Origin of the sequence: Pseudomonas sp. P8_229 (genome assembly GCF_034008635.1) — a bacterium.
Lineage (GTDB): Bacteria > Pseudomonadota > Gammaproteobacteria > Pseudomonadales > Pseudomonadaceae > Aquipseudomonas.
In genome coordinates this window covers 5,550,398-5,607,427 of sequence record NZ_CP125378.1, presented here as the reverse complement: position 1 = coordinate 5,607,427, position 57,030 = coordinate 5,550,398, and the positions used below count along the sequence as shown (strand labels likewise).

Here is a 57,030-nt window from a genome sequence, read left to right as displayed (position 1 = left end):
CACCGCAAAGCCGAGGCGATACGGTTTGCCGTCGTGGCCGATGACGTAGAGGCCGGCCATTTCCGGCTCCTCACCGGCGTCTTCGGCGAACGGTGGCAGCGGGAAGGCTTCGCCCGGACGGACGACGATGCTGCCGTCGCCTTTGTAGAACCACTCCGGTTGCACACCCGCCTGCCCCGTCGCCGGTTTGCCGCCCTCCACGCCCCATTTGAAAATGCGCATGGTGTCGGTCATTTGCGCTTCGTCAGCGGCGTGCTGGTGCATTTTGTCTCGCGCCGAGGCGCTGCCCAGGTGCGTGAGGCCGGTGCCACTGACCAGCAGGTGCGCCGGGTCCGGGTGATCCAGTGGCGGCAGGATGCGCCGGCTGTTCAGCAGTTCGGCGTAGTCATGGCTGATGCCGAGGCCGAGGGTTTGCACTTGCTGCTCAAGGCTTTTGCCGGCCTCGACGGCGGCCAGCGCCAGATCGCGTGTGGTGCGTGCGTCCTGGACTTCGCGCACCAGACCGTGGTCGACCACGCCGATACGACGCTTGCCGTTAATCAATTCGAATTGAACCAGATGCATGATTTTCTCCTATTCCCTCAAAACACCGCAGTTCCCCCTGTGGGAGCGGGCTTGCTCGCGAAAGCGGTGTGTCATTCAACGATGATGGTGACTGACCCACCGCTTTCGCGAGCAAGCCCGCTCCCACATGGGTTATGTGTTGTTCGGCGTATTCAGGTGCGTGTGGCGCCGCGTGCACTGGCGGCAAATTGGTCAGCCGGCAGGACGTGTTTGCGCTCAAGCACGCGGTAAACCACGCCGGTCAAAATCAAACCGAACACCATCACCCCCGACAGGAAATACAACCCCGACGCCAGATTCCCGGTGTACTCCTTCAACGCGCCGATCACGAACGGCCCGATGTAGCCACCGAGGTTACCCACCGAGTTGATCAAGGCGATTCCCGCCGCCGCACTGGCACCAGCGAAGAACCGCCCGGGCAAGGTCCAGAACACCGCCGTGCAGGAAAACAGCGCAAACGCCACCAGGCACAGCGCTGCCAGTTGCGCCACCGGCAACGACAGCCATGCACTGAAGAACAGGCCAATCGCGCCCAGCACATACAGCACCGCCAGATGCCCGTAGCGATCATTCATACGGTCGGAACTGCGCGGCACGATCAACAAACCGACGATGCCGAAGATGTACGGCACCGACGAGACGAAACCGGTGACCAGATCACTGCCGCCGAACTGTTTGATCAGTGTCGGCAGCCATAAGCCGAGGCCATAAATGCTCAGGGTCACCGGCAGATAAAACAGCGCCAGCAGCAACACGCGTTTGTCCTTGAGCGCATGCAGCGGGTTGCCGTGACGGGTCTGGCCGTACTCCTGAAGATCCTTTTTCAGCTCGCCGGTCAGCCAGTCTTTCTCGCTCTGCTCCATCCATTGCACTTGCTGCGGGCCGTCCGGCAGCCAGCGCAACACTGGCCAGGTCAGGAGGATTGCCGGGGTGCCAATGACGATGAACAGCCACTGCCAGCCGTGCAGGCCGAGGATCCCGTCCATGCCCAGCAAGCCGCCGGACACGGGGCCGGTGATCATCATCGCGATCGGTTGGGAGAGGATGAACAGCCCGAGGATCTTGCCGCGATGGCGCACCGGGAACCATTGAGTGATGTAGTACAGAACGCCGGGAAAGAACCCCGCCTCTGCCGCGCCGAGCAGAAAGCGCATCACGTAGAAACTGTGCGGGCCCTGGACGAACGCCATGCCGATGGTGATTGCGCCCCAGGTGATCATGATCCGCGCGAACCAGCGCCGCGCACCGAAGCGTTCGAGCATCAGGTTGCTGGGGATTTCCAGCAGGAAGTAGCCAATGAAAAACAGCCCGGCGCCGAGGCCATAAGCCGCATCACCAATGCCAATGTCAGCGCCCATGTGCAGCTTGGCGAAGCCGACGGCGGAGCGATCCACATAGGCGATCAGGTACAGCAGGATCAGGAAGGGAATCAGTTTCAGCGTGATGCGGCGGATAAGCCGCAATTCCTGGCTCATGGGGTCGGTCTCCGATTGTTGTTTTTATAGAACCTCGGGGGACGCCTCTCGCGGAAAACCGCCAGGGCCAATCCCTCCGTCGAAAACGACTATATAGTAATACTAATTACCCAACAACACTTCCAAATCGTGGTTTTTGAGCTTATGTTTAGCCGTGAATCGCAAACAATAGTCTTACAATAAGAGAATCGATCATGTCTGAGAAGAAACCCACCCTGCGCTCGGCCCAATGGTTTGGCACTGCCGACAAGAACGGCTTCATGTACCGCAGCTGGATGAAGAATCAGGGCATCGCCGACCACCAGTTCCATGGCAAGCCGATCATCGGCATCTGCAACACCTGGTCGGAACTGACCCCGTGCAACGCGCACTTCCGCCAGATCGCGGAGCACGTCAAACGCGGGGTGATCGAGGCCGGTGGCTTTCCAGTGGAATTCCCGGTGTTCTCCAATGGCGAGTCAAACCTGCGCCCCACCGCCATGCTTACCCGCAACCTGGCGAGCATGGACGTCGAAGAGGCGATTCGCGGCAACCCGATTGACGGCGTGGTGCTGCTGACCGGCTGCGACAAAACCACTCCGGCGCTGCTGATGGGCGCAGCCAGTTGCGATGTGCCGGCGATCGTCGTCACCGGCGGGCCGATGCTCAACGGCAAGCACAAGGGCAAGGACATCGGTTCCGGCACCGTGGTCTGGCAGCTCAGCGAACAGGTCAAGGCCGGCACCATTACCATTGACGATTTCCTTGCGGCCGAGGGCGGCATGTCGCGTTCGGCGGGCACCTGCAACACCATGGGCACCGCGTCGACCATGGCTTGCATGGCCGAAGCACTGGGCACGTCCTTGCCGCACAACGCGGCGATTCCGGCGGTGGATGCGCGGCGTTATGTGCTGGCACACATGTCCGGGATGCGTGCGGTGGAGATGGTTCGCGAAGACCTTCGTCTGTCGAAGATTCTGACCAAGGAAGCGTTTGAAAACGCCATTCGGGTCAACGCGGCTATTGGCGGTTCGACCAATGCGGTGATCCACCTGAAAGCCATCGCCGGACGCATCGGCGTCGAGCTGAATCTGGACGACTGGACGCGTATCGGTCGCGGCATGCCGACCATCGTCGACCTGCAGCCATCCGGGCGTTTCCTGATGGAAGAGTTCTATTACGCCGGTGGTTTGCCGGCGGTGCTGCGCCGTCTCGGCGAGGCCAATCTGATCCCCAATCCGAATGCGCTGACCGTCAACGGCAAAACCCTGGGCGAGAACACCAAGGACGCGCCGATCTATGGCGAAGACGAAGTGATCCGCACCCTCGACAACCCGATCCGCGCCGACGGCGGTATCTGCGTGTTGCGCGGCAATCTGGCGCCGCTGGGTGCCGTGCTCAAGCCCTCCGCCGCCACACCTGAACTGATGCAGCATCGTGGGCGTGCGGTGGTGTTCGAGAACTTCGACATGTACAAGGCGCGGATCAACGATCCTGAGCTGGACGTCGATAAGGATTCGATTCTGGTGATGAAGAACTGCGGACCGAAGGGTTATCCGGGCATGGCCGAGGTGGGCAACATGGGGCTGCCGGCCAAGCTGCTGGCGCAAGGTGTGACCGACATGGTGCGCATCTCCGATGCGCGAATGAGCGGCACCGCGTACGGCACGGTGGTTTTGCACGTCGCCCCGGAAGCGGCGGCCGGCGGGCCTTTGGCGGTGGTGCAGGAAGGCGACTGGATCGAACTCGACTGCGCCAGCGGACGGCTGCATCTGGATATTCCGGAGGCCGAACTGTTGGCGCGCATGGCCGATTTGCAGCCACCGCAACAGTTGCTGGTCGGTGGGTATCGGCAGTTGTACATCGACCATGTGCTGCAGGCGGATCAGGGCTGTGACTTCGACTTCCTCGTTGGTTGCCGAGGGGCTGAAGTACCGCGCCACTCTCACTAACCTTCTCCACCGATCGTTCCCATGCTCTGCGTGGGAACGATCATTACCCGCCTCAAGATTGTCTGGTGCCTGCTATGATGCGCGGCATCTCCATCGCTCAGGATCGCGCCGTTCCCCATGGATTACCGCAAACCTTCCGACCGCAAAAGCATGCACTCGCGCATTGTCCAGGAACTGGGCATGCAGATCGTCTCCGGACGCTTTTTGCCGGACGACAAGCTGCCCGCCGAAGCCTTGCTCTGCGAGGAGTACGCGGTGAGCCGGCCGGTGTTGCGCGAAGCCACGCGGGTGCTGGTGGCCAAGGGGCTGGTGTATTCCAGACCACGGGTCGGCACGGTGGTCAAGGCGCGTCGGGAATGGCACATGCTCGACCCGGACGTGTTGCACTGGCTGATGCAAAGCAGCCCGCAGAATGAATTCTTCAATGTGCTGACCAGCGTGCGCAGCATCATCGAACCGGCCGCCGCCGCCCTCGCCGCCCAGCATGCGACCGACGCCGACATCGCGGCCATCGGCGAAGCCTATCAGCGCATGGAAGCGGCACCGACCCCGGAAGCCTTGCTGCAACCGGATCTGGACTTCCACAGCCGCATCGCCGACGCGACCCACAACGATTTGCTGGCGAACCTGTGCAACATGCTCTCGGTGGCAATTGCCGAGGCGCTGAAGCATTCGAACCAGCGACCGAATCTGCATGAGCTGGCGCTGCCACGACACAAGGCGATTCTCACTGCGATCGAGAACCGTGATGCCCTTGGCGCCCGCCACGCGACGCTGGTGCAGCTGGATGATGCGCGCAGTGCGCTGAGCGCCGTGCTTGGCACCGAGCTCTCCTGACCTGCACAAATCCCCTGTAGGAGTGAGCCTGCTCGCGATAGCGGTATATCAGCTAAAGAATCGCTGCCTGATACACCGCTATCGCGAGCAGGCTCACTCCTACAATGGATGTGTGAAATTCGCGGGATAAAAAAAGCCGCAACCCTCGGGTTGCGGCTTTGTCGTTTCAGGCCTGCCGATCAGTGGGCAAACAACGAATTGCCCTTCTGCCCCGCCAGTTTCTCCGGTTTGATCAGGAACTTGGCCAGCGCTGGCAACAGCCACAGCGCACCGAACATGTTCCACAGCAGCATGAAGGTCAGCATCAGGCCCATGTCGGCCTGGAACTTGATCGCCGAGAAGATCCAGGTGCACACGCCGATGGCCAGGCACAGACCGGTGAACAGCACCGCTTTACCGGTGGATTTCAGGGTCTGGTAATAGGCTTCCTGCAACGGCAGCCCGGCCCGCAGGAAACTTTCCAGACGGCTGTAGATGTAGATGCCGTAATCGACGCCGATCCCCACGCCCAGCGCCACCACCGGCAGGGTCGCGACTTTCACGCCGATGCCCATGAACGCCATCAGCGCGTTGCCCAGCACCGAGGTCAGCACCAGCGGCAGGACGATGCACAGGGTCGCCGCCCACGAGCGGAAGGTGATCATGCACATCACCGCCACGCAGATGTACACCAGGATCAGGATGGTCAGCTCGGCCTGTTTGATCACCTCGTTGGTGGCCGCCTCGATCCCGGCGTTACCGGCCGCGAGGATGAATTCCAGACCGTCCTTGTTGTTGGCCTTGGCGAATTCCTGCACCGCGTGCACTGCCCGGTCGAGGGTTTCGGCCTTGTGGTCGTTGAGGAAGATCAGCACCGGCGCCAGCGAACAGCTGTTGTTGTACAGGCCGTCGGCGCGGGCAATCGAGTTGTTCAGCACGTCCGGGTTGCGCGACAGGGTTTCCCATTTCAGGTTGCCCTCGTTCATGCCCTTGATCATCTGCTTGGACACGGTCACCAGCGAGATCGCCGATTGCACACCCTCGGTGTTCTGCATCTTCCACATCAGCTCATCGATCGGCGCCATCGCCTCGTAGCGCGAGCAGCCTTCGGTGGCGGTCTTGACCATCACCACCAGCACGTCGGAACTGGTGGAATAGTTGTTGATGATGAAGTTGTTGTCCTTGTTGTAGCGCGAGTCCGGACGCAGCTCCGGCGCGCCCTGGTCGAGGTCGCCGATTTTCAGGTTCTGGCTGTACCAGAGGCCGCCGCCGAAGGCGATCAGCGCCAGAGCGATGGAGATCGGTGCGACTTTCGGGCTGGCGAAGTTCGACAGCATGCGCCAGAACGGATGTTCGCGATTCGCGTCCTTCTTGCTCCTGGCAATCGCGCGCTTGCTGATGCCGACATAGGAAATCGCCACCGGCAGCAGGATCAGGTTGGTGAACACGATCACCGCCACACCGATGGAAGCGCCGATCGCCAGTTCGCGGATCACCCCGATGTCGATGATCAGCAGGGTGATGAAGCCCACGGCGTCGGCAAGGATCGCGATCATCCCCGGCAGGAACAGTTGCCGGAAGGTGCGCCGCGCGGCGGTCAGGGCGTTGTCCGCCTCACTCGATTGCAGGGCGATACCGTTGATCTTCTGCACGCCGTGGGAAATGCCGATGGCGAAGATCAGGAACGGCACCAGCATCGAATACGGATCCAGCCCGAAGCCGAAAAAGTGCATCAGCCCGAGTTGCCAGACCACCGCCACCAGCGTGGTGCTCAACACCGCGATGGTGCTGCGCAGGCAGTTGGTGAACCACAGCAGCAGGATCAGGGTGATGACGAAAGCGATGCCGAAGAACATCACCACCATCACCAGGCCGTCGATCAGGTCGCCGACCTTCTTGGCAAAGCCGACGATGTGGATTTTGACGTTGGGGTTCTGCGCTTCGAACTTGTTGCGGATCTTGTCTTCCAGTTCGTGGGAGAACTGGCGGTAGTCCAGCGCCAGCAGCTTGCCCTGGTCCTGCGGGTCCGGGTAGGACTCCAGCAGCGGGATGTCGACGATGCTCGACTTGAAGTCGTTGGACACCAGCCGCCCGACCTGCCCCGACTTGAGGACGTTGTTGCGCAGCATGTCAAGGCTGTCCGGCGAGCCGTCGTAGCTCTGCGGGATCACTTCACCGCCGGCAAAGCCCTCTTCGGTCACTTCGGTCCAGCGCACGCTCGGACTCCACAGCGACTTGAGGCCGGAGCGGTCGACGCCGGAGATGTAGAACACCTCGTCGTTGATCTGACGCAGGGTCTCCATGTACTCCTTGGAGAAGATGTCGCCATCTTTGGCTTCCACCGAAATCCGCACGGTGTTGCCCAGGTTCGCCAGATCATTGCGGTGCTCCATCATCTTCTCGATGAACGGATGCTTGAGCGGGATCATTTTTTCGAAACTGGTGGACGGCCGGATCAGCGTGGCCTGCCAGAACAGGAAGATGCTGACCACCAGGCAGATCAGGATCACTGCCGGGCGATTGTTGAAAATCAGACGTTCGAGAAACGTCGCCTTGTCCTGATGATGAGTGCTCAAGGAAGTCATAGCCCCGCCTTCTTATTATTGATCTCGGCGCCGTTTGGCTGCGTGGTGTGAACGCCACCCTGCCCGGTCAGAATCAGATTGCCGTCGCCGGCGGCCGTCACCGAAGACAGCGAAATGCGGTCCGGGCGGTTGAAGACACTGAAGGTTTCACCGTTGTCGCTGCTGCTGATCACCGAGCCGCCGTTGCCGACGATCACGATCGAGCCGTCCGCGAGCAGTGTCGCGCCGGACAGGCCGAATTCCAGTGAGCCACGTGCGGCTTTCAGTTCGACTTGCTGCCAGGTGCTGCCGAAGTCGCTGGAGCGATAGAGGTTGCCGCGCAGGCCGTAGGCCAACAGGGTTTGTGCCTGGGCGGTGCCAATCACGCCGAACAGCGAGCCTTGATACGGGCCCTGGAGTTTTTCCCAGGTCTGGCCCCAGTCGGGGGAGCGGAACATGCTGCCCTGCTCGCCAACGATGAACAAGCCAGCGTCCTTGACCGCCGCGATGGCGTTGAGGTGAAACTGGTCCTGGTTGTCGAGGCGGTCGCTGACGTCCTGCCAGTTTTTGCCGCCATCGGTGGTTTCCAGCAAGGCGCCGTAAGCGCCGACGGCGACGCCGTGGTTGACGTTCTGGAACCAGACGTCGAGCAGCGGCGCTTCGCGCTTGAGGTCTTCGAACTGTTTATTCCAGGTCAGGCCGCCGTCTTCGCTGGCAAGCACCTGTGCGTCGTGGCCCACGGCCCAGCCGTGCTTGTCATCGACGAAGTACACCGCCGTCAGCAGTTGCCGGGTCGGCACCTTGGCCTGGGCCCAGGTCTTGCCCTGGTCATCGGAATAGAGAATGTGCCCGCGATCACCGACCGCCACCAACCGGGTGCCGGCGTGGGCGACATCGAGCATCAGGCTTTTGGCGGCTTTGGCCGATTCGGTGGAATACACCCCGTCGGCCGGCGCTTCGGCGGCCAGTGCGGGTGCCGACAAGGCAGCACAGCCCAGCAGAGTGAGTGCTGTGGCCAGCAACGCGGTGTTGCGTAACGCCGGCGGGCGGCAACGACTCATAGACCTTCCCCTATTTATTATTGTTAGACCGTTCGGCCTTAGGGCGCCGCAAGGGTGCTCGTGGTGACTGATGGGTCACAAGCATAGCCGTGAAACCCGCAGCCCAGAGCGCCTTGGGAAGCTGGCTCATCCTATCGGGCTTTGGAAACGTCTGACAATCGGCGCCACGTTATCTTTTGTTAACCGCGAGACTGAGGTTTTGAGTGAACTCCACTGTGGGAGCGGGCTTGCTCGCGAAAGCGTCGTGTCAGCCACCATAAATGTCGACTGATCCACCGCTTTCGGGAGCAAGCCCCCTCCCACACGGGGTTGTTGGTGTACTCGAGATTGCGGTCGACGGTGAATACATCACCATTCGCCGGATGGATGCGGCAAATCTTGCATGGGGGACTTGCACGATAGGTATTATGGTATACCATCAGACGCACAGACACTCTCAATCCCCCAACGGAGCAGCTCATGAGTTTCGAAATTCGCAAGATCGTCAGCTATGTCGAAGAAACCTTCATCGAAGGCGGCAAGGCCACTGACAAGCCGGTGACCATGGTCGGCCTGGCCGTGGTGATGAAGAACCCTTGGGTGGGCAACGGCTTTGTCGAGGACCTGAAACCGCAGATCCGCGCCAACTGCTCCGACCTCGGCGCACTAATGGTTGAGCGTCTGGTGGGCATCATCGGCGGCGCCGAAAAGATCGAGGCCTACGGCAAGGCAGCAGTCGTCGGTGCCGACGGCGAGATCGAACACGCCTCGGCGGTGATCCACACCCTGCGCTTCGGCAATCACTACCGCGAAGCGGTCAAGGCCAAGAGCTACCTGAGCTTCACCAACAAGCGCGGCGGCCCGGGCACCTCGATCCAGATCCCGATGATGCACAAGGACGACGAAGGCCAGCGCTCGCACTACATCACCCTGGAAATGCAGATCGAAGACGCCCCGCGTGCCGACGAAATCGTCGTGGTGCTCGGTTGCGCCGACGGTGGTCGCCTGCACCCGCGCATCGGTAACCGCTACATCGATCTGGAAGAACTGGCCGCCGAAAAAGCCCAGTAATCACAATAAAAAGGCATTGCAGGAGCGCTCCATGATTCGGCTCACCGCTGAACTCACCCCGGCTGGCACCAGTTACCTGGCGACCGGCCAAGGCCAGCCCGTGGTCTTGATCCACGGCGTGGGCCTGAACAAAGAAATGTGGGGTGGCCAGATTGTTGGCCTCGCCAGCCAATATCGGGTGATCGCCTACGACATGCTCGGCCACGGCGCCAGCCCGCGACCGGCCAGCGGCACCGACCTGCTCGGCTACGCCGATCAGTTGCTGGAGCTGCTCGACCACCTGAATCTGCCTCAGGCAGCGGTGATCGGCTTCTCCATGGGCGGGCTGGTGGCGCGGGCGTTTGCCCTGCATTACCCCGAGCGCCTGCAAAGCCTGGTGGTCCTGAACAGCGTGTTCAACCGCAGCGAAGAACAGCGCGCCGGCGTCATCGCCCGCACGGCACAAGCCGCCGAACACGGTCCGGATGCCAACGCCGAAGCGGCGCTGTCACGCTGGTTCAGCCGCGAATATCAGGCGGCTAACCCGGCGCAGATCGCGGCCATTCGCCAGACCCTGGCCGGCAACGATCCGCAGGGTTACCTGACCACTTACGAGCTGTTCGCGACTCAAGACATGTACCGCGCCGACGACCTCGGCAGCATTCAGGCACCGACGCTGATCGCCACCGGCGAACTCGACCCCGGTTCAACCCCGGAAATGGCCGAGCAACTGGCCCGGCGCATCCCCGGTGCGAAGGTTGCGGTGCTGCCCGAGCAACGGCATATGATGCCGGTAGAGTCGCCGCGCCTGGTCAACCAGACGCTGCTGGAATTTCTCGAATTCGCACACTCCCGACAAAACCAAATAAAGGGGATCGTTGCATGACACTCGCACGCTTCCAGATGTGCATCGGCGGAGAATGGGTCGACGCCCTCTCCGGCAAGACCTTCGAAAGCCTCAACCCGGCTTCCGCGCAAGCCTGGGCCGAGCTGCCTGACGCTGACGAAGCTGACGTCGAACGTGCCGTGCAAGCGGCACAGACGGCTTTCGACAGCCCGGCCTGGCGCGGCCTCACCGCTACCGCGCGCGGCAAACTGCTGCGCCGTCTCGGCGACTTGATCGCTGAAAATAAAGAACAACTGGCGCAGCTGGAAAGCCGCGACAACGGCAAGCTGATCCGCGAAACCCGTGGCCAAGTCAGCTATCTGCCGGAGTTCTTCCATTACACCGCCGGCCTTGCCGACAAGCTCGAAGGCGGCACGCTGCCGCTGGATAAGCCCGACCTGTTCGCCTACACCGTGCACGAAGCGATGGGTGTGGTCGCCGCGATCATTCCGTGGAACAGTCCGCTGTACCTGACCGCGATCAAACTGGCGCCGGCCCTTGCCGCCGGCAACACCATCGTGATCAAGCCGTCCGAGCACGCCTCGGCTACCATCCTTGAGCTGGCACGTCTGGCCCTCGAAGCCGGGATTCCGCCGGGTGTGGTCAACGTTGTCACCGGTTACGGGCCGAGCACCGGCGCCGCCCTCACCCGCCATCCGCTGATCCGCAAGATCGCCTTTACCGGCGGCGCGGCCACGGCCCGGCATGTGGTGCGCAGCAGCGCCGAGAACTTCGCCAAGCTGTCGCTGGAACTCGGCGGCAAATCGCCGAACATCATCTTCGCCGACGCCGATCTGGACAGCGCGATCAACGGCGCCATCGCCGGGATCTACGCCGCCTCGGGCCAGAGCTGCGTGTCCGGCTCACGTTTGCTGGTGCAGGACGAAATCTACGACGAGTTCGTCAGCCGCCTGGTCGAACGCGCCCAGCGCATCCGCATCGGCAACCCGCAGGAAGACCACAGCGAAATGGGCCCGATGGCCACTGCGCAACAACTGGCGGTGGTCGAAGGGCTGGTGGCCGATGCCATCGCTGAAGGTGCGCGGTTACGCACGGGCGGCAAGCGACCCACCGATCTCGGTGACGGCTGGTTCTACGAGCCGACGCTGTTCGAGTGCGACCGCAATTCGATGAAGATCATGCAGGAAGAAGTCTTTGGCCCGGTGGCTTCGGTGATTCGCTTCAAAGATGAAGCCCAAGCGCTGGCGATCGCCAACGACTCGCAGTTCGGCCTCGCCGCCGGCATCTGGACCCGCGACCTGGGCCGCGCCCATCGCCTCGCCCGCGACGTGCGCTCGGGGATCATCTGGGTCAACACCTACCGCGCGGTGTCAGCGATGGCGCCGATCGGCGGTTTCAAGAACAGTGGCTATGGACGCGAAAGCGGCATCGATTCGGTGCTGGCCTACACCGAACTGAAAACGGTGTGGATCAACCTTTCCCAGGCGCCAATGCCTGATCCGTTTGTGATGCGCTAGGAGTCCTGCGAAATGATCGAACCCGGCATTTACAAAGACGTCATGAGTTCATTCCCGTCCGGAGTCACGGTGGTCACCACCCTCGACCCGGAGGGCGCCATCGTCGGCATCACCGCCAGCGCCTTCAGCGCACTGTCGATTGATCCGGCGCTGGTGCTGTTCTGCCCCAACTATGCCTCCGATACCTACCCGGTGCTGCGCGACAGCAAGAAATTCGCGATCCATTTGCTGTCCGCCGACCAGACGGCTGAGGCCTATGCGTTTGCCGGTAAAGGTAAAGACAAGGCCAAGAACATCGAATGGCATCTGAGCGAACTCGGTAACCCGATCCTCGCCAAGGCCACGGCGATCATCGAGTGCGAGTTGTGGCGGGAATACGATGGTGGTGATCACGCGATTATCGTTGGCGCGGTGAAGAACCTGATCCTGCCCGAGCAACCGGTGACGCCGATGATTTATCACAAGGGCAAGCTCGGGCCGTTGCCGCCCCTGGCCTGACAGATCCACACACATCCCACTGTGGAACTGCCCATTGTGGTGAGGGGATTTATCCCCGACCGGCTGCGAAGCAGCCGTAAAACCATCGCACGCGGTATGTCTGGCAAATCGCGGTTGCAGGTGTTGGGGCTGCTTCGCACCCCGTCGGGGATAAATCCCCTCACCACAGGTTTCATTCCAACAGGTGGGTATGCGTTGTGAGGAGGAATGATGAGTAACGAGAAGTATGAAAAGGGTTTGAAGATTCGCACTCAGGTGCTGGGTGAAGCTTACGTGCAGCGCTCGATGGAAAACGCCGACGATTTTACCCGCCCGCTGCAGGAAATGGTCACCGAATACTGCTGGGGCCATGTCTGGGGGCGTGAGGGTTTGTCGCTCAAGGAGCGCAGCATGATCAACCTGGCGATGATCTCGGCGCTCAACCGTCCGCATGAACTCAAGCTGCATGTGCGCGGCGCCTTGCGTAACGGCCTGAGTCGTGAGCAAATACGCGAAATTCTGCTTCAGGTCGGCATTTATTGCGGGGTTCCGGCAGCCGTGGACAGTTTCCGGCTCGCCCGTGAAGCCTTCGCCGAAGCCGACGCCGAGGCCTCCAGTTAACCCCTCGGCTGTTTAGATGCCCGTCTGGCATGGACAGCCAACATCAAGAGCGGACCCCATGAAACGCCAGCCACTCGACGACAGCTTCAAGGTCAATCGCAACCCCGTTACCCTGCGCGAAATCGTGCTGGACAAACTGCGTAGCGCGATCATGAATTTCCAGCTCATGCCAGGGGATCGTCTGGTAGAGCGCGATCTGTGCGATCGCCTTGGCGTCAGCCGCACTTCCGTTCGCGAAGCCTTGCGTCACCTCGAATCCGAAGGTCTGGTGGAGTTTGCCGACGCCAAAGGGCCACGGGTGGCGATCATCACCCTCGCCGATGCGGTCGACATCTATGAGCTGCGTTGCGTACTCGAAGGCCTGATCGTCCAGCTGTTCACCCTGCGCGCCAAAGCCAAGGACATCAAAGCCCTGGAAAAAGCCCTGGACGAGAACCGCAAGGCGCTCAAGGACGGCGAACTGCAACAGGTGATCGACTCGGTGCAGGGCTTCTATGACGTGCTGCTCGAAGGCTCGGGCAACCATGTCGCAGCCACGCAGCTGCGCCAGTTGCAGGCGCGCATCAGCTACCTGCGTGCGACCTCGGTGTCTCAGGAAAACCGGCGCGGCGCGAGTAACCAGGAAATGGAAAAAATGGTCGAGGCGATCAAGAGCGGCGACCCGCTGGCGGCGCATCAGGCCTGTGTCGATCACGTCCGTGCCGCAGCGACCGTGGCCCTCGATTACCTCAAGCGCAAGCAGGAAGAGACCGGCGCCACGCCGAACATCACCCTGCCCATCGCGCTGAAAGAACCGCGCATAGGTCACTGACATGTTCAGCCCCAGCTTTTGCCCGAAATGCGGTGGCCCTGACCTCGGTCAGCAGATACCGCCGGGCGATACGCACGAGCGCCTGATGTGCCGCGGCTGCGGCTACATCCACTACGTCAATCCGAAGATCATCGCAGGCTGCATCATCGAGCAGGACGGCAAATACCTCTTGTGCCAACGAGCGATCCCGCCGCGCCCGGGCACCTGGACGCTGCCGGCCGGCTTCATGGAAAGCGGCGAAACCACTGAACAGGCGGCGCTGCGCGAAGTCTGGGAAGAAAGCGGTGTGCGCGCGGAAGTCGTCTCGCCGTACTCGATTTTCAGCGTGCCGAAGATCAGCGAGGTGTACATCATCTTCCGCGCCATCGCGCTGGAGATCACCGGGCAATATGGCCCCGAAACCCTGGACTACAAGTTCTTCGCCCCTGAAGACATCCCGTGGGAGCAGATTTACTACCCGGCGATCCGGCAGATTCTCGAGCGTTATATCGAGGAACGCCAGGCTGGGGTGTATGGGATCTACATGGGCAATGATGACAGCGGCAAGATTCATTTCATCCGCTGAGCATCACCTCTACCCCTGTGGGAGCGGGCTTGCTCGCGAAGGCGTCGTGTCAGTCGCTAGAAATGTTGAATGATTGACCGCATTCGCGAGCAAGCCCGCTCCCACAAGGGATTTGTAGTGTGGCTTAAAGCGGGGCGATGCCTTCGACGATGACGATCTCCGCCCTCGCCCACTCCTCGCGGTAGCTTTTCGCCTCCTGATACGCCGCCGAGCGATAGCACGCCAGCGCTTGCTCGTAGCTATCGAATTCAATCACCACGCTGCGCTGTGGCGTCGCCCGACCTTCCATTGCTTCGCTGCGCCCGCCTCTAGCCAGAAACCTCGCACCGAACTCGGCGAACGCTTTCGGGGCGCGCTGGGTGTATTGGCTGTAGTGCTCGGCATCCGCGACATCGACGTGGGCAATCCAGTACGCCTTCATAGTGACCTCTTGGTTAAATTTGTATTATGGTATACCACAAATTTCATCCACATCGAGAGTCCAGCATGGCCTTCAACAGCATCGAAGAAATCATCGAAGATTATCGCCTCGGCAAAATGGTGCTGCTGGTCGATGACGAAGATCGGGAAAACGAAGGCGACCTGCTGCTGGCTGCCGACTGCTGCACACCCGAGGCGATCAGCTTCATGGCCCGCGAAGCGCGCGGGCTGATTTGCCTGACGCTGACCGACGAACACTGCCAGCGCCTGGGCCTGGAGCAGATGGTGCCGAGCAATGGCAGCGTGTTCAGCACCGCGTTCACCGTGTCGATTGAAGCGGCGACTGGCGTCACCACCGGTATTTCTGCGGCTGACCGCGCGCGTACGGTCGCTGCCGCTGTGGCAAAAGACGCCCGGGCGGAAGACCTGGTGCAGCCCGGGCACATTTTCCCGCTGCGCGCCAAGGAAGGCGGCGTGCTGACCCGCGCCGGCCACACCGAAGCCGGTTGCGATCTGGCGCGCCTCGCCGGTTTCACCCCGGCCTCGGTGATCGTCGAGGTGATGAACGACGACGGCACCATGGCGCGTCGCCCGGACCTGGAAGTGTTCGCGCGCAGGCACGGGATCAAGATCGGCACCATCGCCGACCTGATCCACTATCGCCTGAGCACCGAGCACACCATCGAACGCATCGGCGAACGTGAGCTGCCGACGGTGCACGGCACTTTCCGCCTGATCACCTTTGAAGACCGCATCGAGGGTGGCGTGCACATGGCGATGGTCATGGGCGATCTGCGCCGCGAAGAGCCTACGCTGGTGCGCGTGCATGTGATCGATCCGCTGCGTGATCTGGTCGGAGCCGAATACAGCGGGCCGAGCAACTGGACGCTGTGGGCGGCGCTGCAACGGGTCGCGGCGGAAGGTCATGGCGTCGTGGTGGTGTTAGCCAATCACGAGTCATCGCAGGCGTTGCTCGAGCGCGTGCCGCAACTGACCCAGCCGCCACGGCAGTTCAGCCGCTCGCAATCGCGGATCTATTCGGAGGTCGGGACCGGGGCGCAGATTCTGCAGAACCTGGGGGTGGGCAAGCTGCGCCACCTTGGGCCGCCATTGAAATACGCGGGATTGACCGGGTATGACCTGGAAGTGGTCGAGAGTATTCCGTTCAGCGAATAACCCAAGCCAAACACAATTCCAACTGTGGGAGGGGGCTTGCTCCCCAAGGCTCCGTATCAGTCGACATCAATGTTGAATGATCGAGCGCATTCGGGAGCAAGCCCCCTCCCACAGGGTTTTGCATTTCAGATCGGCATCTCACAACCCCAAAAAAAACAGATTCGCCAGATAACCGGTAAGGCAAAGTGCTTGCACAAAGCTTGGAATACCATAATATGATATTCCATAGACCGGGCGACCTGAAAAACCGTCCAGCTACTGCTCCCGACAGGCGGGCAACAACGCAAGCCCGCTCAAAAACACAACAATGAGGGCGTAAAAATGGTGTTGAACAAAGCTGCAACCGCGATCTTTTTTGCGGGACTGCTGAGCGTGACCGGCCAGGCCGCGATGGCCGCCGAGAGTGTGAACTTTGTCAGCTGGGGCGGTAGCACCCAGGATGCGCAGAAACAGGCCTGGGCCGATCCGTTCAGCAAGGCCAGCGGCATCACCGTGGTGCAGGACGGCCCGACCGACTACGGCAAACTCAAGGCCATGGTCGAGAGCGGCAACGTGCAGTGGGACGTAGTCGATGTCGAAGCTGACTTCGCCCTGCGCGCCGCCGCCGAAGGCCTGCTCGAACCCCTCGATTTCAAAGTCATCCAGCGCGACAAGATCGACCCGCGTTTCGTCAGCGACTACGGCGTCGGCTCGTTCTTTTTCTCCTTCGTCCTCGGCTACAACGAAGGCAAGCTCGGCGCGGCCAAGCCGCAAGACTGGACCGCGCTGTTCGACACCAAGACCTACCCCGGCAAACGCGCTCTCTATAAATGGCCAAGCCCCGGCGTGCTCGAACTGGCGCTGCTGGCCGACGGCGTGCCGGCCGACAAGCTCTACCCGCTGGACCTGGATCGCGCCTTCAAGAAACTCGACACCATCAAGAAAGACATCGTCTGGTGGGGCGGCGGCGCGCAGTCGCAGCAACTGCTGGCCTCCGGTGAAGCGAGCATGGGCCAGTTCTGGAACGGCCGCATTCACGCCCTGCAGGAAGACGGCGCACCAGTGGGCGTGAGCTGGAAGCAGAACCTGGTCATGGCCGACATTCTGGTGATTCCAAAAGGCTCGAAAAACAAGGACGCGGCGATGAAGTTCCTGGCCAACGCCAGCAGTGCCAAAGGCCAGGCCGACTTCTCCAACCTGACTGCCTACGCCCCGGTCAACGTCGACAGCGTGGCGCGCCTGGACTCGGTGCTGGCCCCGAACCTGCCGACTGCCTACGCCAAGGATCAGATCACTCTTGATTTCGCGTACTGGGCCAAGAACGGTCAAGCCATCGCGACACGGTGGAACGAATGGCTGGTCAAATAAAAATGGCGGCCACTGCGTCCCGTCCCTCCTCTGTCTCCGGGAGCGCTACCAGCGCTGCCGGTTCAGCCCACGCAAAACAGGCGGTTGCGATGCAACAAGCCCCGTCCCTCAGACAACGCTGGCGCGGCGCCGGCAACCTCGCACCGGCGCTGCTGTTCCTCGGCCTGTTCTTTCTCGCGCCGTTGATTGGCCTGCTGTTGCGTGGCGTGCTGGAACCGACGCCTGGCCTTGGCAACTATCAACAACTGTTCGCCAACTCGGCGTACGCACGGGTGCTGCTCAACACCTTTTCGGTGGCCGGGCTGGTGACGATCTTCAGCCTGTTGCTGGGCTTTCCGCTGGCTTGGGCGATCACGCTGGTGCCGCGCGGCTGGGGACGCTGGATCCTCAACATCGTGCTGTTGTCGATGTGGACCAGCCTGCTCGCCCGCACCTATTCGTGGCTGGTGCTGCTGCAAGCCTCCGGTGTGATCAACAAGGCTCTGATGGCAATGGGCATCATCGATCAGCCGCTGGAAATGGTGCACAACCTCACCGGCGTAGTGATCGGCATGAGCTACATCATGATCCCGTTCATTGTGCTGCCGTTGCAGGCGACCATGCAGGCCATCGATCCGATGATCCTGCAGGCCGGCTCGATCTGCGGCGCGAGTCCGTGGACCAACTTCTTCCGGGTGTTCCTGCCGCTGTGCCGGCCGGGTCTGGCCTCCGGTGGTTTGATGGTGTTCGTGATGTCGCTCGGTTACTACGTCACCCCGGCGCTGCTCGGCGGGGCGCAGAACATGATGCTGCCGGAGTTCATCATTCAGCAGGTGCAATCGTTCCTCAACTGGGGTCTGGCCAGTGCCGGCGCCGCGTTGCTGATCGCGATCACTTTGGTGCTGTTCTACTTCTACCTGAAGCTTCAGCCGGAATCCCCGGTTGGCGCCAGCAACGCGAGGTAAGCCGAGATGCTCCTGACTCCCAATGCCATGAGCCGCCGGATGCGCTTCGGCCTCTACGCCACCACCGGACTGATCGGCCTTTTCCTGCTGCTGCCGATCGTGTTCATCGTCCTGCTGTCGTTCGGTTCGTCGCAATGGCTGGTGTTCCCGCCGCCGGGCTGGACATTGAAATGGTACGGCCAGTTCTTCTCCAACGCCGACTGGATGAACGCCGCAGCGGCCAGCCTCAAGGTCGCCGTGCTGACCACGATCTGCGCCGTAGCCCTCGGTTTGCCAACCGCGTTTGCCTTGGTGCGCGGGCGTTTTCCCGGTCGGGAAATGCTCTATGGCCTGTTCACCCTGCCGATGATCGTGCCGCTGGTGATCATCGCCGTGGCGGTGTATGCGCTGTTCCTCAAGCTCGGTTACACCGGGACCATGTTTGCGTTCGTCGTCAGCCATGTGATCGTCGCGTTGCCGTTCACCATCATCTCGATCATCAACTCGCTGAAGCTGTTCGATCAGTCGATTGAAGATGCAGCGGTGATCTGCGGCGCCTCGCGCCTGCAAGCGGTGTTCAAGGTGACCTTCCCGGCGATCCGTCCGGGCATGGTCGCCGGCGCCCTCTTCGCCTTCCTCGTTTCGTGGGACGAAGTGGTGCTCAGCGTGATGATGGCCAGCCCGACCCTGCAAACCCTTCCCGTGAAAATGTGGACCACCCTGCGCCAGGACCTGACCCCGGTGATCGCCGTCGCTTCGACGCTGCTGATCGGCTTGTCTGTTTTGGTCATGGTGATCGCCGCCGCATTGCGCCGGCGCAACGAAATCAGCGCTTGAGCGCCAGGAGTACGACATGAGTGCCGTGATCAAAGACGCATCCCAGCAGAACGACAAGCCCCTGGTCAGCCTGCGCAACCTGAACAAGCACTACGGCGACTTTGCTGCTGTCGACAACATCTCGCTGGACATCAAGGACGGCGAATTCCTGACTTTCCTCGGCTCCAGCGGCTCGGGCAAGAGCACCACGCTGTCGATGCTCGCCGGGTTCGAAACGCCAAGCAGCGGCGAGATCCTGGTCAACGGTCAGTCGCTGGTCAATGTGCCACCGCACAAGCGCGACATCGGCATGGTGTTCCAGCGTTACTCGCTGTTTCCGCATCTGTCGGTGCGCGACAACATCGCGTTTCCGCTGGCGATCCGCAAACTCGCCGCCGCCGAACGTGACAAGCGTGTCGACGCCATGTTGAAACTGGTGCAGCTCGAACAGTTCGCCCATCGCCGCCCTTCACAACTGTCGGGTGGCCAGCAGCAACGGGTCGCCATCGCCCGGGCGCTGGTCTATGAGCCACGCATTCTGTTGATGGACGAACCGCTCGGCGCACTGGACAAGAAACTGCGTGAGGATTTGCAGGATGAACTGCGCCAGCTGCATCGGCGCCTGGGCATCACCATCGTCTACGTGACCCACGACCAGGAAGAAGCCATGCGTCTGTCGCAACGCATCGCGATTTTCAGTCACGGCAAGATTGTCGGCCTGGGCAGCGGTTATGACTTGTACCAGAATCCGCCGAATGCGTTTGTCGCGTCGTTCCTCGGCAACTCGAACTTCCTCAAGCTCAAGGCCCAGGGCAACGCGGTTGCAAGTTTTGAAGGGCAGTCGTTGTCGATTCGACTGACCGCTGGCTTGCACACGGATCAGGATGTGCTGCTGATGGTGCGCCCGGAAAAAGCCCTGGCGCTGAGCGTGCCGCAAGCGAGCGATGAGCCGTTGGCGGCGGGCTGGAACGAGGTTTCAGCACAGGTCGTGGAAGTGCTATTCCTCGGCGAGAGCCAGACCTGCAGCGTGGTCACCTCCGGCGGCACTTCGATGACGGTCAAAGCGTTGTCGGCGGCGGGCATGCCGCTTAAGGCCGGGGATTCGGTGCGGGTGCGCTGGGCCACGGCGGATGCCTGCGTCTACACCGAGTGGACCGACAGCGACCTAAACAAAGCGGCCGGCGCCCACTGATATTTCAGGCCCCCCCCCCTGTAGGAGTGAGCCTGCTCGCGATAGCGGTTCAACATTCAACATAGTTGTTGTCTGGCACACAGCTATCGCGAGCAGGCTCACTCCTACATTGGATCGCGTATCACCCTCGGGTCACCCCGGCGTCGGGCTGCGGTGACCCTTTTTCAGGTGATCGGCGCAAACCCTTCAATCTGATCCGGCCACGCCGTCAGGACTTCAAAACCTGTCTCCGTCACCGCCACCATATGTTCCCACTGCGCCGACAACGAGCCGTCTTTGGTCAGCACGGTCCAGCCGTCCGGCATGTTCTTCACATGACGCTTGCCGGCATTGAGCATCGGCTCGACAGTGAAGATCATCCCCGCCTTGAGCTTCATGCCCTGATCCGGAAAACCGTAATGCAGGATCTGCGGTTCATCGTGGTAGACCTTGCCGATGCCGTGCCCGCAGTATTCGCGCACCACGCTGAAACCTTCCTTCTCCGCCAGGCTCTGGATCGCATGGCCGATATCGCCCAATGTGGCGCCCGGCTTTACCACCCGAATACCGGCGCACATGGCGTCGTAAGTGGTCTTGATCAGGTGCTGCGCCTCAGGCGTCGCCTCGCCGACCACGTACATGCGGCTGGTGTCGCCGAACCAGCCGTCCTTGATCACCGCGATGTCGAGGTTGACGATGTCGCCGTCCTGCAACGGTGTACCCGAGGGAATGCCGTGGCACACCACGTCGTTGACCGACGCGCAGACGGTTTTCGGGAAGCCGTGATAACCGACGTTGGCCGCAATGGCTTTCTGCACATTGACGATGTAATCGTTGCACAGGCGATCCAGCTCATCGGTGGTCACGCCGGCCTTGACGTGAGGCACCAGCATCGCCAGCACTTCAGCGGCGAGTTTGCCGGCCGCACGCGATTGCGCGATTTCAGCAGGGGTGTTGATCTTGATCTGGTTTCTCATGCGCTGACGGCTTCCTGAGTCAGTTGGTGCAGATCCAGCCCGCCGTTCTGTTCGGCGCGGATCAGCAAGCGGCAAATGGCGCTGTGGTCGAGGTTGGGGTGCAGCTCGGCGAGCATGCCGATACGCATCCAGTGCTCGGCCTGCGCGTTGATCGAGCGGCTGAGGGCGTTGCTGGAGATGCGCAGGTTCTCGTGCATGTCTTCTGAAATCTTTACGATGCCCATATCCGAATCCGATACGAAGTGTATATGGATCGTATATTAGCCAAGCCTCACGCCGAATTGCAAATCAACTCAGCGCTGCGTCAAAAAACGAGGAGATGAGCCGACTCGAGCGCCGCTCGGCCAGACAGTACAGGTAGGTCTCGGTGTAGAGCGCCTCGTCTTCGATACGGATCGTGCGGATGTTCGGGTCGGCAATGAACTCCGCCTCCGACACCACACCCAGCCCCAACCCGCGCACCACTGCTTCACGCAGGGCCTCGCGACTGCCAATTTCCATGGCGATGCGCGGCTTGACCTGCGCTTCATTCAGCGCCTGCTCAAGCACCAGCCGCGTGGTCGAACCCGGCTCGCGTTGCAGCAAACGTAGCCCCTGCAATTCCTCCAGACGCACGCTGCCACGGTTAGCCAGTGGATGCTCGTGATGGGCAAACAGGATGATCGCATGACGCGCGTAACGCACCGCACACAACGCCGGATCGTCCTGGCGCCCGGCCAACACGGCGATGTCGGTCACATAGTTTTCCAGGTCCGAGAGCACCTGCGCCGAGTTGCCGACGCGGATCGACACGTCGATGTTCGGGTGCTGTTGCAGGTAACTGTCGACCATCTCGATCACATGAAACGGCCCCACCGCACCGACCTTGAGCTGGCCGCTGTCGAGCCGCCCGGAATCGCGCAACAGGTTGTGCGCCTCCAGTTCCAGCAGGCCGACCCGCTGGGCAATCGGCAGCAATTGCCGACCGACGTCGGACAGTTCGATCCGCCGCCCCCGGCGATGGAACAGCTCGACGTTGTACTGGCGCTCGAGGCTTTGCACTTGGGTGGTCAGAGTCGGCTGGCTCAAGCCCGTGGCCCGCGCGCCGGCACTGAAACTCCCATGGCGGGCAACGGCGAGAAAGGCACGAAGTTTGGCGCTGGACATCCATAGACTCCATCAATACTCAGCTGTGGTTTCGCATATTGAATTGATTGAATGACTGTCACGTGACAGCCCTAGCCTGTGGCAACTTACAACCACACCGTGAAATGCCATGAAAACAATCAAACAGTTTCTGCGTGCCGCCAGCCTCACCGTGCTCGCCCTGAGCGCCAGTCAGGTCTGGGCCAAGAACAAACTGACCATTGGCCTGATCCCGTCCGAAGACTCCCAGGCGATGATCGAATCGAGCAAGCAAGTGCTCGACGCCCTGCAAAGTCAGATCGGCATGCCGGTGGTGCCGTTCGTGGCTACCGACTACAACGGCATCATCGAAGCGTTGCGCTCGGGCAAGCTCGATGTGGCCTATCTCGGCCCATTCTCGTACGTACTGGCGACTTCGGTGGCCGATGTCGAAGCGTTCTCGGTGGCGGTGACCAAGAAGACAGGCCAGAGCGCCTACAAAAGCGTGATCCTGGCGCGCAAGGACAGCGGCATCCACACCTTGGCCGAGCTGAAAGGCCACACGTTCGCGTTCGTCGACCCGAGCTCGGCGTCCGGGCATCTGTTTCCCAAGGCCGGTCTGGAGCAAGCCGGTTTCGCGCCGGACACGTTGTTCAAACGGGTGATTTTCTCCGGTTCCCACGACGCCAGCATTCTTGCGGTGGAGAATAAAAAGGTCGATGCCGCCGCCGTTGCCGACCGCATCTTTGCCAGCGCCGTGGCCAAAGGTGTGGTGAAGCAGGATGACTTCGACATCGTCTGGAGCTCCAGGCCGATTCCCGAATCGCCGATGGTCTGGCGCAAGGCCCTCGACCCGGAGTTGAAAAAGAAAGTCGCCGCTGCATTGGCTTCGATCAAAGACGTGCCATGGGGCGATCAAGGCTTGCTCAATGGCTTCCAGGCGACCACGGACGCGGCTTACAACGTGGTGCGCGACACCGCCAAGGTGCTCGATCTGGATTTGCGGAGCCTGAAATGATCAGCATCCGCCAACTGACCAAACACTACGGCAGCAACCCGGTATTGCGTGGCATTGACCTTGAGGTCGGCGCCGGCGAATTCGTCGTGGTGCTCGGTCAGTCCGGCACCGGTAAGTCGACCTTGCTGCGCTGCATCAACCGACTGACCCAAGCCGACAGCGGCAGCTTGATGGTGGCCGGTAGCGACGCCCTCGCCTGTCCGGATCCGAGCGTGTTGCGCCGGGAAGTGGCGATGATTTTTCAGCATCACAACGTCGTGCCGCGCCTGAGCGTGTTGAAGAATGTGCTGACCGGGCGCCTCGGTTCGGTCGGCACCCTCGCCTCGATCCTGCAACTGTTTCGGCGTGACGATGTGGCGCTGGCCATGCAATGCCTGGAGCGGGTCGAATTGGCGCACAAGGCCGGTGAACGCACCGACTCGCTGTCCGGCGGGCAGAAACAACGGGTGGGCATTGCCCGCGCGCTGGCGCAACGACCGAAGGTGATTCTGGCCGATGAACCGATCGCCAGTCTCGACCCGAAAACCGCACGTCTGGTGTTGCAGTACCTGCGCGATGCCACTCGCGAACTGGGGATCACCGTACTGTGCAACCTGCATCAGGTGGAATACGCCCGCGAGTTCGGCGACCGCGTCGTCGGCCTTGCCCACGGCAGCCTGGTGTTCGACGGCAAGGCATCGAGCATGACCGACGCCGATCTGGCGCGCATCTATCCGGGGCAAGCCGCAGAGTCGTCGGCAACAACCGCGACACCCCACCTGACCTACTGCGCCGCGTCGAGGGCCTGAGCATGCAATCGCAAAACTACCAGTGGGTCGGCGACCGGCCGCGTGGCCCCCGCCGTTGTCTGACCACCGGCGCCGTCGTGTTGATCGTGCTGTGGACACTGAACTGGAGCGCCCAGGGCGCGCAGCTCAGCCTGGGTGAACTGGTGGCAGGGTTGCCGCAGATCGGCGACTTTCTCTCGCGCACCTTTCCCCCGGACCTGAGCATCCTCCCGCGTCTGCTGGCGCCCGCAGTGGAAACCTTGCAGATCGCCATCTGGGGCACGCTGCTCGGGGTGTTGCTGGCGATTCCGTTGTCGTTCCTGGCGGCGCGCAATCTGAGCCGCAACCGCTGGGTCTTTCACACCACCCGGCAAGCGCTGAATTTCACCCGCAGCATCAACGAACTGATCCTCGCACTGATCTTCGTTTCAGCGGTTGGCCTCGGTCCATTTCCCGGTGTATTGGCGCTGGCGCTGCACGGTCTGGGCATGCTCGGCAAGTTCTTCGCCGAGAGCATCGAGGACATCGATCAAGGCCCGATCGAAGCGCTGCAAGCCACCGGGGCGCGCCCGCTGCAAGTGATCGTGTTCGGCGTGTTGCCGCAAGTGATCACGGCGTGGATCGCGGTGATTCTCTACCGCTTCGAAGTCAACCTGCGTTCGGCCACAGTGCTGGGCATGGTCGGCGCCGGTGGTCTGGGCTTCGAACTGGTGAGCAGTCTCAAGCTGTTCAAATACCAGGAAACCGCGACCTGCATCATCGTCATCACCTTCATGGTGATCGTCGCCGACGCCGTGTCCAGTCGCCTGCGCGCGGCAATCCAGAGCGGTTCGACGCACTAGCGCCGAGCTGTTATCGGGCTGACCGATTCAACCCTGCGAATTATCGATTTGAGCGGTTGTCGATGGCCCCCGAGTATGGAGCCACTTCCGACAACAAAAAGAGGGATCCACCATGACTGCCCGCTTCCAGAACCCCGTCGACACCCGTTTCGGCTGGGGCAGCCTGCAAGAACTTGCGGCCATCACCGCAGAGCAGACTGTCGCCCTCGTCACCTTCCCAGAGGCCCGTGGACTGGGTCTGGTGGATCGCTTGCAGACGTTGCTCGGTGAACGTCTGGTCTACGTGTTCGAAGACGTCCAGCCCAACCCCGACGTTGCCCATCTGCGCAGCACCTACGAGAATTTCTGGCAGCACGCCGCTGACTGCGATGTAGTCCTCGCCGTGGGTGGCGGCAGCGCCATCGACACCGCCAAGGCGTTGCTCGTCGGCACCGAATCCGGCCGCTTCGATGAACTGCTGACATTGCTGGCCACCGGCAAACCGTTCACCCCGGCGCGCTGCAAGCAACTGATCGCCGCGCCGACCACCGCTGGCACCGGCAGTGAAGTCACGCCATGGGCGACGATCTGGGACAGCGCCAGCCAGAAAAAATACTCGCTGCACCTGGATTGCACCTGGCCGCGCGTGGCGATCATCGACCCGCAACTGATGCTCACCGTGCCGGCCGGGGTCACCGTGTCCACCGGACTCGACGCGTTGTCCCACGCGCTGGAAGCGATCTGGAACGTCAACGCCAATCCGGTCTCCGACACCTTCGCAATCTCGGCGATCGAGGACATTCTGGAATGCCTGCCGCGCCTGCAAAAAGACTTGCCCAGCCAGGAGCTGCGCACGCGCATGGCCCTCGCCGCACTCAAGGCCGGTCTGGCGTTTTCCAACACCAAGACCGCGCTGGCGCATTCGATTTCCTATGAGATGACCCTGCGCCACGGCCTGCCCCACGGCATCGCCTGCTCCTTCACCCTGCCGTTGGTGCTGGGCCTGGCCTGGGGGCATGACGCCACCCGTGACCACACGCTGCAGCGCGTGTTCGGTGATGACTTGCCAAAGGCTCAGCAGCAACTGCGCGAATTCCTGCACAGCCTCGGAGTGAAGACCGAGTTTGCCGATTACGGCGTCTCGGTCAAGGACGCCGAAGCCATCATTCACCTGGCGATGCAGGGCGCACGCGGCAAGAACTTCATCGGATCGCAAGCCGCCTGACTGATCGCCAGACCTGCTCAACCCAAGCACAGCCAGCGGCGTAAAGCTGCGGTGATTTCCTGCTGCACCAAAAAAGAGTGCACCCGCCGACGACAACCGGCGGGAACCCACAACAATAAGGAAAAGATCATGAATCGTGCTCAAACCATGCCTGGTCTCGCCGTACGTTCTGCCTCGTTCCGGGTCGCCCAGTGGCGCATGCTGCTCGCAGCGATGTTCTGTTACCTGTTTTTCTATACCGGGCGGCAAACCTTCGGTTTTGCCATTCCCGGGATTCAGGCCGAATTCGGTCTGAGCAAGGAAACCCTCGGCTGGGCCTCCGCCGCCATGCTCTGGGCCTACGCCATCGGTCAAGCGATCAATGGCAACCTGGCCGACAAATTCGGTGGCCGGCGGATCATGACCCTCGGTGCGATACTGTCTTGTGGCGCCAACTGGGTCACCAGTTTCGCCGGTGGTTTCACCAGCCTGATCCTGCCGTGGGGCGTCAATGGCTACTTCCAGGCACTGGGCTGGGCGCCGGGCAGTCGCCTGATTTCCAACTGGTGGAGCGCCGGCGAGCGCGGCAAGGTTTACGGTTTCTACACCTTCGCCGCCGGTTGCGCTTCGATCCTGTCGTACATCACCTCCATCGTCGTGCTGCAAGTGCTGCAACTGGAATGGCGCTGGATCTTCCGTTTGCCGGTGCTGCTGATGCTCGCTGGCGGCATCCTGTTCTATCTGATTGCCCGCGAACGGCCGCAGGATCTGGGCTTCGAACCGGTGGCCGATACCGGTGTGGCCAACGCCGACGACAAACATCAGGAAGCTACGCACGGTGAAGTCGAGTCATCGGCGCAGCGCTACAAAGCCGTGCTGAAAAACGCTCGCTTGCTCATCGCTGCCGTGTCGCTGGGCTTTCAGAATGCCGCGCGCTACGGCCTGATCGTCTGGGTGCCGGTGCATTTCCTCGGCGCCAACTGGAAGAGCGGCGACAGCCTGGTCGACCCGAAGTGGATCACCGTCGCCCTCCCCGTCGGCATGGCAGTCGGCGCCTTGAGCAACGGCTGGGTCTCGGACAAGCTGTTCGGCTCCAGACGCTACCTGGCGATCATGCTCTACATGCTGCTGGGCGCCGCCACCAGCCTGTGGATGTGGAGCCTGCCGCCTCACAGCACAGTCGGTCTGGTGGCGTTGTTCCTCTGTGGTTTCTTCGTCTACGGCCCGGCGTCAAGCTTCTGGGCGCTGTGCCCGGACCTGGTGGGTGCCAAGCGCGCCGGCACCGCGACCGGGGTGATGAACTTCTCGTCCTACCTGTTTGCCGGCCTTGCCGAACCGATGATCGGTCGTCTGCTTGACTCTACGGCAAATACGTCTCTGATCTTCATAGTGGTCACCAGCGCCTGCCTGTGCAGCGCGGCGGTGGCAATGTTCATCCGACGCTGACGGGGCTTGCATGTACCAGTACCACAAGTGGTTGCGTTCGTTTCACGCGGTGGCCAAGACCGGCAGCTTCACCCTCGCCGCCGAGTTCCTGAGCATCGGTCAGCCGACCGTGAGCGAGCAGGTCAACTCGCTGGAGAAAACCTTTTCAGTGGAGCTGTTTCACCGACGCGGACGCTACATCGAAATGAGTTCGGCTGGGCACAAGCTGTACGCGATCACCCAGGGCCTGTTCGGCCAGGAAGACGAAGCGGTGCAACTGCTGCAGAGTTTCAAACAGCGCAAGAACGGCATGTTGCGCCTCGGCGCGGTGTCGCCGCCGATTGCGATGAACCTGACCTACGAGCTGATGCAACAGCATCCGGACATCGAGCTGGAGACGTCGTTTTCCAGCGAGAAGGAAACCCTTGATCGTCTGTTCAACTTCGACATCGACGTGGCGATTCTCGCGCTGTCGGAATTCGACCAGCGCTTCCACACGCAGCTGTATCACCGGTATCCAATCATCGCCGTGGTTCGCGACGATCACCCGTGGGCCAGTCAGCCAGAGGTTCACGTCAAGGACATCAGCACGCAGCAATGGGTGTTGCGTGAACAGAGTTCGCGCACCCGGCAACTGGTCGAAGAAAGCTGCAAGCGCCTCGGCGTGCGGCTCGACTGCGTGATGCAGCTGAACAGCCGTGAAGCGATTGTGCATGCGATCAGCAAAGGGATCGGAATCGGGCTGGTGTCGGCGGTGGAATACGCCGAAACCCCGGGCACCAAACCGATCACCTTTGTCGATCACCCGTTTTTCATCGACTACCACTTGTGCTGCCTCGGCATCCGCAGGAACCGGCCGGTGATCGCCGAGCTGTTCGATGCAAATCGTTCGACGACCTGACTTCAACATTCACTCAAAAACGGCCTGCCAGTGCACGCGGGACGGCCACCCCTCAGCTGAAAACGGAGATTGACCATGCAGTACACACAACCGACTCACCTGCAAGCCGCCATCCTCGACTGGGCCGGTACCGTTGTCGATTTCGGCTCCTTTGCGCCGACCCAGATTTTTGTCGAAGCCTTCGCCGAGTTCGGCGTCGCCGTGTCGCTGGAAGAAGCGCGGGGGCCGATGGGCATGGGCAAATGGGATCACATCCGCACCCTGTGCAACCTGCCACAGATCGCCGAGCGTTATCGCGCCGCCTTCGGACGCTTGCCGAGCGATGCCGACGTCACCGCGATCTACGAACGTTTCATGCCGCTGCAAATCGAGAAAATCGCCCTGCACTCGGCGCTGATTCCCGGTGCCCTCGACGCGATTGACGCGCTGCGCGACAAGGGCTTGAAAATCGGTTCCTGCTCCGGCTATCCGGCGGTGGTGATGGCCAAGGTGGTCGAGTTGGCGCGGGACAACGGCTACGTCGCTGACCACGTGGTCGCCACCGATGAAGTACCAAATGGTCGTCCGTACCCCGCGCAGGCGTTGGCCAACGTGATTGCCCTGGGCATCGATGACGTGGCCGCATGCGTCAAGGTCGATGACACCTGGCCGGGGATCCTCGAAGGCCGCGCCGCGGGGATGTGGACGGTCGCACTGACCTGCTCCGGGAACGCCCTGGGTCTGACCTATGAGCAATACAAGGCGCTGCCGTCGGATCGCCTGGCCGAAGAACGCGCGCGGATCGGCAAGATGTTCGCCCCGTCGCGCCCGCACTACCTGATCGACACCATCGCCGACCTCCCCGAGGTGATCGACGACATCAACGCACGACTGGCCCGGGGCGAGAACCCCCAAGCCTTCTAAGCCACCCAGAGCGAGGCCACATCGGTGGCCTCGCCCAAATTGCAGGCAAAAAAAAGCTGCCAAACGAGGCAGCAAAAACTTTAAGAACACGCGATGTATTGGCCTCAGCATAGACGCCGGATAATGACAGTGTCGTGACAGCCAACAATTCATTGAACCGCCCCTGCCCCGTCATCAGGATGTCATCAAGACAGCGGCAGAATCCTCGCAAACCGTCTTGAGCCTTCGACGGATGCTTCGCAAGGATTCCCATGAAACCAGACGCTTCGCTGTTTGCCGCCATCGACCTGGGTTCGAATGCGTTTCGCATGATGATCGGCCAGTCGGTTCGCAGCCGAAAGGGCTTCATGATTCAGGAAGTGAAAACCTTGCGCGAGCCGGTAAGGCTCGCCGAGGGTTTCGACGGCGGAGCACTGGACACGATGGCTCTGGACCGTGGCTGGCAGGCGCTGGCACGGTTTGGCAAAAAACTGCGGGGATTTGAAGCGGGTCGGGTTCGCGCGGTGGCGACCAGCGCCGTACGCGAGGCCGACAATGCGCAATTGTTTCTCGCCAGCGCCGAGCGGCACTTGGGGTTTCCCATTGACGTCATTTGCGGCCATGAAGAGGCGCGGCTGGTGTACGCCGGCGTAGCCCATACTCTGGCAGACGCCGAATACCTGCGGCTGGTGGTTGACATCGGCGGTGGTTCCACCGAGCTGATTCTGGGCCAGGGTTCGCAACCGTTGCTCACGGAAAGCATCGCCATCGGTAGCGGCACCCTGGGCGCACGTTATTTCCCCGACGGACGCATCGCTCCCGGGGCGCTGCAAGAAGCCGAGCGCATCGCCATCCTGCAATTCGAAAAAGTCGCCCGGCGCTACCGCGCGCAGGGCTGGCAGCAGACCATAGGCTCGTCAGGCACCGCGCGCATGCTGGCGAAAGTGCTCAAGGCCAATCGGCTCAATGACTTCGGCCAGGACGGCATTACCTATGGCGGACTGTTGCGCCTGTCGCTCCTGCTGCTGAAAGTGCAGAACGTTCAGCAATTGAAGCTTGCAGGCTTGCAGCCGCATCGCCAGAGCATCCTTCCGGGCGGGCTGGTGCTGATGCTGGCGGCATTCAAGGTGTTCGGCATTTCGCAGATGGCGCCGTCGGAGCCCGGGCTGCGCCTAGGCGTACTTCATGGGTTGATGAGCCGCCACTGACACGGTGTGAGCCCGCCTCCCCAATTGCCAAACTGCACAAGTCCCCTGTGGGAGCGGGCTTGCTCGCGAAAGCGTCCGATCAGCCAACACCCGTGCTGAATCAACCGGCCCCTTCGTGAGCAAGCCCACTCCCACCCTTGATCCCGGCCAGCCGCAGATCCGCCACCCACCGACTATCCCCCTGTGGGAGCGGGCCTGCTCGCGAAAGCGTCCGATCAGCCAACACCCGTGCTGAATCAACCGGCCCCTTCGTGAGCAAGCCCACTCCCACCCTTGATCCCGGCCAGCCGCAGATCCGCCACCCACCGACTATCCCCCTGTGGGAGCGGGCCTGCTCGCGAAAGCGTCCGATCAGCCAACATCCGTGCTGAATCAACCGGCCCCTTCGTGAGCAAGCCCACTCCCACCCTTGATCCCGGCCAGCCGCAGATCCGCCATCCACCGACTATCCCCTGTGGGAGCGGGCTTGCTCGCGAAAGCGTTCGATCAGCCAACACCCGTGCTGAATCAACCGGCCCCTTCGTGAGCAAGCCCACTCCCACCCTTGATCCCGGCCAGCCGCAGATCCGCCACCCACCGACTATCCCCCTGTGGGAGCGGGCTTGCTCGCGAAGGCGAAGTGTCAGTCGACACATCCTTGGCTGATGCACCGTGTTCGCCAGCAGGTTCGCTCCCACAGGGGGATTGTGCTCAGGGCTTCAGGCCAGTTCTTTGCGTAGTTGGCGAGCAGCGGCAACCATGTGCACCAGCGCCGCTTCAGTCTCCGGCCAGCCACGGGTTTTCAGGCCACAATCCGGGTTGACCCACAAACGCTCTGCCGGAATCCGCTGGGCCGCCTTGCGCAGCAGGTTGGCCATCTCCGAGGCATCCGGAACGCGTGGCGAGTGGATGTCGTAGACGCCCGGGCCGATCTCGTTCGGGTAGGCGAAGGCTTCGAAAGCATCGAGCAGTTCCATGTCCGAGCGCGAGGTTTCGATGGTGATCACGTCGGCATCCATCGCTGCGATGGACTCGATCACATCGTTGAACTCGCTGTAACACATGTGGGTGTGGATCTGCGTTTCGTCGCGCACGCCACAGGCGCACAGGCGGAATACTTCGGTGGCCCAGTCCAGATAGTGCTGCCACTGCGCCCGACGCAATGGCAAACCTTCACGGAATGCGGCTTCGTCAATCTGCACGATCCTGATCCCGGCGGCTTCCAGATCCACCACTTCATCACGAATCGCCAGCGCCAGTTGCCGCGCCTGCACTTCACGGGACACATCTTCGCGGGGGAACGACCACATCAGCATGGTTACAGGGCCGGTCAGCAGACCTTTCATGACCTTGTTGGTCAGACCCTGGGCGTAGCGGATCCACTCCACGGTCATGCCCTTCGGACGACTCAGATCGCCAAAGATCACCGCCGGTTTGACGCAGCGTGAACCGTAGCTCTGCACCCAGCCGAAACGGGTGAACATGTAGCCGTCCAGTTGCTCGGCGAAGTACTCGACCATGTCGTTGCGCTCGGCTTCACCGTGCACCAGCACATCGAGCCCCAGTTGCTCCTGGATTTCCACCGCGTGGCGGATCTCGCTGTACATGGCTTCGGTGTATTCGGCTTCGCTGAGCTTGCCTTGCTTGAATGACTGGCGCGCCAGACGAATCGAAGCGGTCTGCGGAAACGAGCCGATGGTGGTGGTCGGGAACAGCGGCAGGTCAAGGCCGGCGCGTTGTTTGCCGATGCGTTGGGTAAACGGCGATTGGCGCTGACTGTCCTGCGCCGTAATGGCCGCCACACGAGCCTGAACCGCAGGCTTGTGGATGCGTGGCGAAGCGGCGCGACTGGCCTGCACCGAACGGCTTTGGGTCAAGGCCCGCAGCACTTTCGGCGCTTGCGGCTCATCAACGGCCTGGGCCAGCACCGCCACTTCTTCGCACTTCTGCACGGCAAACGCCAGCCAGCTTTTCAGCTCGGCGTCGAGTTGGTCTTCGCGGCCAAGGTCCACCGGGCTGTGCAGCAGCGAGCACGATGGCGCGACCCACAGACGATCACCCAGACGCTCATGCGCATGCTGCAACGTCGCGAGGGCGTTTTCCAGATCGCAGCGCCAGACGTTACGGCCATTGACCACACCCAGCGACAGCACTTTATAGGCCGGCAGACGATCAAGGATGGTCGGGTACTGTTCCGGTGCGCGCACCAGATCAATGTGCAGGCCATCGACCGGCAGATTGGCGGCCAGGCCGAGGTTCTCTTCCAGACCACCGAAGTAGGTGGCAAGGAGTTTTTTCAGCGGATCACGCTGAATCTGGTTGTAGGCGCGCTCGAAGGCGTTCTTCCAGTCCTGCGGCAGATCGAGCACCAGAATCGGCTCGTCGATCTGTACCCACTCGACACCGAGTGCAGCAAGACGGGCGAAGATCTGGCCGTACAGCGGCAGCAAGCGATCGAGCATTTCCAGCTTGTCGAATTCAGCGCCTTTGGCCTTGCCCAGCCACAGGTAAGTCAGCGGGCCGATGATCACTGGCTTGACGTTGTGACCCAGTGCCCGGGCTTCTTCGGCTTCTTCGAACAACTGCTCCCAGCCGAGCTGAAACTGCTGATCGACGCTGAATTCCGGGACCAGGTAGTGGTAGTTGGTGTCGAACCACTTGGTCATTTCCTGAGCGTGGGCACCGCCGCAGCAACTGTCGCTGACGCCACGGGCCATGCCGAACAGGGTTTGCAGGGTGGCTTTGCCGTCGTGCGGACGGAAGCGCTCGGGGATCACGCCGAACATCAGCGAATGGGTCAACACCTGGTCGTACCAGGCAAAGTCGCCCACCGGCAGCAGCTCGATGCCCGCCTGCTTCTGCAAGTCCCAATGAGCCTTGCGCAGCTCACGCCCCACCTCACGCAGGCCGGCCTCGTTCAGTTCTCCTTTCCAGAATGCCTCTTGCGCTTTCTTCAGTTCGCGGTCGCGACCGATGCGCGGAAATCCGAGGGAATGGGCCAGTGCCATGACAAAAACTCTCCAATGTCTTGTTGATGGCGGCCATTGTCGAGATCAAGCACTAGTGAGACAAACTCATTTTAATCTTGATGATCACGAGATTCCCTCATGATCAGATGAAACTGGAAATGTTCCTGCAGGGCAGTTTTCCCAGCAGGATATTCATGCGCAGATCAAGCTGTTGATGACCGATACGACGCCCTTTGAATACTCAATGGCGCCTCGATATAAACCCGTTCAAATCCACCCTCCACGCCCTTGGATTTCGTTCTATGGTTAGATCGAACTGGCTGAATTGACGGCCGACTAAAGGTTGCGACAGCTCCTGTCTGAGCCTATGTTGCACGCGAGCTTTTCCCCGCGAATGGAACGCGATCAACACCACTAAGAGGTGAAGAAATGTCAAAGGAATCACGCCCTGCCGTACTTGGGCTGATCGGCAATACTCCGCTGGTTCAAGTCACGCGTTTCGATACCGGACCGTGCACCTTGTTTCTCAAACTGGAATCGCAAAACCCCGGTGGCTCGATCAAGGACCGCATCGGTCTGGCCATGATCGACGCCGCTGAACGCGATGGGCGTCTGCATCCGGGTGGCACCATCGTCGAGGCCACCGCCGGCAATACCGGCCTGGGTCTGGCGCTGGTCGGCCGCGCCAAAGGCTACCGCGTGGTGCTGGTGGTGCCGGACAAGATGTCCACCGAGAAAGTCCTGCACTTGAAAGCCATGGGCGCCGAGGTGCACATCACCCGCTCGGATGTCGGCAAGGGCCACCCCGAGTATTACCAGGACGTCGCTGCGCGCCTGGCGAAAGACATCCCCGGCGCCTTTTTCGCCGACCAGTTCAACAACCCCGCCAACCCGCTGGCCCACGAATGCAGCACCGCACCGGAAATCTGGGCGCAGACCGAGCATGACCTGGATGCGATCGTGGTCGGCGTCGGTTCCGCCGGTACCCTGACTGGCCTCAGCCGCTTCTTCAAACGTGTGCAGCCGGATCTGGAAATGGTCCTCGCCGATCCAGTCGGTTCGGTGATGGCGCAATACAGCCGTGACGGCACGCTGCCCAAGCCCGGGTCATGGGCGGTGGAAGGCATCGGCGAAGACTTCATTCCGTCGATCACCGACCTCTCCAGCGTGCGTCATGCCTACTCGATCAGCGATGAAGAAAGCTTCGATCACGCCCGTCAGTTGCTCAAGGCCGAAGGCATTCTCGGCGGCTCGTCCACCGGCACCCTGCTCGCTGCCGCGCTGCGTTACTGCCGCGAACAGACCGAGCCAAAACGCGTGGTCAGCTTCGTCTGCGACACCGGTACGCGCTATCTGTCGAAGGTCTACAACGACCAGTGGATGACCGACCAGGGCCTGTTGCAACGCAAGGGTTATGGCGACCTGCGCGACCTGATCGCCCGCCGTTTCGAGGACGGCCGGGTGATCAGCGTCGGCCCCGGTGACACGCTGCTGACCGCCTTCCAGCGCATGCGCCTGGCGGATGTCTCGCAGCTTCCGGTGCTGGTCGAAGGCAAACAACTGGTCGGTGTGATCGACGAATCCGACATCCTGTTGGCGGTGCACGAAGACGCCGCACGCTTCAGTCAATCGGTGTCCAGCGTGATGACCGACAAGCTGCAAACCCTCGCGCCCGGCGCCAATCTCGCCGAGCTGGAATCGGTGCTCAGTCGCGGCCTCGTGGCGATCATCGCCGACGCCGCAGGCTTCCATGGCCTGATTACTCGCACCGACATGCTCAACCAATTACGGAGATCCCTCGCATGAGTCAGCACGACGATAAATCCCAAGGCTTCGCGACCCGGGTGATCCACGCCGGGCAAACGCCGGACCCGACCACCGGCGCACTGATGCCACCGATCTACGCCAACTCGACGTACCTGCAAGACAGCCCCGGCGTGCACAAGGGCTTCGACTACGGGCGCTCGCACAACCCGACGCGTTTCGCTCTGGAGCGCTGCGTGGCGGACCTGGAGGGCGGCACCCGCGCGTTCGCCTTCGCTTCCGGGCTGGCGACGATTTCCACCGTCCTCGAACTGATCGATGCCGGTTCGCACGTCATCTCCGGCAATGACCTGTACGGCGGTACATTCCGCCTGTTCGACAAGGTCCGTCAGCGCAGTGCCGGGCATCGTTTCAGCTACGTCGATCTGACTGACCTGGCAGCGTTCGAAGCGGCGCTGCAGGACGACACGCGCCTGGTGATTGTCGAGTCACCGACCAACCCGCTGCTGAGTCTGTCGGATCTGGCCGCCATCGCTCGTATCTGCCGCGCACGCGGGATCATCAGCGTGGCCGACAACACCTTCGCCAGCCCATATATCCAGCGGCCGCTGGAGCTGGGTTTCGACATCGTGCTGCACTCGACCACCAAATACCTGAACGGCCACTCGGACGTGATCGGTGGCATTGCGGTGGTTGGGCAGAATGCCGAACTGGCGGACAAACTCGGCTTCCTGCAGAACGCCGTCGGCGCGATTTCCGGGCCGTTCGACGCGTTCCTGACCCTGCGCGGGGTGAAGACCCTGGCGCTGCGCATGGAGCGTCATTGCAGCAACGCGTTGGCGCTGGCGCAGTGGCTGGAGCAACAGCCGCAGGTCAAACGCGTCTACTACCCAGGCCTGCCGTCGCACCCGCAACATGAGCTGGCCAAACGGCAGATGCACGGTTTCGGCGGGATGATTTCCGTGGACTTGAACAGCGATCTGGACGGTGCCCGGCGCTTCCTCGAGAACGTGAAGATCTTCGCCCTGGCCGAGAGCCTGGGTGGCGTCGAAAGTCTGATCGAGCACCCGGCGATCATGACCCACGCGACCATTCCACCTGAGACCCGCGCCAAACTGGGCATCGGCGATGGCCTGGTGCGCCTGTCGGTGGGCGTCGAAGACCTCGAAGACCTGCGCGCGGATCTGGCGCAGGCGCTGAAGTCGATCTGACGTGACAGGAACGACAAAGCCCGCACGGGGCGGGCTTTGGAGTTCGAGTAGGCGGCCAGTGCTGGTCTCTGGCTTACAAGGTTTATCGGGCCTCTCACAGTACAAAGCAACCATGGAAAAAGAGCGGCGCTTTGCTGCCTCACACGGCATAAGGGCTGGATCTCAGCGCGGAGATCTTTCTAACCGTGTACCCTTCGGAACGCGCCCCACGTCCCCTTGCTATCCGCTTGCGCATCAGTCTGCGTCTTCGCCTACACCTTTGAGGCTAGCAAAAGCCTCATAGCCATGGGCGCCTGTTTTTAGACCGATTTCCTTCAAGCAGTCTTGCGCAAGGAAGTTAACCGACTATCGCTTCCCCTCCCCGCGCAGCTGCACCCACGGTTTGCCGATCTATACTTTTCAGTTCGCTGTCGCGGTTTCATGCAATACGTCGACACCCGTGCGCTTTGCAGTGCGCCCGTGCCAATCGCCAATCTGGTCAACCCCGGGCCAACGAACGTTGTGTGGCTGATGGGTCGTGGAGAAAATCATGAAACACACGCTTTTGTCTGGCGCCATTCTTGCGGTCGCGGCGACCGTCATGCTGCCAACGGCCTGGTCTGCGCAGCCGCAGGCGGTGGCTTCCGATGGCGCAGATCATGTGAAGGCTGGGGCGGTTGCCTCGGATGGTTCGGATCACGTCGGCGCCGGTGCAGTCGCCTCCGATGGCTCCGATCATGTCGGCGCCGGTGCAGTCGTCTCCGATGGTTCCGATCATGTCGGCGCCGGTGCAGTCGCCTCCGATGGTTCCGATCATGTCGGCGCCGGTGCAGTCGCCTCCGATGGCTCCGATCACGTCGGCGCCGGTGCAGTCGCCTCCGATGGCTCCGATCACGTCGGCGCCGGTGCAGTCGCCTCCGATGGTTCCGATCATGTCGGTGCCGGTGCAGTCGCCTCCGATGGCTCCGATCACGTCGGCGCCAATACCCTGGCCTCCGACGGGACCGACAAGGTCGGCGCCAACCGTTATGCCTATTCGCGCGTCGGCGTCGGCTCCGATCGCGTTGCCTCGGCGCTGATGACCGGCAGCTATTCGGACCAGTTCAACAGCCCGCAATAATCGGCATGAGGCGACCCGCGCGGGTCGCCTCACCCACCGCCACTAGCACATTTGTGCTAATCGACCGCCCCGCCACCCGGCGTTATATTCCCTCGCAACCCCTGATGCTCCCCCACATTGCCGCTGTGCAGTGCGCGGGATCGTTGCGCCTGGAAATCAGAACAACACCAAGGAAGAAGCACCATGAAACTGCCTGCAAACCTGTACCAAGTCGCCATCGTCGGCGCCCTGCTGATCGGCGTCAGCGGTTGCCAGACCGCCAAGCCCACCGAAGCCAGCATGAAAGAACGCGCCCAGACCGTCATCGGCAAGCCGGTGTCGAAAATCGACAACATTCGCAGCGACAGCACCCTCACCTACTACACCGCCTACACCCCGGCCGGCGAGTACAACTGCGAGTTGCCCAGCGGCGCCATTGTCGCGGTGGCGAGCATGGGCATCATGACCCCGCCGCTGTCCTGCCTGCCGAAAGGCGCCTCACCGATTCCGTTCCAGTAATTCATTTTTCCGGTAAAGGACTCCGTTCCATCATGAAAACCCTGATCGCAACGCTCACCCTCACCGCCCTCGCCCTGACGGGCTGCGCCACGCCCAAACAGTGGGAAGCCACCGGTGGCAGCAAGAATGACGGCCTCGTTCAGGTCTCCTATGAACTGGGCCAGTTTGAAAGCGGCCAGACCAACGCCGCACAAGGTCTGACCGTCGCCTCGGAACGTTGCAAGACCTGGGGCTACAAGAATGCCGAGCTGACCGGCTCGGAGAAAAACAACTGCCGCACCATGGGCCAGTACAACTGCCTGCAAACCACCATCACCCAGGACTACCTCTGCAAGCGTTGAGTCAAACTTCCTCGACCGGCTCAGTTTGCCGGTCGCGCAGGGCCCGCAAGGTCGCGCGCAGCTCGGCCGGGCGTACCGGTTTGGACAGGATGGCAATTTGGCGGTCGTGCAAGGCCGCCTGTATTTTTTCGCTGTCATGGCCGGTGATGATCATCGCCGGCACCGCAAAACCGCGTTGACGGCGCACGGCGTCGATGCATTCGATACCGTTGCTGTGCGGGCCGAGGTCATAGTCGGCGACGATAATGTCGCAGTCAGTCAGCAAATCCTGCCCCGTCAGTTCCGCCTGCACCACACAGCCCCAACGCTCAAGCAACGCCGAGGTTGCCAGCAGCACGTTGCGGTCATCCTCCACCAGGCACACCTTCAAACCGGTCAACAGGCCGACCTGCCGTACGTCATCGCGAGTAGCCAACAGCGACGGCAGCGCGGCAATGGGCAACCCGAACAAGGTCACTGCCGTTCCCCGCCCAAGCTGCGAGCGCAGCGCGACATCGACGCCGATCAACTGCCCCAGGCGCTTGACGATCGACAGCCCGAGTCCCACCCCTTCAACGTCCTTGTCACGCACCTGGCGCACCCGGTAAAACTCTTCGAAAACCTTGGGCAAATGCTCTTCGGCGATCCCGTTGCCCTGGTCATGAATCACGATCGCCAGCCCCCCTCCACGCCGACGCACGCCGATCAGCACCGGCCGATGCGCGCCGTATTTGAAGCAATTGGACAGCACGTTCTGCACCATGGTCGCGAGCAACGCCGGATCGCTTTGGACCCAGTAGGAGCAAGGTCGCAAGCGCAGTTCCACCCCCGCCCAACGCGCGGCTTCGGCATTCTGCCGGATCAGATCGGCGAGCCACTCGCCCAGATTGAACACCTGCAGCTTGGGCAGGATGCGCCCGTTGTCGAGTGTGTACAGATCGAGAATCGAGCGGAACAACTGCGAAACGTTGAGCAACGAACGGTCGATGTTGTCGACCAGTTGCCGCTCGTACGCGCCCAGCGGCGACTCGCGCAGGCACGCGGTAAACAGGCCGATGGAGTGAATCGGCTGGCGCAGATCATGACTGGCCTGAGCCAGAAACCGCGACTTTTCCAGGTTGGCCGCGACGGCCTCTTCGGAGGCCTTGCGCGTGCGCTCCAGCAGCAAATGCGCGTAGAACGGGATCACCGTGCTGGTGAGCATCAGCATCAACACCATGTACGGTTGCGCCTGCCATACCGGCGTCAGCCGATAAACCGCCAGCAGCGCCACCAGCGCCAGCCCCGTGGCAATCGCCAGATAGCGTGAGCCGTAGCGCATGCCGTTGCCCAGGTTGACCCAGATGATCACCGCGTACAGCGGCAACGCCGTTTCGCCGCCGATCACCAGGCCGAAACAGGTGCCGGTGTAATCGTGGACCATGCCGAAAATTCGCCGCGCCGGGTAATGCCCCGGCCAGCGCACAATGGCCTGGCGCAGACCGATCGACGCCAGCAGAAACAGCAAGATGTAGACCACCACCGGCAGATAGGTATCGAAGTGCTGACCCGGCAGGATGCCGAGCACGCAGATATAAACCATGGCGATGCTGGCGATGATTATGCGCAGATTGGCCTGATCCAGCTCGGTGTTTTTCTCGAACTTCATGGGCAACGTCCTTGTGCAACAGTCGTCAGATTCAGCACCCGACGGCAGGCAAACGGCGTCGGCGGTGCTAAGGTGCATGCCGTGAACAACGCCTGATCCAGGGAGGGTCACGCCATGACATGCCGAATTATCATAGCCGACGATCACCCACTGTTTCGCGAGGCGATGCGGCGCACCGTGCAGCGCCTGCTGCCCGAGGCGACGCTTGAGGAAGCCGGCGATCTCAATGCCGTGCAGGCCTTGCTGCCTGACGGTAGCGAGCCGGACACGCTGATTCTCGATCTGCGCTTCCCCGGCCTGACCTGCATCAGCCAACTCGCCGACCTGCGCCGACAGCTACCACGGAGCACGTTGATTGTGGTGTCGATGGTCGACGACGAAGCACTGATCGGTGAGGTGATGGCGGCCGGCATCGACGGTTTCATCGGCAAGAACATCGCCCCGGATGAGATCGGCGAAGCGATTCTGGCGATTCGAGAAGGTGAAGTACTGGTCAGGTTCGCCCCTTCAGGGCTGTTGCCGCTGGAGACCGGCACCGCCCTCACCCCGCGTCAGCAGGACGTGCTGCGATTGATTGCTCAAGGCAAGACCAACAAGGAAATCGCCCGGGCGCTGGATATCTCGCCGTTCACCGTGCGCATCCATGTGTCGTCGTTGTTGCGCGCGCTCAACGTGCCATCGCGGGCGGCCGCCGCGGTGAAGTATTCGGGAGGCGGCGGGACAATTTAAATGAACCCTGCGCACCTAGGCTCACCTAACTGAGAGACCATCAGGAGGTAGCCCATGCAAATTGAACCCGTCTGGATCGTACTCGCCGTCGTTCTTGTAATCATTGAATTGTGGGCGATCAACAGGGTGCGCAAGAGCGCAGGCAAAGGCAGCAACAAAGGCGTGTGGATCATCGCCATCGTCTTCCTGCCATTGTTTGGCCTGATTGCCTGGGCACTGGCCGGCCCGAAGCACGTTACTCAGGACTGAAAGGTTGTTTCGTCGCAATGCCCTGCGCGGTCAACAGTGGGAGCGAGCCTGCTCGCGATGGCTGACCGCCGGGCAAAACAGGTTACGGATCCACCTGCGCCATCAACTCCGGCACCGATTCCGGCCGCTTGGCATAACGCTGCGCCAGCACCGCGCAGACCATCAGTTGAATCTGATGGAACAGCATCAGCGGCAGAATCAACACACCGATGGTGCTGCCGGCAAACAGCACCTGCGCCATCGGCACCCCGGTGGCCAGACTCTTCTTCGAACCGCAGAACAGAATGGTGATGCGGTCTTCCTGGCTGAAGCCGAACGCCTTGCCCAGCAGGGTCGAGGCCAACAGCACCAGCGCCAGCAGAATGCAGCAGACCACCACCAGCCCCAACAGATCGACCACCGGAATCTGATGCCAGATGCCCTCGTTGACCGCCTCGCTGAAAGCGCCGTAGACCACCAGCAGAATCGAACCCTGATCGACGAATTTCAGCCAGCTCTTGTTGCGCCCCACCCATGCGCCAATCCAGCGGCGAGCGATCTGCCCGGCAATGAATGGCAGGAGTAATTGCACGCTGATCTTCAGGATCGCATCCAGCGTCGAGCCGCCATCACCGTGCACGTTGAGCAACAGCGTCACCAGCAACGGCGTGAGGAAAATCCCGAACAGGCTCGACGCCGCCGCACTGCAGATCGCCGCCGGGATATTGCCCCGGGCCAGCGAGGTGAAGGCAATCGCCGACTGCACGGTGGCGGGCAACGCGCAGAGGTAGAGCATGCCCATGTACAGCTTGTCGCCGATCAGCGGTGACAGCAGCGGTTTCAACGCCAGCCCGAGGATCGGAAACAGCACGAAGGTCAGGCCGAACACCAACAGATGCAGGCGCCAGTGGCCGGCGCCGGCGATGATCGATTCACGCGACAGTTTCGCGCCGTGCAGGAAGAACAGCAGCGCGATGGCGATGTTGGTCAGCCAGCCGAACCCCACCGCGACCTGACCGCTGGCCGGCAGAAAACTGGCCAGCAGCACGACGCCGATCAGGGTCAGGGTGAAGTTGTCGGGCAGGAATCTTGGGCGGGTCATGGGTTTGCTCATCCGGGGGTTGCCAGTACGTGATTGCGACTCTAACGTGACCGTGAATTACCGACTAACGCCGAAGAGCCATTAGATGCCGCCTAAAGGACACCAGAAAAGCTTCCGGCGCAGCATTCCCGGGCTACCCAGCCTGCCGCGTCCACTGTACGGGCGCACCGAATCGCTGCCCAATCGCGCACTGACCCGGCGTCACAGTCATCCGTGGGTGCAATTGTCCTACGCGATTCAGGGTGTGCTCGAAGTGCAGACCAGCGCCGGGCGTTTCGTCGCGCCACCGGAGCGCGCGGTATGGATTCCGGCAGGCGTGCCGCACCGCGTGTTCAGCTCGCCGCACACGGAAATGCGCAGCCTGTACATCGATTGCAGCGTGGCCGGTTGGGCGCTTGAGCGCTGTCATGTGCTGGGCGTCAGCGACCTGTTGCGCGAGCTGATACGCGCGTTCAGTCTGGTGCCGGTGGAGTACGACGAGACTGGCGCACATGGCCGGCTGGCCCAGGTGATCCTCGATCAACTGGCCGAGGCACCGCAGATCGATCTGATGCTGCCGCTGCCGCAGGACAGCCGTCTGCGCCAGATCTATCAAAGCCTGGAGCAACATCCGGAACAGCAGACCACACTGCAGCATTGGAGCGAAAAGTTCGGCGTCACCGAAAAAACCCTCAGCCGGCTGTTTTTACGCGACACCGGCCTGACCTTCCGCGCCTGGCGCCAGCGCTTGCGTCTGCTGGGTGCGCTGACTCCGCTGGAACGCGGCGAACGTGTCACCGACGTGGCTCTGGCCTGCGGTTATGACTCGACGTCGGCGTTCATCGCGGCCTTCCGACAGCAGTTTGGCGAGACGCCGGGCGAGTTTTTTCGCTGATTTTTGTCGATATTTATCGAATTAGCACATGCCATTCGGCAAAGTTCAGGGTAGAGTTTCGCCCATACGTAATTCTTCACACGTTTCGACGATAACCATAATGACCCACCCCTTTAGCGAACCTGTCGGCGGTAACAGCATGATCGAAGTCACTGAAGTCTCCATTGCTCAATTACGCGCGGCGCTCGACGCCGGCCAGACCACCGCGGTTGAACTGGTGCAGGCCTATCTGGCCCGAATCGACGCCTACGACGGCCCGAACACCGCCACCGCTTTGAATGCTGTAGTGGTGCGCAACCCCGAGGCACTGGCCGAAGCCCAGGCCTCTGACGCGCGCCGGGCCAAGGGCGAAACCCTCGGCCCGCTCGATGGCATCCCCTACACCGCCAAGGACAGCTATCTGGTCAAGGGTCTTACCGCCGCCTCCGGCAGCCCGGCCTTCGCCGAACTGGTGGCGCATCGCGACGCGTTCACCATCGAACGCCTGCGCGCCGCCGGGGCCATCTGCCTGGGCAAGACCAACATGCCGCCGATGGCCAATGGCGGCATGCAGCGTGGCGTCTATGGCCGAGCGGAGAACCCGTACAACGCTGCTTATCTGACTGCGCCGTTTGCTTCCGGCTCGTCCAACGGTGCCGGCACCGCCACCGCCGCGAGTTTCTCGGCGTTCGGCCTGGCGGAAGAGACCTGGTCGAGCGGTCGCGGCCCGGCGTCGAACAACGGCTTGTGCGCCTATACGCCGTCGCGCGGGGTGATTTCGGTACGCGGCAACTGGCCGTTGACGCCAACCATGGACGTGGTCGTGCCGTACGCGCGGACCATGGCCGACCTGCTCGAAGTGCTCGACGTGGTGGTCGCTGAAGACCCCGACACCCGTGGCGATTTGTGGCGCTTGCAGCCGTGGGTGCCGATCCCGAGCGTCGCCTCGGTGCGCCCGGCCTCCTACGCCGAACTGGCCGTGAAGCCCGCTGCACTGGCGGGCAAACGCCTCGGCGTGCCAAAGATGTACATCAACGCCGACCCTGAAGCCGGCACCAGTGAAGCGCCGGGCATCGGCGGTCCGACCGGGCAACGCATCAACACCCGCACTTCGGTGATCGTCCTGTGGAAACAGGCTCGCGCCGCTCTGGAAGCGGCCGGCGCCGAAGTCATCGAAGTGGATTTCCCGCTGGTCTCCAACTGCGAAGGCGACCGCCCTGGCGCACCGACCGTGTTCAATCGCGGCATCGTTTCCAAGGAGTTCCTGCATCACGAACTGTGGGACCTGTCGGCCTGGGCTTTCGACGATTTCCTGCGCGCCAACGGCGATCCTAAGCTCAACCGCCTGGCCGATGTCGACGGGCCGAAGATCTTCCCGCACGACCCGGGCACCCTGCCTAACCGTGAGGGTGATCTGGCCGCCGGCATGGACGAATACGTGCGCATGGCCGAGCGCGGCATCACCCCGTGGAACCAGATCCCGACCCTGCCGGACGGCCTGCGCGGCCTGGAAAAGACCCGCAAGCTCGATCTGGAAGACTGGATGGACATGCTGAAACTCGACGCGGTGCTGTTCCCGACCAACGCCGACGTTGGCCCGGCAGATGCCGATATCAATCCGGAATCGGCGGACATCGCCTGGAGCAACGGCATCTGGGTCGCCAACGGCAACCTGGCGATCCGTCACCTCGGCGTACCGACCGTCACCGTGCCGATGGGGATCATGGCCGACATCGGCATGCCAGTCGGCCTGACATTCGCCGGTCGCGCCTACGATGACTCGAACCTGCTGCGTCTGGCCTCGGCATTTGAAGCCACCGGCTCGAAGCGTCAGGTACCACCGCGCACGCCGGCGCTGACTGCCGGCAAGTAACAATGCAGGAAGGGATTGGGACCGCAACGGTCTCAATCCCTTTTGTCCTGTAACGCCCTTCCCCCCTGCGCTCACCTCCAACACTTCGTTATTCCCGAACTGATGCTCAGGAATAAGCGATTTTTCTTCCGCATAAACTCCCCGCTAGCATGGCCTCGTCTACTCCCATACCCGCTCGGACAAGGAGAACGCCATGTCGCCCCTGAATATCGGCGAACCGTGGATGTGGGGCGCCTTCATCGTCTTCGTCCTCGCCATGCTTGCACTGGATTTGTTCGTATTCGGCGGACGCAAGGCGCATCGGGTGTCGGTGCGGGAAGCGTCGTGTTGGGTGATCGCCTGGTGTGCCTTGGCGATGGCGTTCGCGGGATTGCTCTGGTGGTATCTGAATGGCGAGTTCGGCGCCGAGATCGCTCAGCGCAAGTCCCTGGAGTTTCTCACCGGTTATCTGATCGAACAGTCGCTGTCGATCGACAACATGTTCGTCTTCGTGATGATCTTCAGCTACTTCGCGGTGCCACCGGAACTGCAACGCCGGGTGCTGCTGTACGGCGTGCTCGGGGCGATCGCGATGCGTGCGGCGATGATCTTCGCCGGCGTGTGGCTGGTGTCGCAGTTCGAATGGCTGCTGTATGCCTTCGGGGTGTTCCTGATCATCACCGGGATCAAGATGCTGATGTTCGCCGAGCAGCAACCGGACCTCGACAACAATCCACTGCTGCGCTGGGTGCGCGGGCATTTACGGATTACCAAGGGCTTTCATGACGAACGCTTTTTCGTCCTGCAGAACGGCGTGCGCTGGGCGACACCGATGTTTCTGGTGCTGGTGCTGATCGAGGCCAGCGACTTGATGTTCGCGGTCGACAGCATCCCGGCGATCTTCGCTGTCACCACCGACCCGTTCATTGTCTTCACCTCGAACATCTTCGCGATCATGGGCCTGCGGGCGCTGTACTTCCTGCTGGCGGACATGGCCGAGCGCTTTCATCTGCTCAAGTACGGACTGGCGATCGTGCTGGTGTTCATCGGCGGCAAGATGACGCTGATGCCGTGGTTTCACATGCCGGTCGAGTGGTCCCTGGCGGTGGTGGGTGGGGTGATTCTGGGGTCAGTGGTGTTGAGTCTGATCGTCACCAAGGATGCACAACGCAGAACTGAATGACGCCACACAAAACCTGTAGGAGTGAGCCTGCTCGCGATAGCGGTGTGTCATCCAATAAAGATGTCGACTGATCCGGCGCCTTCGCGAGCAAGCCCGCTCCTACAGGGGATATTTGGTGGATGGAGGATCCGGGGAGGGCCGAGATTCAGGGTGGGAGTGGGCTTGCTCACGAAGGGGCCGGCACATCCTGCATCGATGTTGGCTGACACAACGCATCGCGAGCAGGCTCACTCCTACAAGGGGATATTTGGTGGATGGAGGATCCGGGGAGGGCCGAGATTCAGGGTGGGAGTGGGCTTGCTCACGAAGGGGCCGGCACATCCTGCATCGATGCTGGCTGACACAACGCATCGCGAGCAGGCTCACTCCTACAAGGGGATATTTGGTGGATGGAGGATCCGGGGCTGGCCGAGATTCAGGGTGGGAGTGGGCTTGCTCACGAAGGGGCCGGCACATCCTGCATCGATGCTGGCTGACACAACGCATCGCGAGCAGGCTCACTCCTACAAGGGATAGTCGGTGGATGGAGGATCCGGGGCTGGCCGAGATTCAGGGTGGGAGTGGGCTTGCTCACGAAGGGGCCGGCACATCCTGCATCGATGCTGGCTGACACAACGCATCGCGAGCAGGCTCACTCCTACAAGGGAATATTTGGTGGATGGAGGATCCGGGGCTGGCCGAGATTCAGGGTGGGAGTGGGCTTGCTCACGAAGGGGCCGGCACATCCTGCATCGATGTTGGCTGACACAACGCATCGCGAGCAGGCTCACTCCTACAAGGGGATATTTGGTGGATGGAGGATCCGGGGCTGGCCGAGATTCAGGGTGGGAGTGGGCTTGCTCACGAAGGGGCCGGCACATCCTGCATCGATGCTGGCTGACACAATGCATCGCGAGCAGGCTCACTCCTGCAGGGGACTGCGGCGTTACTTGTCGGATTTGATGCTGGTCCACACCCGGGTCCGTACACGCTCCAGTTTCTGCGGCAACGGCTGCACCACGTACAGGGTTTTCAACGCTTCGCTAGTCGGCGTCAGGTTCGGGTTGCCGGTGATGTCCTTGTTCACCAGCGGCATCGAATCCTTGTTCACGTTCGGGTAGCCAAGGAAGTCACTGATCGGCGCAATCACTTTCGGCTCGAGCAGCGTGTTGAGGAATTCATGCGCCTCTTCGACATTCTTCGCGCTCTTCGGAATCGCGAAGGTGTCGAACCAGATTGGCGCGCCCTCCTTCGGCAGACGCCAGTCGACCACCACACCGTTGCCTGCTTCTTTGGCGCGGTTGCCGAACTGGTAGAAGCTGCCGGAGTAACCGATGGCCACGCAGATGTCGCCGTTGGCGATGTCGGTCATGTACTTGGCCGAGTTGAAGTAGGTCACGTAAGGGCGAATTTCCAGCATCAGGTCCTTGGCTTTTCCATAGTCGGCGGGGTTCTGGCTGTTCGGGTCGAGGCCCAGGTAATGCAGGGCCAGCGGCAGAATCTCCGACGGCGAATCGAGCATCGCCACGCCGCAGGATTTGAGTTTCTCCATATTCTCGGGCTTGAACACCAGGTCCCAACTGTCCACCGGCGCATTGTCGCCCAGTGCAGCCTTGACCTTGGCCGGGTTGAAGCCGATCAGCACGGTGCCGTACATGTAAGGCACGCCATACTGGTTACCGGGGTCGTTGGCATCCAGCAGCTTGAGCAGCGCCGGATCCTGGTGGCTCCAGTTCGGCAGTTTCGACTTGTCGAGTTTCTGGAACACGCCGGCCTTGATCTGGGTGTCGATGAACTGATTCGACGGCACCACCAGATCGTAGCCGGAGTTGCCGGTAAGCAACTTGGCTTCCAGCGATTCGTTGGTGTCGAAGGTGTCCCAGGTCACTTTGATGCCGGTCTTCGCGGCGAAATCCTTGGGCACCGACGGCAGGATGTAATCCGCCCAGTTGTACACCCGCAGTTCGCGCTGTTCGGCATGCACCGCGCTGGCCAGCAGCGTCAGCCCACACACGGTGGCACCCAGAATGCGTTTGATCGTGACCATGGTTGTTTCCCCGGATTGCGACGTGAGATCGATGATTTTTATGTTCTGTACACGGCAGCGGCTGTATAGGTAGCCAAGGGCAAGGAAGGTCCAGCGTTTCGTTGTAGCGTTGATTCTTGCCGACCGCGGGGTCACGGCACAGTGGGTGATGGGCCAAAAGAGGATTGAAATGGCCAATTTGCATGACCGCCGCAATACGGAGGCTGGGCGAAAGTCACTTGTGGTGAGGGGATTTATCCCCGATGGGTTGCGAAGCGGCCCCCTTTCTATCTAAAGGGCAACCGCACTCGCTGATTTCACGACTGCTTCGCAGCCGAGCGGGGATAACCCCCCTCGCCACAATGCTTCTGCGCCTGCTCACGTGTGGCGAGGCAGTAATACAACGGCACCGTCACCACCAGGCCGAACAGCCACGACAGGTCAGCCCCGTCCACCAGGTTGGCGTACGGCCCGACGTACAGCGAGGTATTGGCGAACGGCAACTGGACGATGATGCCGATGAAGTAGGCAATGATCGCGTGCAGGTTGAAGCGCCCGTAAATCCCGCCGTCAGCACGGAAGATCGACGCGATGTCGTATGAGCCGCGCTTGATCAGGTAGAAGTCGATCAGGTTTATCGACGCCCACGGCACCAGTACCAGCAGCAACGCCAGAATCAGCCCGATGAACTGCGAAATGAAATCTGCCGAGGCACCGAGCGCCACCACGCAGCAGCCCGCCAGCACCACGCTCGACAGCAGCACGCGCACCTTGATGCTTGGCGTCCACTGGCTGGCAAAGGTCTGGATCGAGGTGATGATCGACAGCACCGCGCCATACAGATTCAGCGCGTTATGGCTGATGATGTTGAGCAAGAACAGCACCATCAGAATCGGCCCCAGCCACCCGGTGGACTGCTTGACCGCCGCCATCGCTTCGGTGCCTTCGGGCGTTGCCAGCACCGCCACCGCGCCGAAACTGAACGACAGAATCGTGCCCAGTGTTGCGCCCAGATACGTGGCCCAGAACGGTTTGGCGATACCGATGTCCGCCGGCAGGTAACGCGAATAGTCGGACACGTACGGCGAGAAGCTGATCTGCCAGATGATCCCCAGCGACACCGTCGCCAGCCAGCCCGACAGGTTGAAGCTACCGCGCGTCAGGAAATCCGCCGGCAAGTCATGGGCAAAGATGTAGATGAAACCGGCGAGCAGCGCGCTGCCCATCACCCAGGTACCGATGCGATTGAGCGTATGGATGAAGTTGTAGCCGATCACGCCAATCGCCGTGGCCGCCAGCGCGCCGATCAGAATGCTCAGCGGCGCCGGTACCGACGGCGCAATGCCGACAATCGACTTACCGGCGAGGACGATGTTGGAAATGAAGAAGCCGATGTAGATCAGCGCCGCAAAGAACACGATCAACAGCGCGCCGTATCGGCCGAACTGACCGCGACTCTGAACCATTTGCGGAATGCCCATGCGCGGGCCTTGCGCCGACGCCAGAGCGATTACCACCCCGCCGATCAGGTGCCCCAGCGCAATCGCCAGCAGCCCCCAACGCAAATCGAGATGGAACACCTGAACCACCATGGCGCCGGTGACGATGGGCAGTGGCGCGATGTTGGTGCTGAACCACAAGGTGAAAAGGTCGCGGGCCTTCCCGTGGCGTTCCGCGAGTGGGACGTAGTCGACCGTGTGATTCTCGATCAACGGATCTTGCCGGGACATCTGGGACATATGCATGAACTCGAGTTTGTCTGTTCTTATCCTTGTATGAAGCCAAACCGGGGGAACTCTGGGCCGCCCCTCAGATGCAGACCATATTATGGTATTCCAAATATTTCACAAGACTGATCCGTAGTTTACGGCGCTAGCTGATCCGCCATCCTCCCTGATTCTGCCGCCTGCAGGCCAGCCACAAGCCCAATAAACGCTGAGTTTCCGACGAAAGCACCACGTTTATCGGTTCAGCCTAAAAGCCCTTGCAAAGAAAAAATACTGGTATACCATCAGACCAACAAACACATAAAAACAGCGTCACTACACCCGAGGACCGTCCAATGATCGATGCTGCCATCTACAAACAAGTCATGGGCTCGTTTCCGTCCGGCGTCACTGTCATCACCACGCTGGACGATGACGGCCAGATCGTCGGCCTCACCGCCAGCGCCTTCAGTTCACTGTCGATGGACCCGGCCCTGGTGCTGTTCTGCCCCAACTACAGCTCCGACTCCTACCCTGTGCTGATCAAGAACAAGCGCTTCGCGATCCACGTCCTGTCCGGCGGCCAGCAAAGCGAAGCCTATGCCTTCGCCCGTAAAGGCAAGGACAAGGCACAAGGCATCGAGTGGACGTTGAGCGCGCTGGGCAACCCGATCCTGGCCAATGCGACGGCTATCATCGAGTGTGAGTTGTGGCGCGAATACGAAGGTGGTGACCACGCGATCATGGTCGGCGCGGTGAAGAACCTGATCGTGCCCGAGCAGCACAGCGGACCGCTGGTGTACTGCCACGGCAAGATGGGCGCCCTGCCGGTTCTGGCCTGAGCAAAATTTCAGCCCCACAAAAATCCACTGTGGGAGGGGGCTTGCTCCCGAAGGCGATGTGTCAGCCACCAGAGATGTCGATTGATCCACCGCTTTCGGGAGCAAGCCCGCTCCCACACAGCTTTGTAGCCTCAACAATAAAAGATCCGAGGAAGCGTCATGAAATTTTCCCTGTTCATCCACATGGAACGCTGGGACGAAAGCGTCAGCCACCGCCAACTGTTCGAAGACCTGACCGAACTGACCCTGATGGCCGAGGCCGGCGGTTTCAGCACCGTGTGGATCGGCGAACACCACGCCATGGAATACACCATCTCGCCAAGCCCGATCCCATTGCTCGCCTACCTCGCGGCCAAAACCACCACCATTCACCTCGGCGCCGGCACCATCATCGCGCCGTTCTGGCACCCGCTGCGGGTCGCTGGTGAATGCGCGCTGCTCGACGTCATCAGCAACGGCCGTATGGAAGTCGGCCTGGCACGCGGCGCCTATCAGGTCGAATTCGATCGCATGGCCGGCGGCATGCCCGCCTCCAGCGGCGGCCAGGCCCTGCGCGAGATGGTTCCGGTGGTCCGCGCCCTGTGGCAAGGCGATTACGCCCACGACGGCGACATCTGGAAATTCCCCACCTCGACCAGCGTGCCGAAGCCGATCCAGAAGCCCAGCCCGCCGATGTGGATCGCCGCCCGCGACCCCGACTCGCACAACTTCGCCGTGGCCAACGGCTGCAACGTGATGGTCACGCCATTGATGAAAGGCGACGAAGAAGTCGTCGACCTGAAGAACAAGTTCCAGACCGCACTCGACAACAACCCCGACGTACCGCGCCCGCAATTGATGGTGCTGCGCCACACCCACGTGCACACAGCTGATGACCCGGATGGCTGGAAAATCGGCGCCAAGGCGATCTCACGGTTCTATCGCACCTTCGATGCGTGGTTCGGCAACAAGCAAACCCCGGTCAACGGCTTCCTCGCCCCAAGTCCGGAAGAGAAGTTTTCCGGTCGCCCGGAGTTTGAGCTGGAGAGTTTGCACAAGACCGCAATGATCGGTACGCCGGAGGAGATCATTCCGCGCATCAAGTACTACCAGGAACTGGGGGTGGATGAGTTCAGTTTCTGGTGTGATAACAGCTTGCCGCATGACGAGAAGAAGAAATCGCTGGCGTTGTTTATCAGGGATGTGGTGCCGGCGTTTCGCTAAGAACTCTGCTGGTTGAAACCGAGCAGGCAAATGCCCCGACAATGTTTCGGGGCATTTGCGTTCAAACCTTTGATCAGTGCGCAACGCCCAGTTGCGTCGCCACCTCTTGCGGTGCCAGCAGGCGGCCATCGGCCGAACGTAATTCCAGCTTCCTGATCGGCTGACGCTGCTGCGCATCGACCATCACCGAGCCCGGCTCCCCCGGCGCGTACATGTGCTCCCCGCCCCACTGCGACAGCGCAACAATCACCGTTTGCAGGGCCTTGCCGCGTTCGGTCAGCACGTATTCCTTGTAGGCACCGCCATCGGCGGCCGGCACCGTTTGCAGGATCTCCTGCTCCACCAGGCTCTTGAGCCGGGCACTGAGCATGTTCTTGGCGATATCCAGATTCTTCTGAAAATCGCTGAAGCGGCGGATGCCCTCCAGCGCATCGCGGATGATCAGCAGCGACCACCAGTCACCGATCAGGTCCAGCGTGCGGGCGACCGGGCAAGCGTTGCCGTGCAGGCTTTTGCGCTTCACAGGGTGTTTCTCCTTCGATCCTGATGTGTGGTTGCATCTTACAACTGTGCTCGTGAAAAAGAACCACGCCGACAGCGCAGCACCTGCATACAAGTGGCGGCGTTCGATTGCGCGGATAGTCGATCCTGCTTTCAAAGACCTTCCCGAACGCCCACTCAAGCAAGGAGTTTCCATGAGCACATTCACTACCGATGACGGCACCGAGATCTATTTCAAGGACTGGGGCAGCGGCAAGCCCGTGCTGTTCAGCCATGGCTGGCCGCTGGATGCCGACATGTGGGAATACCAGATGGAGTACCTGAGCAGTCGCGGCTACCGCACGATTGCCTTTGACCGCCGTGGTTTCGGCCGCTCCGATCAACCGTGGAACGGCTACGACTACGACACTTTTGCCGATGACATCGCGCAACTGATCCAGCATCTCGACCTGCGCGACGTAACCCTGGTCGGCTTCTCCATGGGCGGCGGTGACGTCAGCCGCTACATCGCCCGCCACGGCAGCGAGCGCGTTGCCGGGCTGGTCCTGCTGGGCGCGGTGACGCCACTGTTCGGCAAGAAAGCCGACTACCCGCAAGGCGTCGACACGGCGGTGTTCGACGGGATCAAGGCCGGCCTGCTCAAGGATCGCGCGCAGTTCATCGCGGATTTCGCCGCGCCGTTCTACGGCACCAATCAGGGCCAGAACGTCTCCGACGGCGTACTGACGCAAACCCTGAACGTCGCCCTGCTGGCCTCGCTGAAAGGCACCGTGGATTGCGTCACAGCGTTCTCCGAAACCGACTTCCGTCCGGACATGGCGAAGATCGACGTACCAACCCTGGTGATCCATGGCGACGGCGATCAGATCGTGCCGTTGGCAACCACCGGCAAGCAGGCCGCCGCGCTGATCAAAGGTGCCGAGCTGAAAGTCTACGCCGGCGCGCCTCATGGCTTTGCGGTGACGCACGCTCAGGCGCTGAATGAGGATCTGTTGGCCTTCCTGAACCGCTGAGAGTCGTCGGCGTGACAATTTTCCACGAGCACTTGGCCGCCTGACTCAACCTGCCACCCACGCCGCCAGTGCCAACGCGTTACCCAGCGCGGCGCCACTGGCGGTGTTGTCAAAGATGCACCAGGTCGCGGCACCTTCTGCTGCCGCGACTTTCAACTGCTGTGCCAACGCTTGCAGATAACGTTCGTCGTAGGTGCTGTGGTAAATGCGTGGTGAGCCGTGCAGCCGCCAATAGCGTATACCCGGCCACCCCTGCACTGAGCCATCGGTACTGATCCGCGAGGGATCGACCACCACTTGGGCGATCCGATACGCCCGCAACATCGGCTCCGCCGCCACCCACGATTCATGCCGTGGTTCAAGCACCACGTCACCGTCGAATCGCTGTCGTAACGCCACGAAAAACCCTTCGGCATTTGCCGGCTCGAATGCCAGCGAAGGCGCCAGTTGCACCAGTAAACATCCCAGCCGATCCGCCAGGCCGCCGCACTGTTCGAGAAACTCATCCAGCGCCTGATCACAGTGTTGCAGGCGCAATTGATGGGTGATCCGCTTCGGCACCTTCACCGAAAAACGAAAACCCTGCGGCACCGAACCCGCCCAGCGCTCATAGGTCTGACGACGATGCGGGCGATAGAACGAGCTATTGATTTGCGCCGCATTCAGCCGCAACGCATAGCGCTGCAGGTGAGTGCCGTGCTGCGCAAACTCAGGCCAATACTCGCGCCCGAGGCTCCAGCCCGCGCAGCCGATGAAAATCGTTGGTGCAGTCAATCGCTCTCCCTCATCGCTATTTCTTGTGCGGCAGCACCGCGCCCAGCACTTGCTTGGCAGCCTGCACGATGATGCCCGCCTCGTCCGGGTCACCCTTGAGCAACGTTGTGGCAAATTTCTTCGCCTGTTCGAGTTTGATGTGCGGCGGCAACGGCGGCACGTTGGGGTCGGTCTTGAACTCGATCAGCACCGGCACGTCCGAGGCCAGCGCCTGTTCCCAGGCGGCAGCGAGGTCCTCTTCGCGGTCGACGAAAATCCCTTTGAGGCCGATGGAAATGGCGAACAAGTGATACGGCACGTCGGGGATGCTTTGCGAGGCTTCAAACTTCGGATCGCCCTCCATCACCCGCTGCTCCCACGTGACCTGATTCAGGTCTTCGTTGTTGAACACCGCGCAGATCCACTTCGGGCTGTCCCACTGGCGCCAGTATTTGGCGACAGTGATCAGCTCGGCCATGTTGTTCATCTGCATCGCGCCGTCACCCACCAGCGCAATCACCGCACGCTCGGGGTGGACGAACTTGGCGGCAATCGCGTACGGCACGGCAGCGCCCATCGAGGCCAGGCCACCGGACAGCGAACATTGCATGCCCCGGCGAATCTTCAGGTCACGGGCGTACCAGTTGGCGCAGGAACCCGAGTCGCTGGTGATGATCGCCTGCTCCGGCAGACGCGGCGAAAGCTCATACACCACCCGCTGCGGATTGATCGGGTCGGCTTTGGCCATGGCGCGTTTTTCCAGGGTTTTCTCCCAGCTGCCGCGCCAGCTTTCGACCTTTTTGCGCCACTTGCGCGAAGTTTTCTGTTCGAGCAACGGCAACAGCGCCGCGAGAGTTTCAGCCGAGTCGCCGACCAGATTGACCTCCATTGGATAACGCAGGCTGAGCATGTCCGGCTGCAGGTCGATCTGCACGCCGCGCGCCTGGCCTTCCTTGGGCAGAAACTCGGCATACGGGAAGCCCGAGCCAATCATCAGCAAGGTGTCGCACTCGCTCATCAACTTGTAGCTCGGCTCGGTGCCCAGCAGACCGATGCTGCCGGTGACCCACGGCAAGTCGTCGGGCAGGGCGGCTTTGCCGAGCAATGCCTTGGCGACCCCGGCGCCGAGCTTTTCGGCGACAGCGATCACCTCATCCGTCGCCTGCAATGCACCGGCGCCCACCAGAATCGCGACTTTTTCGCCACTGTTCAGAACGTCGGCGGCACGTTGCAGATCAGCCTCATAGGGCAGCACTTTCGGCTTGGTATAACCGACGCCAGAATGCGCCGTGCCGTGCGCCCGCGCCGGTGGCTCGTACGCAAGATCCTGCAGGTCATTGGGCAGGATGATCGCCGTTACCCGCCGCTCGCCCACCGCCGTGCGCACGGCGCGGTCGAGCAGATGGCGCACTTGCGACGGCGCCGATGCCTGCTGCACAAAAGCCCCCGCCACATCCTTGAACATCGAGACCAGGTCGAGCTCCTGCTGGTAATGGCTGCCGAGTGCGGTGCGCGCCTGTTGACCAACAATCGCCAGCACCGGTTGGTGATCCATGCGGGCGTCGTACAGCCCGGTAATCAAGTGCGTAGCGCCGGGGCCTGAAGTGGCAATGCACACACCTAATTCGCCAGTGAACTTGGCGTGGGCCGAAGCCATGAACGCGGCCATTTCTTCGTGCCGGGCCTGAACGAATTCGATCTTGCCATTGGCTCGGGCGAGCGCGCCGAACACGCCATTGATGCCATCTCCCGGATAACCAAAAATCCGCGTGACGCCCCATTGGCTGAGCCGCTCAACCAGAAAATCTCCCACTGTCGTCGTCATCTCGTTCCTCGCCTGTCACCGATGCATGAAGCCTGCCCGGCGAGGTATCCGCCGGGCGGTACAAGGGTCTGGACAGTCGAGGCGCGCGCGAAGTTTCGATTGTTTTTGCGCTAGCCAGTGACGGCGGGCGCTGTCTGCGGCCAATCGGCCTCGTCGATCTGTTCAAGGCTGAGGTGCGCCGTCTCCTTGAGGAGCAACGAGCACAGCGCCACGATGCCCAGGGCAATCGCGCCGTAAACCGCCACCCCGAACGCGTTGTGGTTGTTGGCGATCAGAATCGCTGTGGCCGCACTGGATGCCGTCCCGCCGCCCAGCGCCGCGCCGATCTGATAGGCCGCCGACATTCCCGAATAACGCATGTGCCGTGGAAACTGTTCGGCCAGGAACGCCGGAATCGGTCCTTGCGTCGCCCCCATGAATGCACCGATGGCGATGTACGCGGCGGTAGACATCAATAGGCTCTTGAGGCCGACCAACGGGAAGAACGCGAAGAAGCCGAGGGCCATGATCACCGCGCCGAGGACCATCACCTTACGGCGGCCGATCCGGTCGGACAGCAAGGCAAACAACGGTGCGGTGATGACGATGGCGATCGACAGCGACAAGTCGAAAATCAGCGCGTCGGTGCTGCCATAACCCAGTTGCGTGGCGTACGACAGAAAGAACGTGCTGCCGATGTAGGCGATGGTCACGTAGCCAAAGGCAATGCCGGTACACAGCAGCATGGCTCTGGGCCGTGCGCGCAGCGCTTCGAGCAACGGCATGCGCACGTGCGCCTGCGGTTCGGCGGGTTGTTCGAGCGGTTTGTGCAAGCGCGCATACAGACCGATCAGCACCAGCACACCACCGAGCCAGAACGGAATGCGCCAGGCGAATCCGGCCAGGTCATCGTGCGACGCGACGCTGACGATGGCGAACACCCCGGCACCGAGAATCCCGCCGATACCGATGCCCATGCTGGTGAAACTGCCCCACAGGCCACGCCGTCCGGGCGGCGCCGACTCGATGCCGAACAACGCCGCGCCGCCCCACTCGCCACCGGCGGCAAAGCCCTGCACCAACCTGAGCAGCACCAGCAACACCGGCGCGCCCGCACCGAGGGTGGCATAGCCCGGCAGGCACCCGATCAGCAGCGTGCTCAGGCCCATCAACAGCAGCGTGATCACCAGCATTTTCTGCCGGCCGAGTTTGTCGCCGTAATGCCCGAACACCATGCCGCCCAGCGGCCTGGCGAAGAAGCCCGCACCGAAAGCCCCGAACGCCACCAGGGTCGCGGTCAGCGGGTCCATCTGCGGGAAGAACACCCTGG

Annotated in this window: 52 protein-coding genes (2 of these 52 only partly in view); 35 read left to right on the top strand and 17 right to left on the bottom strand. The window is 61.6% G+C overall.

Features of this window, described 5'->3' with window-relative positions:
- On the bottom strand, positions 1-564 hold the 5' portion of the coding sequence (gene araD1 / locus QMK55_RS25330) for an AraD1 family protein (protein WP_320330206.1). Its footprint begins 429 nt before the window's first position; 564 of the gene's 993 nt are visible here — the first part of the coding sequence; it begins with the start codon at positions 562-564; its stop codon lies beyond the left edge, outside the window.
- Positions 565-716: 152 nt separating this feature from the next.
- Entirely contained in the window at positions 717-2,039 is a 1,323-nt protein-coding gene (locus QMK55_RS25320; RefSeq protein WP_320330205.1) for an MFS transporter, read from the bottom strand.
- A gap of 194 nt (positions 2,040-2,233) precedes the next feature.
- Here QMK55_RS25320 and QMK55_RS25315 point away from each other — a divergent pair, with 194 nt between their 5' ends.
- A complete protein-coding gene (locus QMK55_RS25315) occupies positions 2,234-3,970 on the top strand; it encodes an IlvD/Edd family dehydratase (protein ID WP_102356535.1) in 1,737 nt (578 codons plus the stop codon).
- A 117-nt stretch (positions 3,971-4,087) separates the two neighbouring features.
- Complete coding sequence (locus QMK55_RS25310; protein ID WP_102356536.1) at positions 4,088-4,807, top strand: FadR/GntR family transcriptional regulator; 720 nt, start codon at positions 4,088-4,090, stop codon at positions 4,805-4,807.
- Between the two features lie 179 nt (positions 4,808-4,986).
- On the opposite strand, the gene QMK55_RS25305 is transcribed toward QMK55_RS25310, so the two are convergent.
- Together QMK55_RS25305 and QMK55_RS25300 are read right to left on the bottom strand one after the other, a co-directional pair.
- Complete coding sequence (locus QMK55_RS25305) at positions 4,987-7,371, bottom strand: efflux RND transporter permease subunit (RefSeq protein WP_102356537.1); 2,385 nt, start codon at positions 7,369-7,371, stop codon at positions 4,987-4,989.
- Positions 7,368-8,411 (bottom strand): WD40/YVTN/BNR-like repeat-containing protein, encoded by a 1,044-nt coding sequence (locus tag QMK55_RS25300; protein ID WP_102356538.1) that lies wholly within the window; start codon positions 8,409-8,411, stop codon positions 7,368-7,370. The genes QMK55_RS25305 and QMK55_RS25300 overlap by 4 nt, the downstream gene beginning before the upstream one ends.
- A 459-nt stretch (positions 8,412-8,870) precedes the next feature.
- Here QMK55_RS25300 and QMK55_RS25295 point away from each other — a divergent pair, with 459 nt between their 5' ends.
- The 7 genes from QMK55_RS25295 (at position 8,871) to QMK55_RS25265 (ending at position 14,278) form a co-directional block, all read left to right on the top strand.
- Positions 8,871-9,461, top strand: a complete 591-nt coding sequence (locus QMK55_RS25295) for an amino acid synthesis family protein (protein ID WP_098964278.1) — start codon at positions 8,871-8,873, stop codon at positions 9,459-9,461.
- 31 nt (positions 9,462-9,492) lie between these two features.
- Complete coding sequence (locus QMK55_RS25290; protein ID WP_320330204.1) at positions 9,493-10,326, top strand: alpha/beta fold hydrolase; 834 nt, start codon at positions 9,493-9,495, stop codon at positions 10,324-10,326.
- A complete protein-coding gene (locus tag QMK55_RS25285) occupies positions 10,323-11,804 on the top strand; it encodes an aldehyde dehydrogenase (RefSeq protein ID WP_102356540.1) in 1,482 nt (493 codons plus the stop codon). Before QMK55_RS25290 ends, QMK55_RS25285 begins: the two co-directional genes overlap by 4 nt.
- 12 nt (positions 11,805-11,816) lie before the next feature.
- Positions 11,817-12,302, top strand: a complete 486-nt coding sequence (locus QMK55_RS25280; protein ID WP_320330203.1) for a flavin reductase family protein — start codon at positions 11,817-11,819, stop codon at positions 12,300-12,302.
- Between the two features lie 210 nt (positions 12,303-12,512).
- Entirely contained in the window at positions 12,513-12,902 is a 390-nt protein-coding gene (locus tag QMK55_RS25275; RefSeq protein ID WP_102356542.1) for a carboxymuconolactone decarboxylase family protein, read from the top strand.
- 58 nt (positions 12,903-12,960) lie between these two features.
- Positions 12,961-13,713 (top strand): GntR family transcriptional regulator, encoded by a 753-nt coding sequence (locus QMK55_RS25270; RefSeq protein ID WP_102356543.1) that lies wholly within the window; start codon positions 12,961-12,963, stop codon positions 13,711-13,713.
- 1 nt (position 13,714) lies between these two features.
- The gene (locus QMK55_RS25265; RefSeq protein WP_102356544.1) at positions 13,715-14,278 is read left to right on the top strand and encodes an NUDIX hydrolase; all 564 of its coding nucleotides are present in this window, start codon (positions 13,715-13,717) and stop codon (positions 14,276-14,278) included.
- 124 nt (positions 14,279-14,402) lie between these two features.
- Here QMK55_RS25265 and QMK55_RS25260 read toward each other — a convergent pair whose 3' ends face one another.
- Positions 14,403-14,699 (bottom strand): DUF1330 domain-containing protein, encoded by a 297-nt coding sequence (locus QMK55_RS25260; protein WP_320330202.1) that lies wholly within the window; start codon positions 14,697-14,699, stop codon positions 14,403-14,405.
- Positions 14,700-14,764: 65 nt separating this feature from the next.
- On the opposite strand from QMK55_RS25260, the gene ribBA reads away from it, so the two are divergent.
- From ribBA to QMK55_RS25235, 5 genes are all read left to right on the top strand, one after another.
- Positions 14,765-15,874, top strand: coding sequence for a bifunctional 3,4-dihydroxy-2-butanone-4-phosphate synthase/GTP cyclohydrolase II (gene ribBA, locus QMK55_RS25255; RefSeq protein ID WP_102356546.1), 1,110 nt, complete (start codon positions 14,765-14,767; stop codon positions 15,872-15,874).
- 321 nt (positions 15,875-16,195) lie between these two features.
- A complete protein-coding gene (locus QMK55_RS25250) occupies positions 16,196-17,221 on the top strand; it encodes an ABC transporter substrate-binding protein (protein WP_102356547.1) in 1,026 nt (341 codons plus the stop codon).
- On the top strand, positions 17,206-18,165 hold the full coding sequence (locus QMK55_RS25245; protein WP_102356548.1) for an ABC transporter permease: 960 nt from the start codon (positions 17,206-17,208) through the stop codon (positions 18,163-18,165). Before QMK55_RS25250 ends, QMK55_RS25245 begins: the two co-directional genes overlap by 16 nt.
- 6 nt (positions 18,166-18,171) lie before the next feature.
- The gene (locus QMK55_RS25240) at positions 18,172-18,981 is read left to right on the top strand and encodes an ABC transporter permease (RefSeq protein ID WP_025111627.1); all 810 of its coding nucleotides are present in this window, start codon (positions 18,172-18,174) and stop codon (positions 18,979-18,981) included.
- A gap of 16 nt (positions 18,982-18,997) precedes the next feature.
- Positions 18,998-20,152, top strand: a complete 1,155-nt coding sequence (locus tag QMK55_RS25235) for an ABC transporter ATP-binding protein (protein WP_102356550.1) — start codon at positions 18,998-19,000, stop codon at positions 20,150-20,152.
- Between the two features lie 164 nt (positions 20,153-20,316).
- Here the strand turns inward: QMK55_RS25235 and map are convergent, their stop codons facing one another.
- The 3 genes from map to QMK55_RS25220 form a co-directional block, all read right to left on the bottom strand.
- Positions 20,317-21,108, bottom strand: coding sequence for a type I methionyl aminopeptidase (gene map, locus QMK55_RS25230; RefSeq protein ID WP_102356551.1), 792 nt, complete (start codon positions 21,106-21,108; stop codon positions 20,317-20,319).
- Positions 21,105-21,332, bottom strand: a complete 228-nt coding sequence (locus QMK55_RS25225; RefSeq protein ID WP_003225727.1) for a ParD-like family protein — start codon at positions 21,330-21,332, stop codon at positions 21,105-21,107. Before QMK55_RS25225 ends, map begins: the two co-directional genes overlap by 4 nt.
- A gap of 64 nt (positions 21,333-21,396) precedes the next feature.
- Entirely contained in the window at positions 21,397-22,254 is an 858-nt protein-coding gene (locus QMK55_RS25220; protein ID WP_320330201.1) for a LysR substrate-binding domain-containing protein, read from the bottom strand.
- 109 nt (positions 22,255-22,363) lie between these two features.
- On the opposite strand from QMK55_RS25220, the gene phnD reads away from it, so the two are divergent.
- The 8 genes from phnD (at position 22,364) to QMK55_RS25180 (ending at position 30,438) form a co-directional block, all read left to right on the top strand.
- Positions 22,364-23,230, top strand: a complete 867-nt coding sequence (gene phnD, locus QMK55_RS25215; protein ID WP_320330200.1) for a phosphonate ABC transporter substrate-binding protein — start codon at positions 22,364-22,366, stop codon at positions 23,228-23,230.
- Positions 23,227-24,018 carry a phosphonate ABC transporter ATP-binding protein gene (phnC, locus tag QMK55_RS25210; RefSeq protein WP_320330199.1) on the top strand — a complete coding sequence of 264 codons (792 nt, stop codon included), beginning with the start codon at positions 23,227-23,229 and terminating at the stop codon, positions 24,016-24,018. Before phnD ends, phnC begins: the two co-directional genes overlap by 4 nt.
- A 2-nt stretch (positions 24,019-24,020) precedes the next feature.
- Positions 24,021-24,839: a phosphonate ABC transporter, permease protein PhnE gene (gene phnE, locus QMK55_RS25205; RefSeq protein WP_320330198.1), complete on the top strand. Its 819-nt coding sequence runs from the start codon at positions 24,021-24,023 to the stop codon at positions 24,837-24,839.
- 112 nt (positions 24,840-24,951) lie between these two features.
- Positions 24,952-26,043 (top strand): iron-containing alcohol dehydrogenase PsrA, encoded by a 1,092-nt coding sequence (psrA, locus tag QMK55_RS25200; RefSeq protein ID WP_320330197.1) that lies wholly within the window; start codon positions 24,952-24,954, stop codon positions 26,041-26,043.
- A 129-nt stretch (positions 26,044-26,172) separates the two neighbouring features.
- Positions 26,173-27,468: an MFS transporter gene (locus QMK55_RS25195; RefSeq protein ID WP_320330196.1), complete on the top strand. Its 1,296-nt coding sequence runs from the start codon at positions 26,173-26,175 to the stop codon at positions 27,466-27,468.
- 10 nt (positions 27,469-27,478) lie between these two features.
- Positions 27,479-28,348, top strand: coding sequence for a LysR substrate-binding domain-containing protein (locus QMK55_RS25190; RefSeq protein ID WP_320330195.1), 870 nt, complete (start codon positions 27,479-27,481; stop codon positions 28,346-28,348).
- Between the two features lie 75 nt (positions 28,349-28,423).
- The gene (phnX, locus tag QMK55_RS25185) at positions 28,424-29,251 is read left to right on the top strand and encodes a phosphonoacetaldehyde hydrolase (RefSeq protein ID WP_320330194.1); all 828 of its coding nucleotides are present in this window, start codon (positions 28,424-28,426) and stop codon (positions 29,249-29,251) included.
- A gap of 251 nt (positions 29,252-29,502) precedes the next feature.
- On the top strand, positions 29,503-30,438 hold the full coding sequence (locus QMK55_RS25180) for a Ppx/GppA family phosphatase (protein ID WP_320330193.1): 936 nt from the start codon (positions 29,503-29,505) through the stop codon (positions 30,436-30,438).
- A 698-nt stretch (positions 30,439-31,136) separates the two neighbouring features.
- On the opposite strand, the gene metE is transcribed toward QMK55_RS25180, so the two are convergent.
- Complete coding sequence (gene metE, locus QMK55_RS25175; RefSeq protein ID WP_320330192.1) at positions 31,137-33,425, bottom strand: 5-methyltetrahydropteroyltriglutamate--homocysteine S-methyltransferase; 2,289 nt, start codon at positions 33,423-33,425, stop codon at positions 31,137-31,139.
- Positions 33,426-33,815: 390 nt separating this feature from the next.
- Between metE and QMK55_RS25170 the strand changes: the two genes are divergently transcribed.
- The 5 genes from QMK55_RS25170 (at position 33,816) to yecR (ending at position 38,299) form a co-directional block, all read left to right on the top strand.
- Positions 33,816-35,192, top strand: coding sequence for a pyridoxal-phosphate dependent enzyme (locus tag QMK55_RS25170; RefSeq protein WP_102356554.1), 1,377 nt, complete (start codon positions 33,816-33,818; stop codon positions 35,190-35,192).
- Positions 35,189-36,361: a cystathionine gamma-synthase gene (locus QMK55_RS25165; RefSeq protein ID WP_102356555.1), complete on the top strand. Its 1,173-nt coding sequence runs from the start codon at positions 35,189-35,191 to the stop codon at positions 36,359-36,361. The genes QMK55_RS25170 and QMK55_RS25165 overlap by 4 nt, the downstream gene beginning before the upstream one ends.
- A gap of 529 nt (positions 36,362-36,890) precedes the next feature.
- Positions 36,891-37,460, top strand: a complete 570-nt coding sequence (locus tag QMK55_RS25160) for a phage infection protein (protein WP_320330191.1) — start codon at positions 36,891-36,893, stop codon at positions 37,458-37,460.
- A 183-nt stretch (positions 37,461-37,643) separates the two neighbouring features.
- The gene (locus QMK55_RS25155) at positions 37,644-37,958 is read left to right on the top strand and encodes a hypothetical protein (protein ID WP_102356556.1); all 315 of its coding nucleotides are present in this window, start codon (positions 37,644-37,646) and stop codon (positions 37,956-37,958) included.
- A gap of 32 nt (positions 37,959-37,990) precedes the next feature.
- Positions 37,991-38,299: a YecR family lipoprotein gene (yecR, locus tag QMK55_RS25150; protein ID WP_102356557.1), complete on the top strand. Its 309-nt coding sequence runs from the start codon at positions 37,991-37,993 to the stop codon at positions 38,297-38,299.
- Between the two features lies 1 nt (position 38,300).
- On the opposite strand, the gene QMK55_RS25145 is transcribed toward yecR, so the two are convergent.
- The gene (locus QMK55_RS25145) at positions 38,301-39,926 is read right to left on the bottom strand and encodes a hybrid sensor histidine kinase/response regulator (protein ID WP_320330190.1); all 1,626 of its coding nucleotides are present in this window, start codon (positions 39,924-39,926) and stop codon (positions 38,301-38,303) included.
- A 114-nt stretch (positions 39,927-40,040) separates the two neighbouring features.
- On the opposite strand from QMK55_RS25145, the gene QMK55_RS25140 reads away from it, so the two are divergent.
- Positions 40,041-40,655: a response regulator transcription factor gene (locus tag QMK55_RS25140; RefSeq protein WP_320330189.1), complete on the top strand. Its 615-nt coding sequence runs from the start codon at positions 40,041-40,043 to the stop codon at positions 40,653-40,655.
- 54 nt (positions 40,656-40,709) lie between these two features.
- Positions 40,710-40,904 (top strand): PLDc N-terminal domain-containing protein, encoded by a 195-nt coding sequence (locus QMK55_RS25135; protein WP_041062599.1) that lies wholly within the window; start codon positions 40,710-40,712, stop codon positions 40,902-40,904.
- 82 nt (positions 40,905-40,986) lie between these two features.
- On the opposite strand, the gene QMK55_RS25130 is transcribed toward QMK55_RS25135, so the two are convergent.
- The gene (locus QMK55_RS25130) at positions 40,987-41,985 is read right to left on the bottom strand and encodes a bile acid:sodium symporter family protein (RefSeq protein ID WP_102356560.1); all 999 of its coding nucleotides are present in this window, start codon (positions 41,983-41,985) and stop codon (positions 40,987-40,989) included.
- 85 nt (positions 41,986-42,070) lie between these two features.
- On the opposite strand from QMK55_RS25130, the gene QMK55_RS25125 reads away from it, so the two are divergent.
- The 3 genes from QMK55_RS25125 (at position 42,071) to QMK55_RS25115 (ending at position 45,873) form a co-directional block, all read left to right on the top strand.
- On the top strand, positions 42,071-42,859 hold the full coding sequence (locus QMK55_RS25125; RefSeq protein WP_102356561.1) for an AraC family transcriptional regulator: 789 nt from the start codon (positions 42,071-42,073) through the stop codon (positions 42,857-42,859).
- A gap of 139 nt (positions 42,860-42,998) precedes the next feature.
- On the top strand, positions 42,999-44,711 hold the full coding sequence (locus tag QMK55_RS25120) for an amidase (RefSeq protein ID WP_320330280.1): 1,713 nt from the start codon (positions 42,999-43,001) through the stop codon (positions 44,709-44,711).
- 193 nt (positions 44,712-44,904) lie between these two features.
- Positions 44,905-45,873, top strand: coding sequence for a TerC family protein (locus tag QMK55_RS25115; RefSeq protein WP_320330188.1), 969 nt, complete (start codon positions 44,905-44,907; stop codon positions 45,871-45,873).
- Between the two features lie 925 nt (positions 45,874-46,798).
- On the opposite strand, the gene QMK55_RS25110 is transcribed toward QMK55_RS25115, so the two are convergent.
- Both QMK55_RS25110 and QMK55_RS25105 read right to left on the bottom strand, forming a co-directional pair.
- Positions 46,799-47,899, bottom strand: coding sequence for a polyamine ABC transporter substrate-binding protein (locus QMK55_RS25110; RefSeq protein ID WP_320330187.1), 1,101 nt, complete (start codon positions 47,897-47,899; stop codon positions 46,799-46,801).
- 296 nt (positions 47,900-48,195) lie between these two features.
- On the bottom strand, positions 48,196-49,617 hold the full coding sequence (locus tag QMK55_RS25105) for a purine-cytosine permease family protein (protein WP_320330186.1): 1,422 nt from the start codon (positions 49,615-49,617) through the stop codon (positions 48,196-48,198).
- 323 nt (positions 49,618-49,940) lie between these two features.
- Here QMK55_RS25105 and QMK55_RS25100 point away from each other — a divergent pair, with 323 nt between their 5' ends.
- Complete coding sequence (locus QMK55_RS25100; protein WP_102357674.1) at positions 49,941-50,426, top strand: flavin reductase family protein; 486 nt, start codon at positions 49,941-49,943, stop codon at positions 50,424-50,426.
- A 159-nt stretch (positions 50,427-50,585) separates the two neighbouring features.
- A complete protein-coding gene (locus QMK55_RS25095) occupies positions 50,586-51,629 on the top strand; it encodes an LLM class flavin-dependent oxidoreductase (protein WP_320330185.1) in 1,044 nt (347 codons plus the stop codon).
- A gap of 73 nt (positions 51,630-51,702) precedes the next feature.
- Here QMK55_RS25095 and QMK55_RS25090 read toward each other — a convergent pair whose 3' ends face one another.
- On the bottom strand, positions 51,703-52,152 hold the full coding sequence (locus QMK55_RS25090) for a helix-turn-helix domain-containing protein (RefSeq protein ID WP_320330184.1): 450 nt from the start codon (positions 52,150-52,152) through the stop codon (positions 51,703-51,705).
- Between the two features lie 172 nt (positions 52,153-52,324).
- On the opposite strand from QMK55_RS25090, the gene QMK55_RS25085 reads away from it, so the two are divergent.
- The gene (locus QMK55_RS25085; RefSeq protein ID WP_320330183.1) at positions 52,325-53,143 is read left to right on the top strand and encodes an alpha/beta hydrolase; all 819 of its coding nucleotides are present in this window, start codon (positions 52,325-52,327) and stop codon (positions 53,141-53,143) included.
- Positions 53,144-53,188: 45 nt separating this feature from the next.
- On the opposite strand, the gene QMK55_RS25080 is transcribed toward QMK55_RS25085, so the two are convergent.
- The 3 genes from QMK55_RS25080 to QMK55_RS25070 form a co-directional block, all read right to left on the bottom strand.
- Positions 53,189-53,917 (bottom strand): DUF72 domain-containing protein, encoded by a 729-nt coding sequence (locus tag QMK55_RS25080; protein WP_320330182.1) that lies wholly within the window; start codon positions 53,915-53,917, stop codon positions 53,189-53,191.
- A 16-nt stretch (positions 53,918-53,933) separates the two neighbouring features.
- Positions 53,934-55,721: a thiamine pyrophosphate-requiring protein gene (locus QMK55_RS25075; RefSeq protein ID WP_320330181.1), complete on the bottom strand. Its 1,788-nt coding sequence runs from the start codon at positions 55,719-55,721 to the stop codon at positions 53,934-53,936.
- Positions 55,722-55,831: 110 nt separating this feature from the next.
- Positions 55,832-57,030: the 3' portion of an MFS transporter gene (locus QMK55_RS25070; RefSeq protein ID WP_102357657.1), read on the bottom strand. It continues 130 nt past the right edge of the window; the window shows 1,199 of its 1,329 coding nt (coding positions 131-1,329); its start codon lies beyond the right edge, outside the window; it ends in the stop codon at positions 55,832-55,834.

Coding starts and splice junctions, on each gene's coding strand:
- QMK55_RS25320 (WP_320330205.1), bottom strand. CDS start 2,039: ATGAGCCAGGAATTGCGGCTTATCCGCCGCATCACGCTGAAACTGATT.
- QMK55_RS25315 (WP_102356535.1), top strand. CDS start 2,234: ATGTCTGAGAAGAAACCCACCCTGCGCTCGGCCCAATGGTTTGGCACT.
- QMK55_RS25310 (WP_102356536.1), top strand. CDS start 4,088: ATGGATTACCGCAAACCTTCCGACCGCAAAAGCATGCACTCGCGCATT.
- QMK55_RS25305 (WP_102356537.1), bottom strand. CDS start 7,371: ATGACTTCCTTGAGCACTCATCATCAGGACAAGGCGACGTTTCTCGAA.
- QMK55_RS25300 (WP_102356538.1), bottom strand. CDS start 8,411: ATGAGTCGTTGCCGCCCGCCGGCGTTACGCAACACCGCGTTGCTGGCC.
- QMK55_RS25295 (WP_098964278.1), top strand. CDS start 8,871: ATGAGTTTCGAAATTCGCAAGATCGTCAGCTATGTCGAAGAAACCTTC.
- QMK55_RS25290 (WP_320330204.1), top strand. CDS start 9,493: ATGATTCGGCTCACCGCTGAACTCACCCCGGCTGGCACCAGTTACCTG.
- QMK55_RS25285 (WP_102356540.1), top strand. CDS start 10,323: ATGACACTCGCACGCTTCCAGATGTGCATCGGCGGAGAATGGGTCGAC.
- QMK55_RS25280 (WP_320330203.1), top strand. CDS start 11,817: ATGATCGAACCCGGCATTTACAAAGACGTCATGAGTTCATTCCCGTCC.
- QMK55_RS25275 (WP_102356542.1), top strand. CDS start 12,513: ATGAGTAACGAGAAGTATGAAAAGGGTTTGAAGATTCGCACTCAGGTG.
- QMK55_RS25270 (WP_102356543.1), top strand. CDS start 12,961: ATGAAACGCCAGCCACTCGACGACAGCTTCAAGGTCAATCGCAACCCC.
- QMK55_RS25265 (WP_102356544.1), top strand. CDS start 13,715: ATGTTCAGCCCCAGCTTTTGCCCGAAATGCGGTGGCCCTGACCTCGGT.
- QMK55_RS25260 (WP_320330202.1), bottom strand. CDS start 14,699: ATGAAGGCGTACTGGATTGCCCACGTCGATGTCGCGGATGCCGAGCAC.
- ribBA (WP_102356546.1), top strand. CDS start 14,765: ATGGCCTTCAACAGCATCGAAGAAATCATCGAAGATTATCGCCTCGGC.
- QMK55_RS25250 (WP_102356547.1), top strand. CDS start 16,196: ATGGTGTTGAACAAAGCTGCAACCGCGATCTTTTTTGCGGGACTGCTG.
- QMK55_RS25245 (WP_102356548.1), top strand. CDS start 17,206: ATGGCTGGTCAAATAAAAATGGCGGCCACTGCGTCCCGTCCCTCCTCT.
- QMK55_RS25240 (WP_025111627.1), top strand. CDS start 18,172: ATGCTCCTGACTCCCAATGCCATGAGCCGCCGGATGCGCTTCGGCCTC.
- QMK55_RS25235 (WP_102356550.1), top strand. CDS start 18,998: ATGAGTGCCGTGATCAAAGACGCATCCCAGCAGAACGACAAGCCCCTG.
- map (WP_102356551.1), bottom strand. CDS start 21,108: ATGAGAAACCAGATCAAGATCAACACCCCTGCTGAAATCGCGCAATCG.
- QMK55_RS25225 (WP_003225727.1), bottom strand. CDS start 21,332: ATGGGCATCGTAAAGATTTCAGAAGACATGCACGAGAACCTGCGCATC.
- QMK55_RS25220 (WP_320330201.1), bottom strand. CDS start 22,254: ATGTCCAGCGCCAAACTTCGTGCCTTTCTCGCCGTTGCCCGCCATGGG.
- phnD (WP_320330200.1), top strand. CDS start 22,364: ATGAAAACAATCAAACAGTTTCTGCGTGCCGCCAGCCTCACCGTGCTC.
- phnC (WP_320330199.1), top strand. CDS start 23,227: ATGATCAGCATCCGCCAACTGACCAAACACTACGGCAGCAACCCGGTA.
- phnE (WP_320330198.1), top strand. CDS start 24,021: ATGCAATCGCAAAACTACCAGTGGGTCGGCGACCGGCCGCGTGGCCCC.
- psrA (WP_320330197.1), top strand. CDS start 24,952: ATGACTGCCCGCTTCCAGAACCCCGTCGACACCCGTTTCGGCTGGGGC.
- QMK55_RS25195 (WP_320330196.1), top strand. CDS start 26,173: ATGAATCGTGCTCAAACCATGCCTGGTCTCGCCGTACGTTCTGCCTCG.
- QMK55_RS25190 (WP_320330195.1), top strand. CDS start 27,479: ATGTACCAGTACCACAAGTGGTTGCGTTCGTTTCACGCGGTGGCCAAG.
- phnX (WP_320330194.1), top strand. CDS start 28,424: ATGCAGTACACACAACCGACTCACCTGCAAGCCGCCATCCTCGACTGG.
- QMK55_RS25180 (WP_320330193.1), top strand. CDS start 29,503: ATGAAACCAGACGCTTCGCTGTTTGCCGCCATCGACCTGGGTTCGAAT.
- metE (WP_320330192.1), bottom strand. CDS start 33,425: ATGGCACTGGCCCATTCCCTCGGATTTCCGCGCATCGGTCGCGACCGC.
- QMK55_RS25170 (WP_102356554.1), top strand. CDS start 33,816: ATGTCAAAGGAATCACGCCCTGCCGTACTTGGGCTGATCGGCAATACT.
- QMK55_RS25165 (WP_102356555.1), top strand. CDS start 35,189: ATGAGTCAGCACGACGATAAATCCCAAGGCTTCGCGACCCGGGTGATC.
- QMK55_RS25160 (WP_320330191.1), top strand. CDS start 36,891: ATGAAACACACGCTTTTGTCTGGCGCCATTCTTGCGGTCGCGGCGACC.
- QMK55_RS25155 (WP_102356556.1), top strand. CDS start 37,644: ATGAAACTGCCTGCAAACCTGTACCAAGTCGCCATCGTCGGCGCCCTG.
- yecR (WP_102356557.1), top strand. CDS start 37,991: ATGAAAACCCTGATCGCAACGCTCACCCTCACCGCCCTCGCCCTGACG.
- QMK55_RS25145 (WP_320330190.1), bottom strand. CDS start 39,926: ATGAAGTTCGAGAAAAACACCGAGCTGGATCAGGCCAATCTGCGCATA.
- QMK55_RS25140 (WP_320330189.1), top strand. CDS start 40,041: ATGACATGCCGAATTATCATAGCCGACGATCACCCACTGTTTCGCGAG.
- QMK55_RS25135 (WP_041062599.1), top strand. CDS start 40,710: ATGCAAATTGAACCCGTCTGGATCGTACTCGCCGTCGTTCTTGTAATC.
- QMK55_RS25130 (WP_102356560.1), bottom strand. CDS start 41,985: ATGACCCGCCCAAGATTCCTGCCCGACAACTTCACCCTGACCCTGATC.
- QMK55_RS25125 (WP_102356561.1), top strand. CDS start 42,071: ATGCCGCCTAAAGGACACCAGAAAAGCTTCCGGCGCAGCATTCCCGGG.
- QMK55_RS25120 (WP_320330280.1), top strand. CDS start 42,999: ATGATCGAAGTCACTGAAGTCTCCATTGCTCAATTACGCGCGGCGCTC.
- QMK55_RS25115 (WP_320330188.1), top strand. CDS start 44,905: ATGTCGCCCCTGAATATCGGCGAACCGTGGATGTGGGGCGCCTTCATC.
- QMK55_RS25110 (WP_320330187.1), bottom strand. CDS start 47,899: ATGGTCACGATCAAACGCATTCTGGGTGCCACCGTGTGTGGGCTGACG.
- QMK55_RS25105 (WP_320330186.1), bottom strand. CDS start 49,617: ATGTCCCAGATGTCCCGGCAAGATCCGTTGATCGAGAATCACACGGTC.
- QMK55_RS25100 (WP_102357674.1), top strand. CDS start 49,941: ATGATCGATGCTGCCATCTACAAACAAGTCATGGGCTCGTTTCCGTCC.
- QMK55_RS25095 (WP_320330185.1), top strand. CDS start 50,586: ATGAAATTTTCCCTGTTCATCCACATGGAACGCTGGGACGAAAGCGTC.
- QMK55_RS25085 (WP_320330183.1), top strand. CDS start 52,325: ATGAGCACATTCACTACCGATGACGGCACCGAGATCTATTTCAAGGAC.
- QMK55_RS25075 (WP_320330181.1), bottom strand. CDS start 55,721: ATGACGACGACAGTGGGAGATTTTCTGGTTGAGCGGCTCAGCCAATGG.